Here is a 57,671-nt window from a genome sequence, read left to right on the forward strand (position 1 = left end):
CCCAATACATCATCGGACACCTGCACATTGCCCGCCGGCAGCCATTCCCGGTCTTCATGATTGTCGCGAAACAGCCAGGGTGCGATGCGTCCGCTGCTGGGCATTACGAAAGGCAGGCAGGCGTGGGCAGCCAGTTCATCGACGTGCCGGGGTATTCCGGCGCGCTCCAGGTAATGCGGCCCGGCCACCAGGCAAAGGCGGGCGTCCTCGAGCTTGCGCCCGACCAGGCCGCTGTCCGGCAGCGGCCCAAGGCGGATCGCCAGGTCATACCCCTCGGCCACCAAATCGACATTGCGGTTGGTGATACTCAGCTCGACCCGAACTTGCGGGTAAGCCTCGGCGAAACGCGACAGCAGCGATGGCAGGCGGTAATGACCGTAGGTGGTCGGCACGCTCAAGCGCACGCGACCGGTCAAGACACCGTCCTGGCCCTGGATTCGCCGCTCGGCGTCGTCAATCAGGGCAAAGGCCGAGCGCGACTGTTCCAGGTACAACGTGCCGGCATCGGTCAGGTTCAGCCGCCGGGTCGTGCGTCGCAACAGTTGCACCCCGAGCCGGGCTTCGAGGCGGGAGATGGCGCGGCTCAGGACCGAAGGCGTGGTGCCCAGCGCCACGGCTGCGGCGCTGAGCGTGCCTTTTTCCACGACCGTGACGAAGGCTTCCACGTCGGCCAGATAATCGAATCGACGGGCCATTGTTGCCTCCAGGGGCCAAGTGATGTTCCGGTGCGCCAGTTTATCGCCGGTGAGCGCATCAATACAGTGAGCGCATCTTTTATCGAAACATCCTGGAGTCATCATGAAAAAGCTCACGACCTTGGCAACGTCTGTTGTTCTGGCGGGTATTGGCGTCGCGGCCCATGCCGATAACGTGCTGGTGGTCCTGTCGGATTCCGATCATCTGGATCTGAACAAGGGCAAGGTCTTCTCCACCGGGTTTTACCTCAACGAATTGCTGCAACCGGTGAAGCTGTTGCTGGATGCCGGTCACCACGTGACGTTCGCCACCCCGGAGGGCAGGGCGCCGACGCTGGACCGGTCCTCGGTGGACAAGATGTACTTCAACAATGACCCGGCGGAGCTGGAGCGCTACCAGGCGTTGCTGACTCAACTGAACATCACTTCGGCCAAGGACTCACCGGTGATCAGCCTGGCCCGTGTCGAGCAGATCGGTCTGGAACAGTTCGATGCCCTGTACATTCCCGGCGGGCATGCGCCCATGCAGGATTTGCTCACGAGTGCACCGCTGGGGCGGGTGTTGACGCACTTCCATGACAAGGGCAAGACCACCGCGCTGGTCTGCCACGGGCCGATCGCGTTGCTGTCGACCCTGCCTGATGCCAAGGGCTTCGTTGGCCAGTTGGCTACCAAAGGCCAGGCCTCGGCCAAGGCCGACTGGATCTATGCCGGGTACAAGATGACGGTGATCAGCAATCAGGAAGAAGAGTTGGCCAAGGGGCTGCTGGGCGGCGGGAGCATGAAGTTCTATCCACAAACCGCGCTGGAGCAGGCCGGTGGGCAATACAGCAGCAACACCTCGCCGTGGACGTCCCATGTGGTGACGGATCGGGAGTTGATCACCGGCCAGAATCCGGCCTCGGCGCTGGCGGTGGGGCAGGAGTTGGTTGAGCGTCTGGCGCAGTAGCCAGCAGCACTACAAATCCCTTGTGGGGGCGAGCCTGCTCGCGATAGCGGAGTGTCAGCCAACATCAACTTTGCTGATCCACCGCCATCGCGAGCAGGCTCGCTCCCACAGGGTTTTGTGTTGTTACGGGTTCACTTGAACCGCCGCTCCACCCCTTTCTCCACCAGGATCTTCGCCGAAATCTCTTCCACGGAAAAATGCGTGGAGTTGATGTGGGGAATGTTCTCCCGCCGGAACAGGTTTTCTACCTCGCGCACTTCGAATTCGCACTGGGCGTAGCTCGAATAGCGGCTGTTGGGCTTGCGCTCGTTGCGGATCGCAGTGAGGCGATCCGGATCGATGGTCAGGCCGAACAGCTTGTGCTGGTGGGCACGCAGGGCGCTGGGCAGTTGCAGGCGTTCCATGTCGTCTTCGGTCAGCGGATAGTTGGCCGCGCGGATACCAAATTGCATCGCCATGTACAGGCACGTCGGCGTCTTACCACAGCGCGACACACCCACTAGGATCAAATCGGCCTTGTCGTAATAATGCGTACGGGCGCCATCATCGTTGTCCAGGGCGAAGTTGACCGCCTCGATGCGCTCCATGTAGTTGGAGTTGTGACCAATGGAATGGGACTTGCCGACCGAGTAGGAGGAATGCTCGCTCAGCTCCTGCTCCAAAGGTGCCAGGAAGGTAGAAAAAATGTCGATCATGAAACCATTGGACATTGCGAGAATCTCACGGATGTCCTGATTGACGATGGTATCGAAGATAATCGGGCGAAAACCGTCGGTTTCGGCGGCTTTATTGATTTGTTGTACCATGGCCCGCGCTTTGTCGACGTTGTCGATGTACGGACGTATGAACTTGGCGAAGGTAATGTTTTCGAATTGCGCCAACAGGCTTTGGCCCAGTGTTTCGGCCGTGATGCCGGTGCCGTCGGAGATAAAGAAAGCAGATCGTTTCATTTGCGCCTTGGGCCCTAGTGAGCGAGTGACGATTCTTGGATATGATAGGCGCGATTTGCTGGCCGCCAGTGGCCCGCATTCTCACTTATTTTCCAGGTCCAGGCCATATCGCCGGTATTTGCTCCCCTGGAGCCGCCGGTGCCTTGAGCTTTTCCAACACAGTCAGTGGAGAGATCACCTTGGTAGAGTACGTAGTTTCCCTCGATAAGCTCGGCGTCCATGATGTAGAGCATGTGGGGGGCAAGAACGCATCCCTGGGCGAGATGATCAGTAACCTCGCCGGTGCCGGCGTATCGGTGCCAGGTGGCTTCGCCACGACAGCTCAGGCTTATCGTGATTTTCTGGAACTCAGCGGCCTGAACAAACAGATCCACGACGCGCTCGATGCCCTGGACGTCGATGACGTCAACGCCTTGGCCAGGACCGGCGCCCAGATCCGCCAATGGATCATGGAAGCCGAATTTCCCGAGAAGCTGAACGCCGAGATTCGCACGGCCTTCGCCAAACTGTCCGAAGGCAATCCCGACATTGCCGTCGCTGTGCGCTCTTCGGCCACCGCCGAAGACCTGCCGGATGCCTCCTTCGCCGGCCAGCAGGAAACCTTCCTGAACATCCGTGGCGTGGAAAACGTCATCCGTGCCGCCAAGGAAGTCTTCGCCTCTCTTTTTAACGACCGTGCCATTTCCTACCGTGTGCACCAGGGCTTTGACCACAAGCTGGTCGCCTTGTCTGCTGGTGTGCAGCGCATGGTCCGCTCTGAAACCGGCACCGCCGGGGTAATGTTCACGCTCGACACCGAATCGGGTTTCCGTGACGTGGTATTCATCACCGGCGCCTACGGCCTGGGTGAAACCGTTGTACAAGGCGCGGTGAACCCGGATGAGTTCTATGTCCATAAAGGCACGCTGGAAGCCGGTCGTCCGGCCATCCTGCGCCGTAACCTGGGCAGCAAGGCCATCAAGATGGTCTACGGCGACGAAGCCAAGGCCGGTCGTTCGGTGAAAACCGTCGACGTGGACAAGGCCGAGCGCGCGCGCTTCTGCCTGAGCGACGCCGAAGTCAGCGAGCTGGCCAAGCAGGCGATGATCATCGAGAAGCACTACAAGTGCCCGATGGACATCGAATGGGCCAAGGACGGTGACGACGGCAAGCTGTATATCGTGCAGGCCCGTCCGGAAACCGTGAAGAGCCGTACCCAGGCCAATGTCATGGAGCGCTACCTGCTCAAGGAAACCGGCACCGTGCTGGTGGAAGGCCGTGCCATCGGCCAGCGCATCGGCGCCGGCAAGGTACGGATCATCAAGGACGTCTCGGAGATGGATAAGGTCCAGGCCGGCGATGTGCTGGTTTCCGACATGACCGACCCGGATTGGGAGCCGGTGATGAAACGCGCCAGCGCCATCGTCACCAACCGCGGCGGACGTACCTGCCACGCGGCGATCATCGCCCGTGAACTGGGCATCCCGGCCGTAGTGGGTTGCGGCAACGCCACTCAACTGCTCAAAGATGGCCAGGGCGTCACCGTGTCCTGCGCCGAAGGCGATACCGGCTATATCTTCGAAGGCGAACTGGGCTTCGACATCAAGAAGAACTCCGTGGACGCCATGCCGGACCTGCCGTTCAAGATCATGATGAACGTCGGCAACCCGGATCGTGCTTTCGACTTCGCGCAGTTGCCGAACGCTGGCGTGGGCCTGGCCCGCCTGGAGTTCATCATCAACCGCATGATCGGCGTGCACCCCAAGGCGTTGCTGAACTACGACGGCTTGCCGCCGGAGATCAAGGACAGCGTCGACAAGCGCATTGCCGGTTACAACGATCCGGTCGGTTTCTACGTCGAGAAACTGGTGGAAGGCATCAGCACCCTGGCGGCTGCGTTCTGGCCGAAAAAGGTCATCGTGCGCCTGTCGGACTTCAAGTCCAACGAATACGCCAACCTGATTGGCGGCAAGCTCTACGAGCCGGAAGAAGAAAACCCGATGCTGGGCTTCCGTGGGGCTTCGCGTTACATCAGCGAATCGTTCCGTGACTGCTTCGAGCTCGAGTGCCGCGCCCTCAAGCGTGTGCGCAACGAGATGGGCCTGACCAACGTCGAGATCATGGTGCCGTTCGTGCGCACCCTGGGCGAAGCGAGCCAGGTTGTCGACCTGCTGGCGGAAAACGGTCTGGCCCGTGGTGACAACGGCCTGCGCGTGATCATGATGTGCGAGCTGCCGTCCAACGCGATCCTCGCTGAAGAATTCCTTGAATTCTTCGACGGTTTCTCCATCGGCTCCAACGACTTGACCCAGCTGACCCTGGGCCTGGACCGTGACTCCGGCATCATTGCGCACCTGTTCGATGAGCGGAACCCGGCGGTCAAGAAGCTGCTGGCCAATGCCATTGCCGCCTGCAACAAGGCCGGCAAGTACATCGGTATCTGCGGTCAGGGCCCATCCGACCACCCGGACCTGGCCAAGTGGCTGATGGAGCAGGGCATCGAAAGCGTTTCGTTGAACCCCGACTCCGTGCTTGAGACCTGGTTCTTCCTGGCTGAAGGTCAGGCTGCGGTCTGATCGAGGGAAGGGGCCTGACCGATTAATACCGGTCAGTTAAGCGAAGCCCCTGTGGGAGCGAGCCTGCTCGCGATCGCGGAGTGTCAGCCAAGATTAATTTTGCTGACCCGCCGCAATCGCGAGCAGGCTCGCTCCCACAGGTTGCGCGGTTTGACCCATAGGCCCCTTTTGATTGAAGTAGGGCGGGCTCCAGGCGGATGCCGCCCTTTTTTGTGCAAGAGCATTATGCAAAGCAGCAGCAACCTTTTTCCTGTCGCCCTGATCAGCGCCGAGCGGCGTGGTGATCTGAGCGAAGATGTCTATCGTCTGAAGCCCGGCAATAGCCCGGACTACAGCGTTGAACTGGCCGTCACCCGACTGGGCATGGCCGACGGCAGCGAGGTTCGCGGCGTTCCCGTGATCCTGCTGCACGGCAGTTTTTCCAACCGGCGCTTCTGGTATTCGCCCAAGGGCCTGGGACTGGGGGCCTATCTTGCGCGGCTGGGCTTTGACGTGTGGATTCCCGAAATGCGTGGCCATGGCCTGTCCCAGCGCAATCACGACTACCGCAAGAACCGCGTGGCCGATTACGCTCGTTACGACCTGCCGGCCATCGGCGCCTTCGTGCGTGAGCAGAGCGGGCAGGTGCCACACTGGATCGGCCACTCTTTGGGCGGCATTACCCTGGCGGCCGCGTTGGGCGGCCACTATCTGGGCGAGCCGGCTGTGGCTTCGGCGGCGTTTTTTGGCACCCAGGTCAGCCGCACCTATTGGCCGCTGAAGATCCCACCGGTGGAATGGAGCGGACGTTTCATTCTCAAGCGTTTTGCTCAATTGTCCGGTTCACGGCTCAAGCGTGGCCCGGAGGACGAGCCCATCGGCCTGGCGCTGGAGAGCATGCGCTGGTATGGCCTGTTCGGGCGTTTCGGTGATGCGCAGAAGAACTGGTGGGCGGGGCTGGCCGATGTGCAGGTGCCGGTACTGGCGGTGAGCGCGACCGGCGACCAGCAGGACCCGACCTGGGCTTGCCGCAAACTTTTCGAGCAGGTCGGCTCTGCGCACAAACAGTTTGTCTGCCTGGGCCGGGAGCAGGGCTTTACCGACGATTTCGGCCATGTCGAGATGCTGGTCAGCAAAGCGGCCCATGCTGAGGTCTGGCCGCTGGTGGCGCGCTGGCTGGCAGATCAGCATGCACCGCTACTGGCGGATCCATCCAGGCTGGCCGAGGCGGTTTGAAGCGAAGGCTCTGACAAGGGCATTTCGCTCTTGTCGGCTTGCGGCTAAGATATGACGCGATACGCGGTTCCGGTCACAAACGGTTGCTCACTCAGCCTGACGTTCCAGCCTCTACAGGAGTTGTTCAATGAACCATTACCTCACGCCCGACCTGTGCGACGCCTACCCGGAGTTGGTGCAAGTGTTGGAGCCGATGTTCAGCAATTTCGGTGGCCGCGATTCCTTCGGCGGCGAAATCGTGACCATCAAGTGCTTCGAGGACAACTCCCTGGTCAAGGAGCAGGTGGAACTCAAGGGAAACGGCAAGGTGTTGGTGGTCGATGGCGGCGGCTCGCTGCGCCGGGCACTGCTGGGTGACATGCTGGCCGAGAAAGCGGCGAAGAACGGCTGGGAAGGGCTGGTGATTTACGGTTGCATCCGCGACGTCGACGTCATCGCCCAGACAGACCTTGGTGTCCAGGCCCTGGCCAGCCATCCGATGAAAACCGACAAGCGTGGCATCGGCGATCTCAATGTCGCGGTGACCTTTGCCGGCGTGACGTTTCGTCCAGGCGAGTATGTCTATGCGGACAACAACGGCGTGATTGTTTCGCCTAGCCCGCTGAAAATGCCTGAATGAAGCGTCAAAGCCATAAGGGATGAGGATGTTCGAGGAAGAAAACGCGCAATGGGGGCTGGTGCATGCCCTGGTGCTGGACGGTAATGGTGGCGCGCGTTCGATAGCCCGGACAGAACTCGACGATTTGCAGTTACAGGCCCACGAAAGCTTGTGGCTGCACTGGGATCGCAGTCATCCGCAAACCCACACCTGGCTGCGCAAATCCAGTGGCTTGAGCGAATTCAACTGCGACCTGCTGCTGGAGGAGAACACCCGGCCGCGCCTGTTGCCGCTGCCCAACGCCGAACTGCTGCTGTTTCTGCGGGGCGTCAACCTCAATCCGGGCGCTGAACCGGAGGACATGGTGTCGGTGCGGATCTTCGCGTCCCCCCAGCGAGTGATCTCCCTGCGCCTGCGTCCGTTGCGCGCCACCGATGAACTGTTGACGCAACTGGCCGAAGGCGAGGGGCCAAGGACCGCGTCGGAACTCATCCTTTATATGGCGCAGTACCTGACCAATAAGGTGCAGGATCTGGTCACCCAGCTCTCGGAAATCGTCGATAGCGAAGAAGAAAAGATTGATACCGACGAACGGTATACCCCCGAGCATGATGCCATTTTGCACATTCGCAGAAGGGCGGCCGGGTTGAAGCGGTTCCTGGCCCCCCAGCGGGATATTTTCGGCCAGATGACACGGCTCAAACTGCCGTGGTTTGTCGAGGATGATGGCGATTACTGGAATGAATTGAACAACAGCCTGACCCGCTACCTCGAAGAGCTGGAATTGACCCGAGAGCGCGTGGGGCTTGTGCTGGAGGCCGAGGACCGGCGTCTGTCGGTGCGCATGAATCGCACCATGTACCGCTTCGGTATCATCACCGGGATTTTTCTACCGATGAGTTTTCTCACCGGTCTTTTGGGCATCAACGTCGGCGGTATTCCGTTCTCCGAAAGCCCTTATGGCTTCCTGGTTGCATGCCTGTTGATGGTCGGCGTGGCCCTCGGTCAGTGGTGGTTGTTCCGCCGTTTGCGCTGGGTGTGACGGGGCGCCATGTGACCTGCCGAAATTTGATCGCGTCTTTCACAGACATCACGAGAGGTGCGTATGCACGATCCGTTTGAACAGTCTTTGCGCGACATGCTCAAGGCTTCGCCGTCCAGCCGGGACGACGATGCATGCCTGGGACGTGTACTGAAAACCGCCAACCGCCAGGTTGGCGCCGGCGATCTGTTCAGCCTGCTGGGCCGCTGGTTGCCCGCGCTGATGATTGCCCTGAATAACGGGTCGGCCCATGTTTCGCCGGTTTCCCGTCGTAAACCTGTTACTCGCACCGCTGATAAGGCTGATTGAATATGGAACTTGATCTCTGGACCCAGAGCCTCGTCACGGCAATGACCGCGTTGTGGACCAAGGTGGCTAATTTCATCCCCAACCTCTTCGGCGCCCTGGTGGTGCTGTTGTTGGGGTTCGTGGTGGCCAAGCTGCTGGACACCCTGCTTTCAAAACTGCTCGCCAAACTGGGGCTCGACCGCCTGATGGGCGGCACCGGTCTGACCAAGCTGCTGTCGCGCGGTGGCATTCAGGTGCCGATCTCGACCTTGGTCGGCAAGATCGTCTACTGGTTCGTTCTGCTGATTTTCCTGGTTTCTGCGGCTGAATCCCTTGGTCTTGAGCGAGTTTCAGCTACGCTCGACATGCTTGCGTTGTATTTGCCGAAGGTTTTCGGTGCCGCACTGGTATTGCTGGTGGGCGTTCTGCTGGCGCAATTGGCCAACGGGCTGGTGCGTGGCGCGGCCGAAGGTGTCGGGCTTGACTACGCCCAGGGCTTGGGACGAATTGCCCAGGGCCTGGTGATCATCATCAGTATTTCGGTCGCGATCAGCCAGTTGGAGGTCAAGACTGACCTGCTCAACCATGTGATCGTCATCGTATTGATTACCGTTGGTCTGGCGGTTGCGCTGGCCATGGGGTTGGGAAGCCGGGAAATCGCCGGCCAGATTCTTGCGGGAATCTATGTGCGTGAATTGTATGAGGTTGGGCAACAAGTGCGTGTTGGCGAGGTCGAAGGCCAGATCGAAGAGATCGGCACGGTGAAGACCACATTGCTGACCGAGGAGGGCGAATTGGTATCGCTCTCTAATCGGATCCTGCTCGAGCAGCATGTGAGTAGCCGCTAACCCGGCAAACCCTGCTAATGTATGCCGCCGCAAAATGCCGTTAAGGCAGGCTGCGGCGCACATTGACCTAGACTGTCGGCCCGACTTGTTTTGAACAAACCCCAATCGCTATCCACGCGCTACGACCCCCGTGATCTCTCCGATGAGGAGTTGGTCGCGCGCGCGCATACGGAACTTTTCCACGTAACGCGTGCTTACGAAGAATTGATGCGCCGTTACCAGAGAACATTATTTAACGTTTGTGCGCGTTATCTGGGGAACGATCGTGATGCTGACGATGTCTGTCAGGAGGTGATGTTGAAGGTGCTGTATGGCCTGAAGAACTTCGAGGGGAAATCGAAGTTCAAGACATGGCTCTATAGCATCACGTACAACGAATGCATCACGCAGTACCGCAAGGAACGGCGAAAGCGTCGCTTGATGGATGCTTTGAGCCTGGACCCTCTGGAGGAAGCGTCTGAAGAAAAGGCGCCCAAACCGGAGGAAAAAGGTGGGCTGGATCGCTGGCTTGTCCATGTGAACCCGATCGACCGGGAAATTCTGGTGCTACGATTTGTCGCAGAGCTGGAATTCCAAGAGATCGCAGACATAATGCACATGGGGTTGAGCGCGACAAAAATGCGTTACAAGCGCGCTCTTGATAAATTGCGTGAGAAATTTGCGGGTATTGCTGAAACTTAGTTCGGCGCAAATATCTCTTACGTGTAGGCAAGTTCTGATAGACTTGTCGCCGAGTTGTCCCCCGGTTTGCGGGACTGCTTTACAATCACCAGATGGGGATTTAACGGATGAAACTGAAAAACACCTTGGGCTTTGCCATTGGTTCTTTGATTGCTGCCACTTCGTTCGGCGCTCTGGCACAAGGCCAAGGCGCAGTTGAAATCGAAGGCTTCGCCAAGAAAGAACAATTCGACAGCGCTCGTAACTTCAAGAACAACGGCAACCTGTTCGGCGGTTCGATCGGCTACTTCCTGACCGACGACGTTGAGCTGCGTCTGGCTTACGACGAAGTGCACAACGCACGTTCCGACGACGGTCGTAACATCAAGGGCTCCAACACTGCCCTGGACGCTCTGTACCACTTCAACAACCCAGGCGACATGCTGCGTCCGTACGTATCGGCTGGTTTCTCCGATCAGAGCATCGGTCAGAACGGCCGTAGCGGTCGCAACGGCTCCACCTTCGCCAACGTTGGCGGCGGTGCCAAGCTGTACTTCACTGACAACTTCTACGCCCGTGCCGGCGTTGAAGCTCAGTACAACATCGACCAGGGCGACACCGAGTGGGCTCCAAGCGTCGGTATCGGTGTGAACTTCGGTGGCGGCTCCAAGCCTGCTGCTGCTCCAGTTCCAGCTCCGGCTGAAGTCTGCTCCGACAGCGACAACGATGGCGTGTGCGACAACGTCGACAAGTGCCCAGACACCCCAGCCAACGTAACTGTTGACGCTGATGGCTGCCCAGCTGTTGCTGAAGTCGTACGTGTTGAGCTGGACGTCAAGTTCGACTTCGACAAGTCGGTCGTTAAAGAAAACAGCTACGGCGACATCAAGAACCTGGCTGATTTCATGAAGCAGTACCCATCCACCAGCACCACTGTTGAAGGTCACACTGACTCCGTCGGTCCTGACGCTTACAACCAGAAGCTGTCTGAGCGTCGTGCAAACGCCGTTAAAGACGTTCTGACCAACCAGTACGGTGTTGAATCGTCCCGCGTTCAGTCTGTTGGCTACGGCGAATCCCGCCCAGTTGCCGACAACGCTACTGACGCTGGCCGCGCTGTAAACCGTCGCGTAGAAGCAGAAGTTGAAGCCGAAGCTAAGTAATTAGCCCACAGCTTTGGAAAAGCCCGGCTTAGGCCGGGCTTTTCTTTGCCTGCGATTTATGAAGATCAGGGTCGGGGCTGGAGAAACACAAAAAGCTGTGGGAGCGAGCCTGCTCGCGATGGCGGTGTGTCAGTCAATATCAATGTTGCTGATCCACCGCCATCGCGAGCAGGCTCGCTCCCACTTTCGTTTCAGTGTCGACTAGCTACAGAAGCCTGGGCCCAAGCAGGCTGTGATACTGTGCGCTCAGCAGCACCCGCCACCGCCCCAATCACCAGAATCGCCGGGCTTTTGAGTTGAAATGCGCCTGCATCGGCTTCCATTGAGGCCAGATCACTGCGGCAATCACGCTGATGGGGCAGGGAGGCATTTTCGATCATGGCCACCGGCGTGTCCGCCGCCAGGCCTCCGGCCAGCAGTTGTTCGCGGATCTCGCTCAGTTTCGCCACCCCCATGTACACCACCAGGGTGGTCCCGCTTTGTGCCAAGGCTTGCCAGTTCAGGCTGCTACCGTCCTGGGTGTGGGCGGTGACCAGCGTTACGCCCCGGGCAATCCCACGCAGCGTCAGCGGAATATCACATTGCGTCGCACCCGCAAGGCCGGCCGTAATGCCATTGACCAGCTCCACTTCGACGCCATGCTCGCGCAGCCACTGCGCCTCTTCGCCGCCCCGGCCGAAGATGCACGGGTCGCCGCCCTTGAGGCGTACCACGCATTTGCCCTGACGGGCATAACGCAGCATCAGCCGATGGATAAAAGCCTGGGGCGTGGAACGGCATCCGCCGCGCTTGCCCACGGCGATGATCCGCGCGCCAGGGCAGTGCTCCAGCACCGCATCGTTGACCAGATCGTCGATCAACACCACGTCGGCTTCGCCCAAGGCGCGCACGGCTTTGAGAGTCAGCAATTCAGGGTCGCCAGGACCTGCACCTACCAGCCAGACTTTTGCGTTCATAGTGCTTTTCCTCACGAGACAGCGGCCACTGGTTGCGCGGTGGCAACCAGCAGGCGTTTGATTTCCGGTACACAGGAGCCGCATTGCGTGCCGCAGCCCAGCTCCTGTTTCAGCCCTTGCAAGTCCAGGCCACGTTCAATGCCGGCGCAGATCGCACGCTGGCTGACGTTCATGCAGTTGCACAGTGTTTTGCTGCCGCCAACGGCGGCGCCGGCATTGCCTGGTGGGGCGCTCAAAGGTGCTAGCAGCCAGCGCCGCAACTGCTCATCGGCGCGGCCTTCCAGCCACAGGTTTTGCAGCCAGTGGCGGGCCAGGGTTTCGCCGGCCAGGCGAATGGCGGTGATGCGACCGTTCTCGATTCGCACGCGTTTACCGATGGAACGACGCGGGTCGTCATAGGCCAGCACCGGCCCTCCGATCAGCCCCAATTGCTCGTCGATCGCCTGCAGCAACTGCGGTTGGGGGGCGACGGCGCTGGCCGCGCGAATCAGCAACGCGGGACGTTCACGCCCAGTCAGGCTCAGGCTGACGTAGGCAAACGCCTCACACAGTGGTCGCAAAGTCTCCAAGTGCTGTTGAACATCGCCTTCGACCAGGGCGAAAAGCTGCCAGGGCAGGTTCACCGGTTCCAGGCGCACGCCGCTGTGTTTGAGTTCCGGTTGCTTTGACAGGGGGTCGAAGGCCGGTTGCGTCAGGGTATTGACCCCACCCTTGAGAAAGCGGTCGCCCCAGTGCATGGGTAGAAACGCCTGGCCGGGGCGCACGCTGTCGTCGCTGTCCACCGCCACGATCACGGCGCCACGGCGGCTCTTGAGGCTGACCAGGTCACCGGCTTGCAGGCGATGGCGAAGCAGTTCGTCAGGATGCAAGCTGAGCACGGCTTCGTTCACATGGCCGAACAATTGCGCTGCGGTGCCGGTGCGGCTCATGCCGTGCCATTGGTCCCGCAGTCGGCCCGTGTTGAGGGTTAACGGGTAGCGGGCATCGCGCACCTCCTTGGCGGCTCGATACGGCTCTGCGACAAACCGCGCGCGGCCAGTGTCGGTTGGAAAAATTCCGTCCAGATACAGGCGCGGTGTTCCGCTGCTGGCGCCTTGCGGGAAGGGCCATTGTTGAGGACCGAGTTGATCGATCAGCGCATGGCTGATACCGGACAAGTCCAGGTCGCGGCCACGGGTCAGTTGCTTGTATTCATCGAACAACTGGGCCGGGGTTTCAAAGGCGAACAGGCTGGGTTGACCCGGGCGCAGGCGTTTTTCCAAGCGTTGGGCGAAATCCACTGTGATCGCCCAGTCCGGTCGTGCTTCGCCCGGTGCGGCAATCGCCCGGCGGACGTGGGAAATACGCCGTTCGGAGTTGGTCACCGAGCCTTCTTTCTCGCCCCAACTGGCCGCTGGCAGCAGCAGGTCGGCAAACGCGGCGGTTTCGGTGGTCCGGAAGGCCTCTTGCAGCACCACGAATGGGCAGGCTTGCAGGGCCTCCCGTACCGCCGTCTGGTCAGGCATCGACTGCGCGGGGTTGGTGCAGGCAATCCACAGCGCCTTGATCTTGCCACTGCGAACCTGTTCGAACAGTTCGATGGCGCTCAAGCCCGTGGTCGCGGGCAATTGCTCAACACCCCAGTAGCGGGCGACTTCGGCGCGATGTTCGGCGTTGGCGGCGTCGCGATGACCCGGCAGCAGGTTCGACAAGCTACCGGTTTCCCGACCGCCCATGGCATTGGGCTGACCGGTCAGCGAGAAGGGCCCGGCGCCCGGCCGGCCGATTTGCCCGGTGGCCAAGTGCAGGTTGATCAACGCGCTGTTCTTCGCACTGCCGGCGGTGGATTGATTCAAACCCATGCACCACAACGACAGGAAGCTGGGCGACGTGCCGACCCATTCGGCGCACTGGTGCAGTTGCTCGACGCTGATGCCGCAGATTTGGGCGACCATGGCCGGGGTGTAGTCGCGCACCAGGTTCTTGAGGTCCGCCAGGCCTTCGGTGTGGGCCTTGATGAAATCGCGGTCGACCCAGTCTTCCCACAACAGCAGATGCAAAATCCCATGGAACAAGGCGACATCGGTGCCCGGCAGGATCGCCAGATGCAGGTCGGCAAGGTCGCAGGTGTCGGTACGCCGTGGGTCGATGACGATGATTTTCATCTGTGGCCGGCGGGACTTGGCTTCCTCGAGGCGGCGAAACAGGATCGGATGGGCGTAGGCCATGTTACTGCCGACAATCATCACACAGTCGCTCAGCTCCAGGTCTTCATAGCTGCAGGGCGGGGCGTCGGCACCGAGGCTGCGCTTGTAGCCCACCACGGCGGAGGACATGCACAGCCGGGAATTGCTGTCGATGTTGTTGGTGCCCACCAGCGCCCGGGCGAGTTTGTTGAAGGCGTAGTAGTCCTCGGTCAGCAGTTGCCCGGAGATGTAGAACGCCACGCTGTCGGGGCCGTGTTCGGCGATGGTATCGGCGAAGATGCTGGCCGCGTGCTCCAACGCGCTGTCCCAGTCTGTGCGCGCTCGGGACAGGCCCTTGCCCAGGCGCAGTTCGGGATACAAGGCGCGCGCGGCGAGGTCGCCGGTCAGGTGCAGGGTCGAACCCTTGCTGCACAGTTTGCCGAAGTTGGCCGGGTGGGCGGGATCGCCACTGACGCCGAGGATGCGCTCGTCGTCATGTTCGATCAGCACGCCGCAACCGACCCCGCAATAACAGCAGGTCGAGGCGGTGGTTTGACGGCTCATCAGCTTGCTTCCCGCAAGGCCAGCATCACCCGGCCGTTTTCGACCCGCGCCGAATGATGATGCGCGCAACCCACATCCGGGGCCTGGGCCTGGCCGGTTTCCAAGTCGATCTGCCAGTTGTGCAGCGGGCAGGCCACGCGCTTGCCATAGATCAACCCTTGGGACAGTGGGCCCCCCTTGTGCGGGCAGCGGTCATCGAGTGCGAAAACCTCATCGTCGCTGGTACGAAAAATCGCAATATCGCCTTTCGGGCCATTGATGATGCGCGAGCCCAGGGCGTTGATCTCTTCCAGTGCGCAGATATCCAGCCAGTTCATGCCGGCACCTCCAGGTTTTTCACGGGGATGACTTCAAACTCTTTCTTCAGTTGGGGCTGTTCCAGGCGTTCTTTCCATGGGTCCTGTTCCAGCGACAGGGAGAACTTCAGGCGGTCATGCAAGGCTTTGCGTCGTTGCGGATCTTCAAGTACCGCTTTCTTGATGTGCTCCATGCCGACCCGTTGCATGTAGTGCACGGTGCGTTCGAGGTAGAAGGCTTCTTCGCGATACAACTGCAGGAATGCGCCGTTGTATTCGCGCACTTCTTCGGCGGTCTTGAGTTTGACGAAGAATTCGGCGACCTCCGTCTTGATCCCGCCGTTACCGCCGATGTACATCTCCCAGCCGGAATCGACGCCAATAATGCCGACGTCCTTGATGCCCGCTTCCGAGCAGTTGCGTGGGCAACCGGACACGGCCAGCTTCACTTTGTGGGGCGACCACATGTTGAACAGGTCGTGCTCCAACTCGATCCCTAGCTGGGTGGAATTCTGCGTGCCAAAGCGGCAGAACTCGCTGCCCACGCAGGTTTTTACGGTGCGGATGGATTTGCCATAAGCGTGGCCGGACGGCATGTCCAGGTCTTTCCAGACTCCGGGCAGATCCTGCTTTCTGATCCCCAGCAGGTCGATACGCTGGCCGCCGGTGACCTTGACCATCGGCACGTTGTACTTGTCGGCCACGTCGGCAATGCGCCGTAGTTCAGACGGATTGGTCACGCCACCCCACATCCGCGGGACGACGGAATAAGTGCCGTCTTTCTGGATGTTGGCGTGGGCACGCTCGTTGATCAGGCGCGACTGCGGATCGTCGTGGGCTTCGCCGGGCCAGGTGGAAATCAGGTAGTAGTTGAGCGCCGGGCGGCAGGTGGCGCAGCCGTTCGGGGTGCGCCAGTTCAAGTAGCTCATGGTTGCGGCGATGGTCAGCAGATGCTGGTCGCGGATCGCCTGGCGAATCTGCCCGTGGTTGAGGTCGCTGCAACCGCAGATGGCTTTTTCGCTTTTCGGTTTGACGTCCGCCGCGCCGCCCACGGTGTTGATCAGGATCTGCTCCACCAAACCGGCGCAGGAACCACAGGAGCTGGCGGCCTTGGTGTGTTTTTTCACGTCATCGACGCTGAACAGCCCATGCTCCTGGATCGCCTTGACGATGGTGCCCTTGCACACGCCGTTGCAGCCGCAGACTTCGGCGGTGTCGGCCATGTTCATGGCTTTGTCCTGGCCTTGGTGTCCTACGTCGCCCAAAGCATTTTCGCCAAACATCAGGTGATCGCGGATTTCGCTGATGGTGTGGTTCTCACGGATCTGACGGAAATACCAGCCGCCATCTGCCGTATCGCCGTACAGGCAGGCACCGACCAGCACGTCGTCCTTGATCACCAGCTTTTTATAGACGCCGCCGATGGGGTCGGAAAGGGTGATGGTTTCCGTGCCTTCGCCGCCCATGAAGTCCCCGGCGGAGAACAGGTCGATGCCGGTGACTTTGAGTTTGGTCGAGGTCACTGAACCCTTGTAGGTGGCGAAGCCCAGTTGCGCGAGGTGGTTGGCGCAGACCTTGGCTTGCTCGAACAGCGGTGCTACCAGGCCGTAAGCGGTCCCACGGTGGCTGGCGCATTCACCGATGGCATAGATGCGCGGGTCGTAGGTTTGCATCGTGTCGTTGACCAGAATCCCGCGGTTGCACGGGATGCCGGACTTTTCCGCCAGTTCGGTATTGGGGCGGATACCGGCCGCCATCACCACCAGGTCGGCCGGGATGATGTCACCGTTCTTGAATTGCACCGAGCCGACCCGACCATTGCCAGCGTCGTGCAGGGCTTGCGTCTGTTCGCTCAGGCGGAATTTCAGGCCACGGTTTTCCAGAGCGGTTTGCAGCAACTGACCGCTGGTTTTGTCCAGCTGACGCTCCAGCAGCCATTCACCCAGGTGCACCACCGTCACGTCCATGCCCCGCAGTTTCAAGCCGTTAGCGGCTTCCAGGCCCAGCAGCCCACCGCCGATCACCACGGCGTGTTTGTGGGTCTTGGCGGTGTTGATCATCGCCTGGGTGTCGGCGATGTCGCGGTAGCCGATGACACCCTCCAGGGTGTTGCCGGGAATCGGCAGGATGAACGGCGTGGAGCCTGTGGCGATCAGCAGGCGGTCGTATTCGGCTTCGCTGCCGTCTTCGGCGATGACCCGGCGCTTGATTCGGTCGATCTCCACGACTTTGCGGTTGAGCAACAGTTTGATGTTGTTGTCCAGGTACCAGCTCAGATCGTTGAGCACGATCTCTTCAAACGTCTGCTCGCCGGCGAGCACGGGCGAGAGCAGGATGCGGTTGTAGTTGGTGTGAGGCTCGGCGCCGAACACCGTGATGTCGTACAGCTCATTGCTCAGCTTGAGCAGTTCTTCGAGGGTTCGAACCCCGGCCATGCCGTTGCCGATCATCACCAGTTTGAGTTTTTTCATCAGGGTTCTCCGCAAGCCCAGACCGGTTTCGTCACGTTCATCACGGCGTTCGGGCTGGCTCGGCAATTTTTACGAAAACAAAAAAAGGCGTCCCGCTAGCAAGCTAGCGAGGACGCCTTTGTCCTGGTCCCGTTCTCTCGGGAAGCACCGCCTTCATCGTTGGAGGCGTGGCTTTATGTATGGTGAGAGAGGCTATGCAGTGGTTGTGCCAAGTGGCTTGAGGATGCGGATTTACTGGGTAAACGACGGGCTGCACGCGTGGGGCAGGGATTTATTGCACCGAATCAAAGCGGGTTGCCCGGTAATGGAGCGTTTGTCGGGGAAAGATTGTATGGCCAGTCAGGCCGCCATCGCGAGCAGGCTCGCTCCCACAGAGGGCTTCAGTGCATGCTGCAACTGCATATCAAGCAAATTCCCTGTGGGAGCGGGCTTGCTCGCGAAAGCGGTGGATCAGCTTGCATCAACGCTGGATGTGCCGCCGCCTTCGCGAGCAAGCTCGCTCCCACATTGGATCTGCGGTGGACACAAAACCTGTGGGAGCGAGCCTGCTCGCGATGGATGCGACTGGGTTTCAGCCATGAAACGCTAAATACAGCAGCACAATGTTCACCACCAAGGACACCAGCGCCAACGTGCGCCAGACCTTCAGCGGCTCCCTTTCCAGCAACGGCCGAGGCCTGACACTCAAGCTGCGCCGTTCGCCCTGTTCCAGCAGTAACAGCCATTCCTCGGCGGTTTCAAATCGTTGCCCAGGATCTGCCGCCACGGCACGCTCCAGACTTTGCCCGAGCCATTCGGCCAGGTCCGGCCGATAGCGACTGGCACTGACGGGCACGCCAAAGCGCGGACGCTGAAACGCTTCGATTTCGCCGTAGGGGTAGTGCCCCGTCAGCAGGAAATACAAGGTCACGCCGACGGAGTACAAATCCTGTTGCGCGGTCGGTGCCGTGCCCGCGAAGGCTTCCGGTGCGATATAGCTGGGCGTGCCGGGCAGCACGTTGGCCTGATCTTCAGACAATCCCGGGCAGTACGCCAGTCCGAAATCCAGCAAGCGCAGTTCCCCGTCATCGCCCAGGTGCAGGTTCTCCGGTTTGATATCGCGGTGAAAAATCTGCCTTCGATGCAACAGGCCCACCGCGTGCACCAGCCGCTGCGCCAGGTCCTGCCACTGAGGCAGAGGCAATGGGCCGCCCTGGTTGAACAGCTCGGCCAGGGTCTTGCCCGAATATTCCCGCATGACGTAGTACAAATGCTGACGCTGGGGAACGCCGTGGACTTCCGGAAACTGCCGCCCTGCGACCCGCTTGAGGAACCATTCTTCCGACAGCAACGACTGCCCGGCCTGGGTATCGTCCCGAAGATGCCCCGGCAAGGTTTTCAGCAACCACGGCTGGCCCTGGCCATCGTGTACCCGATAGAGCAACGATTGCTGGCTCTGACCGAGCAGACCCTCGATCTGCCAGCCCTCGAACACCTGCCCCGGTTTCAATGCCGGAGGAAGGGGCCATTGCTGCAACTGGGCCAGTGCATCGCCAATGCTTGCTTCGCCCACCGCGTCAACCCGCACCAGCAGGGCACTGGCGTTGTCCTGACTGCCGGCCAGGTGCGCGGCATTGACCAGGGTTTGCGCGGCAATGTCCAGATCCGGCTGGTCGCGAAGGATAGCGGCGATGGCCGTGTCCCCCAGAACCGCCCAGACGCCATCGCTGAGCAGTACAAAGGTCTCGTCGGCGCGCAGTTCTCCATCAAGGAAGTCCAGGATCAGGTGCTGATCCAGTCCCAGGGCACGCTTGAGCACGTGCTGCATGCCCTGTTGTTCCCAGACGTGATCCTCGCTGACCCGTTGCAGATGATTGTCGTGCCAGCGGTAGACCCGGCAATCGCCCACGTGGGCCAGGGTGAAGCGCCGGCCCCGCAGGACCAGGGCGCTGACGGTGGTGAGCAGCGGTTGCCCGCCACCGTTGGCTTGCAGCCAGCGATTCTGTGCCAGTAACAACCGGTCCAGCGCCTGGGCGACACCCCAGGTTTGCGGTGTGGAATAGTAGTCCAGGGCCAGGGCCTGCAAGGTCGAACGAGCGGCCAGTCCGCCATCGGCGCATTGGCTCACGCCGTCGGCGATGGCGAACAGGTATCCCTTGCTGGCGGCCAGGGCCGGCGCCGGGGTAACCAGGCGCAGGGCGTCCTGGTTTTCTTCCCGCGGGCCAATGGCACTGGCTTCGGCAAAACTCAGTTGCAGGCTCATGGGGGGGAGTTATACCCGAGCCGCGGTGACAGCGGCCGAACCCCAGGTGGTCCTCCAGCGACGCTTGACGCCGTACAGGCCGAACCAGGCCAGCACGCCGAGGCTGGCGAACAACCACAGTGCCAGTTGATAGCTGCCGGTGCTTTGCTTGATCGCGCCCATGCCTGCTGCCAGGGCAAAACCGCCGATGCCGCCGGCCATGCCGATCAACCCGGTCATCACGCCGATCTCGCGACGGAAGCGTTGTGGCACCAGTTGGAACACCGCGCCGTTGCCGGCACCCAAACCGAGCATGGTGCAGACGAACAGGGCCAGGGCTGCGTAGGAACTCGGCAGATTAAAGCCCACGGCCGCGATGCAGACGGCCGCGACGGTGTACATGCCCAACAGGGTGCGAATACCGCCGAAACGATCCGCCAGGGCGCCGCCCAATGGACGCATCAGGCTGCCTCCGAAGACGCAGGCGGCGGTGTAGTAACCGGCGGTCACCGGACTCAGGCCGTACTGGTCGTTGAAGTAACCGGGCAGTGCGCTGGCTAGGCCGATGAAACCGCCGAAGGTCACGCTGTAGAAGAACATGAACCACCAGCTGTCCCGATCGCCCAGGGCCTTGAGGTAGTCGCCCATGGATTTGGCTTTTGGCCGCTCGGGAGCGTTCTTGGCCAGCCAGGCGAAGAGGATCAGGGTCACGATCAGCGGGATCAGCGCGAAACCGAACACGTTGCTCCAGCCGAATGCCACTGCCATCACCGGGGCGATCAGCGCAGCCAGTACCGTGCCCGAGTTACCGGCGCCGGCAATGCCCATGGCCTTGCCCTGGTGCTGTGGCGGATACCACTGGGACGCCAGCGGCAGGGCCACGGCGAAGGAAGCACCGGCCACGCCTAGGAACAGCCCCAGCAGCAAGGCTTGTTCGTAGCTGTGGATGCCCAGTTTCCAGGCACAGAACAGTGCACCGATCACAATCACCTGACCGACCATGCCGGCGGTTTTCGGTGAGATGCGATCGGCCAGCAGGCCCATGAACAGGCGTAGCACGGCACCGGCCAGAATCGGTGTCGCCACCATCAGGCCGCGTTGCTGGGTGGTCAGGTGCAGGTCGGCAGAGATCTGCACCGCCAGTGGACCGAGCAGGTACCAGACCATGAAACTCAGGTCGAAATAGAGGAAGGCCGCGAACAGTGTCGGGGTGTGGCCGGATTTCCAGAAGCTTGAATTCATCGCGCACCTCAGCTGTAAAAGTCTCGAGAAATGAGTCAGTGCCTTGAAGCAGTGCGCCGCCTGTGGCTGCACCACCGGCCCCGGGCTCTGGGGCCAAAACAAAAAAACGCCGCAACCCGAATCGCCAGGGGGCGAGGAGGGTGTGCGACGTCTTTGTCGTAGGTGGGGCAACCGCCGTTGGTTACCTGTGAGTTTGTTAAAGCGAGAACTGTGCCAACAGAGGATTGGGGCAAGGCCTATCGCGAGCAGGCTCGCTCCCACATGGGGTTCTCACGGTGAATGCAGCATTTTGCCTGCCCCCCAATCCCAGTGTGGGAACGGGGTGTTCGCGAACGCTGCGATCACCCTGGAACCCATGTGGGAGCGAGCCTGCTCGCGATAGCGTCGGGCCAGGCACTGCAAGGCTTTCAGCCGAGCAGCTCGTTCATCGCAATGATCTGCTCGGCCACCTGGATCAGCTTCTGCTGGCGGCTCATGGCCTGTCGGCGCATCAGGGTGTAGGCCTGTTCTTCGTTGCATTCTTTCATCTTCATCAGCATGCCCTTGGCCAGTTCGATGCGTTTGCGCTCGGCCAGTTGCTGGTCCCGGGCCAGGAGCTGGGCGCGCAGGGCCTGGTCACTTTCGAAGCGCGCCATGGCCACGTCGAGGATTGGTTGCAGGCGCGCCGCGTGGATGCCTTCGACGATGTAGGCGCTGACGCCCGACTTGATCGCCTGGCGCATGACATCCGGGTCATGTTCGTCGGTAAACATGACGATCGGTCGTGGCTGGTCGCGACTGACCAGCACCACTTGCTCCATCACATCGCGCCCCGGTGACTCGGTATCGATCAGGATCACGTCCGGACGCACCGTTTCGACGCGCGCCGGCAGGTCGATGGTCAATCCTGATTCGTCGATGACTTCGAACCCAGCCTCAATCAGGGCGGCTTTGAGGCGGCCGACTTTTTTCGCGGTGTCGTTGATCAGCAGGATACGTAGCATGGTCGTGGCTCCTGTCAGCGGCTGGCGAAGAGGGGAGCCGCATCGCTCAAGGCGTGCAGTTTGAAGCTTTTGGCATAAGCGGCCGGATCCGAGCCGTCCCAGGTGGTGCCGTCGATCAATTGACTGCTGCGCATGTCCTGGCGGGGGGAGGGGATGTCCAGTGCCGCGCAGGCTTGACGGTATAGCTTGAGCTGCTGGACTTGCTGTGCCACGGCCAGGTAATCCGGGTCTTCACGCAGCAGGCCCCAGCGGCGGAACTGGGTCATGAACCACATGCCATCGGACAGGTAGGGCAGGTTCACTTCACCGTTACCGTGGAAGCGCATCGCGTGAGGGTCTTGCCAGCTGTTGCCCAGCCCATCGGCGTAGATCCCCAACAGGCGCGGCTCGATGCAATCCAGCGGCGCATCCAGGTATTCGGGCGCACTCAATAGTTGTGCGGTGCTGCGGCGGTTCTCGGTGCTTTGTTCAATGAAGCGACTGGCTTGCAGGATTGCCATCACCAGTGCGCGGGCGGTATTGGGGTATTGCTCGACGAATGCACGGGTGCAGCCGAGGACTTTTTCCGGGTGATCGGGCCAGATGGTCTGGGTCGTCGCCAGGGTGAAGCCCAGGTTCTGTTTTACCGCACTGGCGCACCATGGCTCGCCCACGCAGAAGCCGTCGATCCGTCCGGCCTGCAGGTGGGCGATCATTTGCGGCGGCGGCACCACCACGCTGTCAACATCCGACAGCGGATGGATGCCTTGAGCGGCGAGCCAGTAATACAGCCACATGGCGTGGGTGCCAGTGGGGAAGGTCTGGGCGAAGGTCAGTTTCGGGCGAGTTTGGTGCACATGCTGTTCCAGTGCCTCAGGACTGGTCACGCCTTGGGCCTGCAAGCCATGGGAAAGATTGATGCTCTGGCCGTTCTGGTTCAGCCCCATCAACACCGCCATGTCGGTCGGCGCGACCCCGCCGATGCCCAGGTGCACCGCGTAGATCAGGCCGTACAAACTGTGGGCGGCATCGATTTCACCGCTGACCAGCTTGTCCCGCAGGTTGGCCCAGGAAGCTTGGCGCTTGAGGTTCAAAGTCAGCCCGTAAGGCTGGGCGAAGCCCTGGGTAGCGGCCACCACCAGCGGCGCGCAGTCGCTCAAGGCCATGAAGCCAAGATTGATCGCGCTCTTTTCCGGGGCATCGCTGCCGTTGACCCAGGCCAGGGGGTTGGCTGGAATTTCATTCATCGCGCATCACCTTTCCACAAAAAAAGGCGCCGTATCCGGACGTTTGCAAGGCCGGATGACGACGCCGTTGTCCTTCAAATACAGTGTGGCACTCATTCCGTCGTTGGCATGGGTGCCGATGAACGCAAGTGGTGCAAGGCATATGCCATCGCTGCTGTTTTGTGCAGGCGCCTCGCGTGCATCGTCGTTGCCCGGCTATAATCGCCGCCTCATTTCGTCGCCCGAGTCCAAGCCGCCCATGTACACCCTGGCCCGTGAACTGCTGTTCAAACTTTCCCCGGAAACCTCCCACGATCTGTCCCTGGACCTGATCGGCGCGGGTGGACGTTTGGGCCTCAATGGTCTGTTGTGCAAGGCGCCCGCTAAATTGCCGGTGAATGTGATGGGGCTTGAGTTCCCCAACCCGGTCGGGCTGGCGGCGGGCCTGGACAAGAATGGCGCGGCCATCGACGGTTTTGCCCAGTTGGGGTTCGGTTTCGTGGAAATCGGCACCGTCACCCCGCGTGCCCAGCCGGGCAACCCCAAGCCACGGATTTTCCGCCTGCCGCAAGCCGAGGCGATCATCAACCGCATGGGCTTTAACAACCTGGGCGTCGACCATTTGCTGGGGCGTGTGGCCGCGGCCAAGTACAAGGGCGTGCTGGGCATCAACATCGGCAAGAACTTCGATACACCGGTGGAGCGCGCGGTCGACGATTATCTGATCTGCCTGGACAAGGTCTACGCCCACGCCAGTTATGTGACCGTCAACGTCAGTTCCCCGAACACGCCGGGGCTGCGCAGCCTGCAATTCGGTGATTCGCTCAAGCAACTGCTGGCCGACCTGGCCCGACGTCGCGCCGAATTGGCGGTGATCCATGGCAAACATGTGCCACTGGCCATCAAGATCGCCCCGGACATGACCGACGAAGAGACCGCACAGGTAGCCCAGGCCCTGATCGACACCGGAATGGACGCGGTGATTGCCACCAACACGACGTTGGGTCGTGAAGGCGTCGAAGGGGTGGAACACGCTGACGAGGCGGGCGGGCTGTCCGGTGCTCCGGTGCGGGACAAGAGCACCCATACTGTGAAAGTGCTGGCCGCCGAACTGGCCGGACGCTTGCCGATCATCGCGGCGGGCGGCATCACCGAGGGCAAGCATGCTGCGGAGAAAATCAGCGCAGGCGCGAGCCTGGTGCAGATTTATTCGGGCTTTATCTATAAGGGGCCGGCGTTGATTCGTGAGTCGGTGGATGCGATTGCCGCGCTTGGCCAATTTCAACGCGGGTAAGTTCTTAAAGACTGCGCAGACTCACTGTGGCGAGGGAGCTTGCTCCCGCTGGACTCTGTAGGAGCTGCCGCAGGCTGCGATCTTTTGATCTTGATCTTGATCTTTCGCTCTAGACCCCATTGCCAGAGGAAAGATCGCAGCCTCGTTGCACTCGACAGCTCCTACAGGGCGCAGCCCAGCGGGAGCAAGGGTGTTCACCGCTCGGCTTTTTGCAGTGTTCGCTGAAACCCAGGCATTAAAAAGGGCTCCTCGAAGGAGCCCCCTGGGCCGAAGCCCGGCGTCCGGATGGGACGCGCGTGGTTAAATCGATGTGGGTATCAAATTGTCGAGTTCTTGAGTGTTAAGCCCTGTGTCAGCCGACGGCGTGAAGTTCGTTGAGTCTATGGATACCCGCAGTGCCGGTCATACCGTCCCAGTTGTCGCCGCGTCCTTCTCGCCAGCCATTGATCCAGGCTTGACGTACCGACGGTAGAGTAAAGGGGCAAAGCTCACGGGATTTACCACCAACGCCATATTGGTAACCGCGTAAAAATGCTCTTTCCAACGGATCACGCTTAAGTCTTCTCATAGGGTGTTGCCCTCACTTGTTGACTGTTGCTTCGCGTTGACCTCTATCGAGGCCGGGGCAGAATCATTCTGCCGTTGGTGGCTCGTTGCCGGCGTGACGAGCCGAGGTGTTGACGCCGTTGCGACGTCAACCTGTGTTGAGTTCTAACCAAAGCGTCACATGGATGGAATGATCGTTTTGTCATAAGCACGTAACAATAAAGATGTTAGGGCGATAAGTAACATGATGTTCGTCACCCGCTTTTAGGCAAGACCCCTGTATGATCGGCCCTGCATCGAAGGGTGCAACCCCCAGGCGAATGAGAATGTCCCCCTGTTGCACTCGGGTACTATTCGACGAAAGGGTCGAGTTTTCACAATTTGTTGCACAGAATTTTTTATCTGCCCTCGCCTCTAAGCTCTTTTAACCTGAGCGGCGAGGGCGGCACGGCACACTCTCGTGCCACGCGGGTGCTCTTGAGAAAAGCACCTGATTGAACCCGGCCCGGCAATGCGTTGCCCGGTCCACTTAGCCAAAGGCTCTGGAAATCCCATGTCCGATCGTTTCGAACTCTTCCTCACTTGCCCCAAAGGTCTTGAAGGCCTGCTTATCGAGGAAGCCGTCGGGCTTGGCCTTGAAGAGGCGCGTGAGCACACCTCGGCCGTGCGTGGCATGGCCGACATGGAAACGGCTTACCGCCTGTGCCTGTGGTCGCGCCTGGCCAACCGCGTATTGCTGGTGCTCAAGCGCTTCCCGATGAAAGACGCCGAAGACCTGTATCACGGCGTGCTGGATGTGGATTGGCAAGACCACATGCTCGCCGATGGCACCCTGGCGGTGGAGTTCAGCGGCCACGGCTCGGGTATCGACAACACCCACTTCGGCGCCTTGAAGGTCAAGGACGCCATTGTCGACAAGCTGCGCACCCCGACAGGCGAGCGGCCATCCATCGACAAGCTCAACCCGGACCTGCGCATTCACCTGCGCCTGGACCGCGGCGAGGCGATCCTTTCTCTGGACCTCTCCGGCCACAGCCTGCACCAGCGCGGCTATCGCTTGCAGCAAGGTGCCGCGCCCCTGAAGGAAAACCTCGCCGCAGCCATCCTGATCCGTGCCGGCTGGCCGCGTATTGCCGCTGAAGGCGGGGCGCTGGCCGACCCGATGTGCGGCGTCGGCACCTTCCTGGTGGAAGCCGGCATGATCGCCGCCGACATGGCGCCGAACTTGCGTCGTCAGCAGTGGGGGTTTACCGCCTGGCTCGGCCACGTGCCGGCGTTGTGGAAGAAGCTGCACGAAGAGGCCAGCGCCCGTGCCGCTGCCGGGTTGGCCAAGCCACCGCTGTGGATTCGCGGCTACGAGGCAGACCCACGCTTGATTCAGCCTGGCCGCAACAACGTCGAGCGTGCCGGCCTGAGCGAGTGGATCAAGATCTATCAAGGTGAAGTCGCCACGTTCGAACCCCGCCCGGACCAGAACCAGAAAGGCCTGGTGATCTGTAACCCGCCGTACGGCGAGCGTCTGGGCGACGAAGCCAGCTTGCTCTATCTCTATCAGAACCTCGGCGAGCGCCTGCGCCAGGCCTGCCTGAACTGGGAGGCCGCAGTGTTCACCGGTGCGCCGGACCTGGGCAAGCGCATGGGTATTCGCAGTCACAAGCAGTATTCGTTCTGGAACGGCGCCTTGCCGTGCAAATTGCTGCTGATCAAGGTCCTGCCGGATCAGTTCGTCACCGGTGAGCGTCGTACCCCGGAACAGCGCCAGGCCGAGCGTGAGCAGGCTGAGTACGAACAGGCGCCCGAGGTGCCGCAAGAGCGCCAGTACAACAAGAACGGCAACCCGATCAAACCGGCACCGGCCCCAGCCCCCGTGGTTGAGCAGGCGCGGTTGAGCGAAGGTGGGCAGATGTTTGCCAATCGCCTGCAAAAGAACCTCAAGCTGCTGAGCAAATGGGCCAAGCGTGAAGGTGTGGACTGCTATCGGGTCTACGATGCCGACATGCCGGAATACTCCATGGCCATCGACCTGTACCACGATTGGGTTCACGTCCAGGAATACGTCGCGCCAAAATCCATTGACCCGGAAAAGGCCTCGGCCCGGCTGTTCGACGCCCTGGCCGCCATCCCCCAGGCACTGAATATCGACAAGAGCCGCGTGGTGATCAAGCGTCGCGAGCGGCAGAGCGGCACCAAGCAGTACGAGCGTCAGAGCGCCCAGGGCAAGTTCACCGAGGTCAACGAAGGCGGCGTGAAGCTGCTGGTCAACCTCACCGACTACCTGGACACCGGGCTGTTTCTCGACCACCGGCCGATGCGCCTGCGGATCCAGAAAGAGGCGGCCGGCAAGCGCTTCCTCAATCTGTTCTGCTACACCGCGACCGCCAGTGTCCACGCCGCCAAGGGCGGTGCGCGAAGCACCACCAGTGTCGACCTGTCGAAAACCTACCTGGACTGGGCGCGGCGCAATCTGTCGCTCAATGGCTTCTCCGACAAGAATCGCCTGGAGCAGGGCGACGTGATGGCTTGGCTCGAAGCCAGTCGTGACGAATACGACCTGATCTTCATCGACCCGCCGACCTTCTCCAACTCCAAGCGCATGGAAGGGGTGTTCGACGTACAGCGCGACCACGTCCAACTGCTGGACTTGGCCATGGCCCGCCTGGCGCCGGGGGGCGTTCTGTACTTCTCCAACAACTTCCGCAAGTTCCAGCTCGAGGACAATCTGGGTGAGCGTTACGCGGTGGAGGAAATCACCGCCAAGACCATCGATCCGGATTTTGCCCGCAACGGCAAGATTCATCGTGCCTGGAAGATCATGGCCCGCTGACCTTTAGTCGATTGGATCCATGAAAGCCTTGAAACTCAAGGCTTTCAGGCGTTTTTGTGCTGGTCAAAGTGATGGCTAATAGCTATAACTTAAGCCTGTGGACAGGGCGGTACCTATGCCTGCCCCTTTCTGAGTTGTATTTATGGCATTGCATCAGGTGCGCCCCAGGATCCTGGGTTTTATCAGCGAAGATGTGTCGGCCTGGCTGGTGGCTTCGCTGGTGCTGCTGGCCGGTGCGTTCCTGACCGGTTTGCTGACCTGGGCGATGGCCAGTCTGTTTGACCAGCAATTGCGCCAGCGCTTTGAACTGCAAGTCGAGGAGCGCTTCAGCCGCATCGTGGAGCGTTTCCAGGACCAGGAGCAACGTCTCGATAGTCTGCGGCGTTTTTTTGCCAATTCGGCCAGGGTTTCCGAGAGGGAATTCCATGGCTATGCCGAAGCCTTATTGCGGCGCACCCAGGCGTTTGCCTGGGCGCCTCGGGTGCTGCGCGACGAACGAGCATCGTTCGAACAACAAGCCCGGACCGAGGAGGGCGATACGTTTTCCATCCGTGAGCCAGACGACTCCGGTGGCCTGCGCCTGGCCGCCGAGCGGGACGAATACGTGCCGGTGCTGTACCTCCAGAGTCAGCCCTCCTTCAAGGCCCCACGGGGCTTGGATCTGCTCGCCCATCCCTTGCGCCGTGCCACCCTTGAGCGCGCTCGCCACCTTGACGCCATGGTGGTATCGCAACCGTTGGACCTGGTGGGTGAGGCTTCCACCTCGGTGCGCGGGGTGTTGCTGGTCGCGCCGGTCTCCAGGGCGTGGTCCAGGGAACCGTTCGGTTACGTCGCGGCTGCCGTCAGCATGCGCCAGTTGGTGGGGGATGGCCTGCCGGCGCCCGGTCAGGACAATCTTTCGATGCGGGTCATGGACCTGTCCACGGACGATCGTGAGGAAGTGCTGTTCGAGTCGCTCAATCCACCGGGTGAAAGTGAATTGTCGGCGACCCGCCTGTTGCGCCTGGCCGATCGCGACTACCGGATAGAGCTGCGACCCAGTCGCATGTTCCTGTCCACCAACCCTTCTTCGATGGCAAGCGTGGTGATATTAGGTAGCTTGCTCAGCCTGCTCCTCAGTGCCCTGCTGTATGTGTTGGTCAGCCAGCGACAGCGGGCCCTGCAACTGGTCGAGCAGCGGACCCGAGAGCTGCGCGAGCGTGAGCAGGAGCTGCGGGGCACCCACGGCCAGTTGCGTGGTGTGCTGGATGCCGCGACCCAGGTTGCGATTATCGCCACGGATCTGCGCGGGGTGATCACCACGTTCAATGCAGGTGCCGAACAGATGCTTGGCTACGACAGCGGCGAGGTTCTGCACTGCATGACCCTCGAAAGCCTTCACTTGCCGCGCGAGCTCCAGGCCCGAGCGGTACAGCTTGCTGCGCGTTATGGCAAACCGATTCCCACGTGTCACGCAATGCTGGTCGAGGGCGGCGAACAGGGTGGCCAGCAGGCCCGGGAATGGACCCTGGTGCGCCGCGATGGCAGCCATCTGACCGTGAACATGCTGGCGACACCGATGCTCGATGATCAGGGGCTGTGGGTCGGGCATCTGGCGATCTGCATCGACATCACCGAACGTAAGCGCGTTCATGAGGCCCTGGCCGCCCGAGACCTGTTGCTGAAAAAACTCAGTGCCCACGTGCCTGGGGGCATCTACCAGTTCAAGATGGATTTCAACGGGCGTTTCAGCGTGATTTATGCCAGTGATGGCATTCGCGATATCTATGAACTGGAGCCCGAAACACTGGTGCGCAACGCCGAATCGATTTTCTCGCGTATTCATCCGCTGGACAGCGCGCGCGTGCGCAGATCGATCCGCACTTCGGCCGACACCCTGAGCCCATGGCGCGAGGAGTATCGCCTGCAACTGCCGCAGCGTGGGCTGCGCTGGGTGCGCGGCGAGGCCACGCCTGAGGAACTGCCGGGCGGTGGGGTGTTGTGGCACGGTTATGTTTCCGACATTTCCGATCTCAAGCGGGTGGAAGAAGAACTGCGAGCCTTGTCAGTGACCGACGCCCTGACAGGTATTCGCAACCGGCGCTATTTCCAGGAGCGCCTGACCACGGAGATGGCCCGGGTGGAGCGGGGTACCGGAGAGTTGGCGGTCATCATGCTCGACATCGACCACTTCAAGCGCATCAACGATCAGCATGGTCATGCAGTGGGCGATCGGGTGTTGCAGGCGGTTTGCCAGCGCATCACCCAGCGGCTGCGACGCACCGACGTGTTCTGCCGGCTGGGCGGTGAAGAGTTTGTGGTGTTATGCCCGGACACCGACGGCGAAAGCGCCCATGCCTTGGCCGTGGGGTTGTGGGAGGGGTTGCGCAGCGCGCCGATCGAGGACGTGGGGGTCATCACTGCCAGCTTCGGCATCGCGACCTGGCGCGTCGGGGAGGGGGCGGATGCGTTGCTGTTGCGGGCCGACTCAGGGGTGTACGCGGCCAAGCAGGCCGGACGGGATCGGGTTGAGGTGCAGTTGGGCTGAGCGCTACCTGCGCCCAGAGTGAATATCTATGGGCAACCCTAAATGTGGGAGCGAGCCTGCTCGCGATGGCGGAGGTTCAGCCTCTATAGAGGCTGAATGTTCCGACGCCATCGCGAGCAGGCTCGCCCACATTGGTTTCGTGTCGGTTTAGAGCACCGAAGCCGTCTGCGGCAGTTTCGGCTGGCGGTACAGGTCCAGCAGCACCTGATCCAGCACCGACGAAGCGCCCCATGGCCGCGGGTCGTTGAGGATCGCCACCACGGCCCAGGTGTTGCCGTTGATGTCACGGCTGTAGCCCGCGATGGCGCGAACGGTGTTCAGGGTGCCGGTCTTGACGTGGGCTTCGCCGGCCATGGCGGTGGTCTTGAGACGTTTGCGCATGGTGCCGTCGGTGCCGGCGATGGGCATCGAACTGATGAATTCGGCGGAGTACGGGCTGCGCCACGCGGCTTGTAGCATCGCCGCCATTTCCCGGGCACTCACCCTTTCGGCGCGGGACAGGCCGGAGCCGTTCTCCATGACCAGGTGCGGCGCGGTGATACCTTTCCTGGCCAGCCACTGGCGTACCACCCGTTGTGCCGCCTTGGCGTCGTCACCGTCGGCTTCGTTGCGAAATTCTGCGCCCAGGCTCAGGAACAACTGCTGGGCCATGGTGTTGTTACTGTATTTGTTGATGTCGCGAATGATCTCCGCCAGGTCCGGCGAGAATGCCCGGGCCAGCACTTTGGCGCTTTTCGGGGTCGCCGCCAGACGGTCCTTGCCCTGGATGCTGCCGCCGAGTTCCTTCCAGATCGCCCGCACCGCTCCGGCGGTATAGGTGGGGTGGTCCAGCAGCGCCAGGTAAGTCTGGGAACTGCAACCGTCACCGAGCTGGCCGCCGACGGTCACGGTCACGCTGCCGTCCGCCTGGGGCACCGGGTTGTAGCGCACGCCACCGGTGCATTGCTTGGAATTGAGTGCCTTGACCTGGTTTTCGATGCGAATGCTGGCAATCGGCGGCTCCACCGACACCAGTACCCGGCCAGCGTCATTGCGGGCGACAAAACGCAGGGCCTTGAGGTTGACCAGCAGGGAATCGGGCTTGACCAGGAACGGTTTGTTTTTGTCGTTGCCGTCGTCGTTGAATTCAGGCAACTGCGGTTTGACGAAGAAACCGCGGTCCAGCACCAAGTCTCCAGTAACCTGTTGCACACCATTGGCCCGCAGGTCGCGCATCAGCAACCAGAGCTTTTCCATGTTCAACTTGGGATCGCCGCCGCCCTTGAGGTACAGGTTACCGTTGAGAATCCCGCCGCTGAGAGTGCCGTCGGTGTAGAACTCGGTTTTCCACTGGTGATTGGGTCCCAGCATCTCCAAGGCGGCATAGGTGGTCACCAGTTTCATGGTGGAGGCCGGGTTTACCGAGACGTCGGCGTTGTACAGGGTCGGGGTGCCAGGGCCGTTGAGCGGGATCATCACCAGGGACAAGGCGTTGTTTTGCAGCTTGCTGTTCTTGAGGGCCTTTTGCACATTGGGCGTCAGGGCCGTGTTGATGGTGGTGGCGCTGGTGGATGCGGGCAGGGCCAGGGGAAGAAGAAGGCTGGCCAAAAGCAGTGGACGCAAAGATCTGATCATTTGAAATAAAACCCTACGGGCGAGGGGAAAAAAACGAGGACATGAAAATGAACGCCCTCAACGTCATGAAAGTGTCGGCATTATGCCCCAAGGTGTAGCGGCTTGTGCCGTGCCTGAGCCCTTTGAGGCGCTATTTTTTACCGACGGTAGGCCCGCATACCCGATCAGGCGGGCAAACGGTGCACCAAACTGGTAGAGTGCCGGCCGTTATTACTTATGAGGATTGTTCCAATGGCGACTAACCGTTCCCAGCGTCTGCGCAAAAAACTGTGCGTGGATGAATTTCAAGAGCTGGGTTTCGAACTGAACCTGGATTTCAAAGAAGATCTGGCCGATGAGGCCGTTGACGCTTTCCTCGACGCTTTCCTGAAAGAAGCCATGGAAGCCAATGGTCTGGGCTATGTTGGCGGCGACGACTACGGTCTGGTTTGCCTGCAGAAGCGTGGCTCGGTGTCCGAAGAGCAGCGTGCGGCCGTTGAAGCCTGGCTCAAGGCGCGTCCTGAGCTGACCAGCGTTGAAGTCAGCCCGCTGATGGACGTCTGGTACCCGGAAAAGCCGATCAATCCGGTCGCTTGATGGTTTGAGCCGGCAGCCCGTTCCTCGGGTTGCCGGTCAAAAAGATCGCAGCCTTCGGCAGCTCCTACAGGATGTACGCATTCCAATGTAGGAGCTGCCGAAGGCTGCGATCTTTTTTAGGCGTTACGCCAGTTCAGGATCAGCAAGGTCAACACCCCCGCCACAATCCCCCAGAACGCCGAACCGATGGAAAACAGCGTCAACCCCGATGCTGTGACCATGAAGGTGATCAGTGCCGCTTCCCGTTCCCGGGCTTCGCTCATGGCGATGCTCAAGCCATTGATGATTGAGCCGAACAGCGCCAACGCCGCGATGGACAGCACCAGTTCCTTGGGCAGCGCCGCGAACAATGCCGCCAGTGTCGCGCCGAACACTCCGGCAAGCCCGTAGAAAATCCCGCACCAGACCGCCGCCGTGTAGCGTTTGTGACGATCCTCATGGGCGTGGGGCCCGGTGCAGATGGCCGCGCTGATGGCCGCCAGGTTAATGCCGTGGGAGCCGAACGGCGCCAGCAGCAGCGAGGCGATGCCGGTGCTGGTGATCAGCGGCGAGGCCGGCACGTTGTAACCGTCTGCCCGCAGCACCGCGATGCCCGGCATGTTTTGCGAGGTCATCGCCACCACGAACAGCGGAATGCCGATGCTGATGGTGGCCGCCAGGGAGAAATGCGGGGTGGTCCATACCGGCGTGGCGACTTCCAGGGTAAAGCCGCTGAAGTCCAGCAGCCCCATCAAGCCTGACAGTGCCGTACCGATCAGCAACGCAGCTAGCACCGCGTAGCGCGGCGACAGGCGCTTGACGATCAGGTAGGTGAAAAACATCCCCAGCACCAGGCCGGTTCGATGCTGGGCAGCGACGAAAATCTCGCTGCCGATCTTGAACAGGATCCCCGCCAGCAATGCCGCCGCCAGCGAGGCCGGAATGCGCTTGACCAGGCGCTCGAAGCTGCCGGTCAGGCCACAGATCGTCACCAGCACCGCGCAGGTGATGTAGGCACCGATGGCCTCGCCATAACTGACCCCGCCCAGACTGGTGATCAGCAGCGCCGCGCCGGGTGTCGACCAGGCGATGGTGATCGGTGTGCGATACCGCAACGACAGGCCAATGGAGCACACGGCCATGCCGATGGAAATCGCCCAGATCCACGAAGAAATCTGCCCGCTGGTCAGCCCTGCCGCCTGTCCGGCCTGGAACATCAACACGAGCGAGCTGGTGTAGCCGGTCATCATGGCGATGAAACCGGCGACGATCGCTGATGGTGATGTATCGGCCAGCGGACGAAGTGGCGTGGTCGTGACTTCGGTCATGGTGGGCGGTGGTCCTTGTTGTAAATTGCAGGAGGGCGGGGGGCCACAGATTTGGGGTTTAAGCCTAAACTCAACCTCGTTGCCGATTGCAATACAGCCACGTCCGCAAACAGCCGTACAGTCGTGTTGCCATCAGAGGTTGTGTACAATCGCCGTATTATTTACGTGATACTTGCCAGCGACCCGCTGAGGCGTATTACAGTCACGGTCAATTCGCCGCAGTTCTCCCGACTCGAGTGCCCATGAACGAACAGTTGCAACCCCTCAAGAAACAACCGCGAGCAGGCAAAGCCGGTCGCAGCGGAACCCAGGACGATATTGTCTATGCGCATATTTTCGAGGCCATCCTCGAACAGCGCCTGGCGCCCGGTACAAAGTTGAGCGAAGAGGCGTTGGGGGAGATTTTCGGGGTCAGCCGCACCATCATTCGCCGTGCGCTGTCGCGTCTGGCCCACGAAGGTGTGGTGCTGTTGCGGCCCAATCGTGGCGCCGTGGTGGCCAGTCCGAGTGTCGAAGAGGCCCGCCAGGTATTCATGGCCCGGCGTCTGGTGGAGCGGGCAATCACCGAGCTGGCGGTGCAGCACGCCACCGCCGAACAGCTGGCCGAGCTGCGGCAGATGGTCAGCGACGAGCGCGACAGTTTTTCCCGTGGTGACCGTGGCGCCGGCATCCGCCTGTCAGGCGAGTTCCACCTCAAGCTGGCCGAGGCGGCGAAGAATGCCCCGCTGATCAGCTTCCAGCGCAGCCTGGTGTCCCAGACCTCGCTGATCATCGCCCAGTATGAAAGCGGCAACCGCTCCCACTGTTCCTACGACGAACACACCCAATTGATCGACGCCATCGAGGCCCGCGACGCCACCCTGGCGGTGGACCTGATGATGCATCACATGGACCACATCGACAGCAAGCTCAACCTCGACGAAGAAAGCGCGTCGGATGATTTGCATGCGGTGTTTTCGCATCTGTTGCAGAGCAAGAAGCCAGGGCGGTCGACGGCCAAGCTTTGATGGGTTGAATCAGGCGTACCGAGTTGCCTTCATCGCGAGCAGGCTCGCTCCCACAGGGGTTATGTGACTGACACAAATCCACTGTGGGAGCGAGCCTGCTCGCGATTGGCGGTCTGACAGGCGCTAGAAATCTAGCGCTGATGCACCAATCGTCCAGCCGCATAAGTCTGCGCCACCGTCCGGTCATCCCCCAGCGTCATCAACACGAATAACCGCTCGGCAATGTCCCGGGCCTGTTGCAGGCGATAGCTCAGCAGCGGTGTGGCGTTGTAGTCCAACACCAGAAAGTCTGCATCGCTGCCCGGCTGTAAAGTCCCGATCCGGTCTTCCAGGCGCAAGGCCCGGGCGCCGCCAAGAGTGGCCAGGTACAGCGACTTGAACGGGCTCAGGCGGGCGCCCTGCAACTGCATCACCTTGTAGGCTTCGTTCAGGGTTTGCAGCAACGAGAAACTGGTACCGCCACCGACGTCCGTGCCCAATCCCACGTTCACTTTGTGCTTCTCGGCCATTGGCAGGTTGAACAGGCCGCTGCCGAGGAAAAAGTTCGACGTCGGGCAGAACGCGATGGCCGAACCGGTCTGTGCCAGGCGCGCGCATTCGTCGTCACACAGGTGCACGCCGTGGGCGAACACCGAACGCTCGCCCAGCAGTTGGTAGTGGTCGTAGACGTCCAGATAACCTTTACGCTCTGGAAACAGTTCCTTGACCCATTGCACTTCCTGCAGGTTCTCACTGATGTGCGTCTGCATGTACAGGTCGGGATATTCCCCCAGCAACTGACCTGCCAGGGCCAGTTGTTCCGGCGTGCTGGTCGGCGCAAAACGCGGGGTCACGGCGTAATGCAGGCGGCCCTTGCCATGCCAGCGCTCGATCAGCGCTTTGCTTTCGGTGTAGCTGGATTCGGCAGTGTCGGTCAGGTAGTCCGGGGCGTTGCGATCCATCATCACTTTGCCGGCGATCATCCGCAGGTCGAGTTGCTCGGCCACTTCGAAAAACGAATTAACCGATTGCGGATGCACACTGCCGAACACCAGCGCGGTGGTGGTGCCATTGCGCAGCAGCTCCTTGACGAAAATATCGGCGACGGCGTCGGCATGGGCTTTGTCGGCGAACTGACTTTCACAGGGGAAGGTGTAGGTGTTGAGCCAGTCCAGCAATTGCTCGCCGTAAGCCCCGACCATGCCGGTTTGCGGCAGGTGGATGTGGGTGTCGATGAAGCCGGGGGTGATCAGCGCGTCCTGGTAATGCGTGATCTCGATGTCGGCCGCCAGGGTCGGCAGCAACTCGCTGGCGTGGCCGATGGCGCTGATCTGGCCGTTTTCCACCACCAGCAGGCCGTCTGCAAAGTATTCATAGGACGCTTCAATGCCGACTTCGGCAGGGTCGGCGAGGCTGTGGAGCAGGGCGGCGCGGTAGGCTTTACGTGTCAGGGGCATGGGAATACTCAACGATTGTTCAACGGTTCGCCTGGCTGCGGCGCGAGGCCGGCAGCAGCTTGGCAATCGGTTCGGCGCGCGTGGTGTGCTGGCCGAAATCCGCGTTATAGGTGGCGATGATTTCACCGGCGATGGAAATGGCGATCTCCACAGGCAATTTGCCTTTGACCTCGCCGATGCCCATCGGGCAGCGCATGCGTTGCAAGGTGCTGCTGTCGAAGCCGCGATCACGCAGACGATGTTCGAACTTGACCCGTTTGGTTTTCGAACCGATCAGGCCGAAGTAGGCGAAGTCGTTGCGCTTGAGGATCGCGGCACTCAGTTCCAGGTCGAGCTGATGGTTATGGGTCATGACGATGCAGTAGCTGCCGGCGGGCAGTTCGTCGATTTCATCCAGCGGCTCTTCACTGACGATCTTGCGCACGCCGTGGGGCAGGTGTTCGGGAAACTCCGCTGCCCGTGAGTCGATCCAGCGCACCTTGCAGGGCAGGCTCGCCAGCAGCGGCACCAGGGCGCGGCCGACATGGCCGGCGCCGAATACGGCAATCTGCGCCTGGACCTGGCCCATGGGTTCGAACAGCAGCACGGTCACGCCGCCGCAGCACTGGCCCAGGCTGGCGCCGAGGCTGAAGCGCTCCAGATGGGTGTTTTGCTGGCCGCTGGCGAGCATCTGCCGGGCGAGCTCCATGGCTTTGTATTCCAGGTGCCCACCGCCGATGGTGTCGAATGTCTGGCTGGCGCTGATCACCATCTTCGAACCGGCATTGCGCGGAGTCGAGCCGAGTTCTTCGATGATCGTCACCAGCACGCAGGGTTCACCGCGATCTTGCAGGTCGGCGAGGGCGCTGATCCAGTTGTACATATTTCACCTCAACATCTGTGTTGTCTGTTCAGGCCTCATCGCGAGCAGGCTCGCTCCCACATTGGATCGCGGTCCTGTGGGAGCGAGCCTGCTCGCGATTGGCCGCGCCGCGGTCTAAAGCGAAGCCAACTCGGTTTCAACTTCGACGGTCTTGGCCACCTTCAACTGCCGCATCTGCTCACACCCCCACAACACCCGCTCCGGCGTCGCCGGCGCATCGATTTTTGGCTGGTGCTGGTAATCCCCCAGGCTCGCCACGGCGTCCTTGATGGCGCACCACGCGGCGATGCCGAGCATGAACGGTGGCTCACCCACGGCTTTGGAGTGGAACACGGTGTCTTCAGGGTTCTTGCGGTTTTCCACCAGCTTGACCCGCAGATCCAGCGGCATGTCGGCCACCGCGGGAATCTTGTAGCTGGCCGGGCCGCAGGTCTGTAGCTTGCCTTTGTCGTTCCATACCAGCTCTTCCATGGTCAGCCAGCCCATGCCCTGGATGAAACCGCCCTCGACCTGGCCGATGTCGATGGCCGGGTTCAGCGAGGCGCCGACGTCGTGGAGGATGTCGGTGCGCAGCATCTTGTATTCGCCGGTCAGGGTGTCGACGATCACCTCGGCACACGCCGCGCCATAGGCGTAGTAGTAGAACGGCCGGCCCCGGGCCTGGTTGCGGTCGTAATAGATTTTCGGGGTCTTGTAGAAACCGGTGCTCGACAGCGAGACTTGAGCGAAATACGCCTGCTGGACCAGCGCCTCGAACGTCAGAATGTGATCGCGCACCCGCACATGGCCGTTGTGGAACGCCACATCTTCTTCGCTGACCTTGTACTGCCGCGCAGCGAACTCCACCAGGCGCTGCTTGATGGTTTCGGCGGCATTCTGCGCAGCCTTGCCATTGAGGTCGGCACCGCTGGAGGCAGCGGTGGGTGAGGTGTTCGGCACCTTGTCGGTGTTGGTTGCAGTGATCTGCACCCGGTCCATTTCCACCTGGAACACCTCGGCCACCACTTGCGCGACTTTGGTGTTCAAGCCCTGGCCCATTTCCGTGCCGCCATGGTTCAGGTGGATGCTGCCGTCGGTATAGACGTGAATCAGCGCCCCGGCCTGGTTGAGAAAACTGGCGGTGAACGAAATACCAAATTTCACCGGGGTCAGCGCCAGGCCTTTTTTCAGCACAGGGCTGTTGGCGTTGTAGCGACGGACCGCTTCGCGGCGTTCGGCATACTGGCTGCTTTGCTCGAGTTCAGCGGTCATCTCCTCGAGCATGTTGTGCTCGACGGTCTGGTAGTAGTGGGTGACGTTGCGCTCGGTCTTGCCGTAGTAGTTGGCCTTGCGCACCGCCAGCGGATCGAGCCCCAGATGGCGGGCGATGGCGTCCATCACCTCTTCGATGGCGACCATGCCTTGCGGCCCGCCGAAGCCACGGTAAGCAGTGTTCGACGCGGTGTTGGTCTTGCAGCGATGGCCGTTGATGGTCGCGTCGCCCAGGTAATAGGCGTTGTCGGCATGGAACATCGCCCGGTCGACAATCGAGGCCGACAGGTCCGGCGAGCAACCGCAGTTGCCGGCCAGCTCCAGGGCAATACCGTGCAGACGCCCGGTGCTGTCGAAGCCGACGTCGTATTCGATGTAGAAAGGGTGGCGCTTGCCAGTCATCAGCATGTCTTCGACCCGGGGCAGGCGCATCTTGGTCGGCTGGCCGGTGAGGTGGGCGATGACCGCGCACAGGCACGCCGGGCTGGCGGCCTGGGTTTCCTTGCCACCAAAGCCGCCGCCCATGCGGCGCATGTCCACCACGACTTTGTTCATCGAAACGTCCAGCACTTCGGCCACCAGTTTCTGTACTTCGGTGGGGTTCTGCGTGGAGCAGTAGACGATCATGCCGCCGTCTTCGGTGGGCATCACCGAGGAAATCTGGGTTTCCAGGTAAAAATGTTCCTGGCCGCCAATGTGCAGCGAGCCCTGGATGCGATGCTCGGCACTGGCCAGTGCCGCCGCCGAATCACCGCGCTGGTGGGTGTGGCTATCCAGCACGAAATGCCGCTTGCGCAGGGCCTCGACCACGTCCAGCACCGGTTCCAGGTCTTCGTATTCGATGATGGCCGCCATCGCGGCCTTGCGCGCGGTTTCCAGGTCCCTGGCGGCAACCGCCAGCACCGGTTGGCCGACGAACTGCACATCATCGATGGCCAGCAGCGGATCGCCGGGCAGCAGCGGGCCGATGTCCTTGAGACCCGGCACGTCTTCATGGGTGATGGCGATGCGCACGCCCTCAAAGGCGTAGCAAGGCGCCGTGTCGATGCGGATGATCCGCGCGTGGGCGCGGTCCGACAGCCGGGCGTAAACGTGCAACTGGTTCGGGAATTCCAGGCGATCGTCGATGTACTGGGCCTCGCCAGACACGTGCTTGGCGGCGCTGTCATGCTTGACGCTGCGACCCACGCCGGTGGTCAGGTTGCGGGCGAACAGTTCGGCCAACTCGGCTTGAGTCTTCTCTACGGCGTGATGGTTAGACATAAGCGGTCACCCGAGTCTCGATGTGCGGCGTTTGCAGTTCGATGAAGTATTTGCGCAGCAGGTTGCGAGCGCTGAGCAGGCGGTATTCCTTGCTGGCGCGAAAGTCCGACAGCGGTGTGAAGTCTTCGGCCAGGGCGGCGCAGGCGCGTTCGACCGTGCTGTCGTTCCACGGGGCACCGATCAATGCTGCTTCACAATGCTTGGCGCGCTTGGGCGTCGCGGCCATGCCGCCGAAGGCCACCCGGGCGTCCTGGACCACACCCTGCTCGATACGCAGGTTGAACGCCGCGCATACAGCGGAAATGTCATCGTCCAGGCGCTTGGAGACCTTGTAGGCGCGGAACGCCTGCTCAGCGCTGGCCCGGGGCACGATGATCTTCTCGATGAATTCGCTTTCCTGACGGGCGGTGACCCGGTAATCGATGAAATAGTCTTCCAGCGCCAGGGTGCGCCGGGTCTGGCCCTTGCACAGTACGAGCTGCGCGCCGAGGGCGATCAGCAAAGGCGGCGAGTCGCCAATCGGTGAGGCATTGCCGATGTTGCCGCCCAGGGTGCCCTGGTTGCGGATTTGCAGCGAGGCAAAACGCTGCAGCAGTTCACCGAAGTCCGGGTACTCGGCATTCAAGGCTTCGTAGCAGTCGGAGAGCGCGGTGGCGGCGCCGATCTCCAGGCGATCGTCGAAACGCTCGATACGCTTTAGCTCAGCGACGTTGCCGACGTAGATCATCACCGGCAGGGTGCGATGGAACTGGGTGACTTCCAGGGCCAGGTCCGTGCCGCCCGCCAGCAGGCGCGCCTGGGGATACGCGTCGTAGAGGTCGGCCAGGTCGGCCACGGTCAGCGGCACCAGACAGCGTTTGTCGCCGCTGTTGAGCTCACCAGTGTCAGTCGGTGCGATGGCCTTGAGGCGAGCGATGGTTTCGGCTTCGCGGGCGTCGAACTGGTCCGCTTGCCTGGTGCAGCAGACCTGCTCGGCGGCCGCCAGAATCGGCCGGTAGCCAGTGCAGCGGCATAGATTGCCGGCCAAGGCTTCGTGGGCCTTATGGGCGTCGGGCTGTTCGCTGTTCTTTTGCAGGGCGAACAGCGACATCACGAAGCCCGGTGTGCAGAAGCCGCATTGTGAACCGTGGCAATCGACCATCGCCTGTTGGACGCTGTGTAATTGGCCTTGGTGCTTGAGGTCTTCGACGCTGATCAGTTGCTTGCCGTGCAGGGAAGAGACAAAGGTCAGGCACGAATTGAGGCTGCGATAACGAATGCGTTCACGGCCGTCCTCGTCGGTCTGCAACTCACCTACCACCACGGTGCACGCACCACAGTCGCCGCTGGCGCAGCCTTCTTTGGTACCGGATTTGCCGACGTGTTCGCGCAAATAATTGAGCACGGTCAGATTCGGGTCCAGGGCGTGCTCACTACGGAGTTCCTGGTTGAGTAAAAACTGGATCACGGAAGGCCTCGCAGACTCATTATTGTTGTATCGACTTAGGCTGAATTTATCAGGTCTGACTTTGCGGTCAACGATTTTCTGACTTAAAGGTCAAGAAAATCCGCTTTGTCGATGAACGACGTATTCACTCAGTATTGACCCTGTGGGAGCGAGCCTGCTCGCGATGGCGTCGGAACAGTTATGCATTCATCGACTGATACACCGCCATCGCGAGCAGGCTCGCTCCCACAGGTTTTGTTTCAAGGTAAATTCCTTAACTTTTTTGCTTATATCGTGCCAAAAACCCGCTGCAGGCCCTGCGCCATGACGTATCGAGTGCGCTACACTGCGCCGCTTGTGCAAATCGAAGAGTTTGAAGGACAACCATGACGTTCAAGGCCCCGGACAGCCTCGCTGAGCAAATCGCCCATCACCTGGCCGAGCGCATCATCCGTGGCGAAATGAAGCCGGGCGAGCGCATCCAGGAGCAGAAGGTCACGCTGGCGCTCAACGTGAGTCGCGGCTCGGTCCGTGAAGCGTTGCTGATACTGGAGCGCCGGCATCTGATCGCGATCCTGCCGCGCCGTGGCGCCCACGTCACCGAACTGAGCGAACACAAGGTGCGCAGCCTCTGTGCGCTGATGAGCGAGCTGTACATCCTGTTGGGCAATGCGGTTGCTCATGGCTGGCAGGAGCAGGCCGACATGGCGCCGTTCCTCGAGATCCAGCAGCGCCTGCAGGACGCCTTCGCGCGTCAGGACATCCGCACCTTCGTCGATGAAAGTTTCAGCGTAATGCGTGCCGCGTACCCCTTTGCCAACAACCCGTACTTGCAGGAAACCGTCGAGAACCTGCAACCGGCCATGAGCCGCGCCTACTTTCTGGCCCTGGAACAACGCAAGGCCGAGATGAGCGAATTCCTCGACCTGTTCCAGCGCCTGCTGAACGCCGTGCTGGCCCGTGATTTGCCGCAGATCCGCATCGTGCTGACGGCCTACGCCCAGCGCAGTTGCGATCTGGTGGTTTCTGCCCTGACGGCGGCCTGAACGTGCGGCTCAAGTGCATCAAGCTGGCGGGGTTCAAATCCTTCGTCGACCCGACCACGGTGAACTTCCCCAGTAACATGGCGGCGGTGGTCGGGCCCAACGGGTGCGGCAAGTCGAACATCATCGACGCCGTACGCTGGGTGATGGGCGAGAGCTCGGCCAAGAATCTGCGCGGCGAGTCGATGACCGACGTCATTTTCAACGGCTCCACCAGTCGCAAACCGGTGAGCCAGGCGAGCATCGAGTTGGTGTTCGACAATTCCGACGGCACCCTGATCGGCGAGTACGCGGCCTACGCGGAAATCTCCATCCGCCGCAAAGTGACCCGCGACAGCCAGAACAGTTATTTCCTGAACGGCGCCAAGTGCCGACGTCGCGACATCACCGATATTTTCCTCGGCACTGGCCTGGGCCCGCGCAGCTATTCGATCATCGAGCAGGGCATGATCTCCAAGCTGATCGAGGCCAAGCCTGAAGACCTGCGCAACTTCATCGAAGAAGCCGCCGGCATCTCCAAGTACAAGGAACGGCGCCGGGAGACCGAAAACCGCATTCGTCGCACTCATGAAAACCTGGCCCGCCTGACCGACCTGCGCGAAGAACTCGAGCGCCAGCTCGAACGCTTGCACCGCCAGGCCGAGGCCGCCAAGAAGTACCAGGAATACAAAGGCGAAGAGCGTCAGCTCAAGGCCCAGCTGTCGGCCCTGCGCTGGCAGGCGCTGAACGAGCAGGTCGGCCAGCGCGAGGCGATCATTGGCAACCAGGAAGTCAGCTTCGAAGCCCTGGTGGCCGAGCAGCGCAATGCCGACGCCGCCATTGAGCGCTTGCGCGACGGCCACCACGACTTGTCCGAACGCTTCAACCTGGTGCAAGGGCGCTTCTATTCGGTGGGTGGCGACATCGCCCGGGTCGAGCAGAGCATCCAGCACGGTCAGCAACGGCTGCGCCAGTTGCAGGATGATTTGAAAGAGGCCGAGCGCGCGCGCTTGGAAACCGAATCCCACCTGGGCCACGACCGCACGTTGCTGCTGACCCTTGGCGAAGAACTGGAGCGGCTCACGCCGGAACAGGAACTCACCAGCGCCGCCGCCGAAGAGGCTGCCGCCGCCCTGGAAGAAGCCGAGCTGAGCATGCACGGCTGGCAAGAGCAGTGGGACAATTTCAACCTGAGCTCTGCCGAGCCGCGGCGTCAGGCCGAAGTCCAGCAGTCGCGCATCCAGCAACTGGAAGCCAGCATGGAACGCCTGGCCGAGCGTCAGCGCCGTTTGGCCGAAGAGCGCGCCTTGCTCGCGGCGGACCCCGAAGACGCGGCGATTGTCGAACTGAGCGAACAACTGGCTGCCAGCGAAGCCACCCTTGAAGACTTGCAAGCCAGCGAAGATGCCCAGGTCGAACGGCTCGAGCAACTGCGCCAGGCTTTGCAACTGGCTCTGCAGAATCAGCAGCAGGCCCAGGGCGAATTGCAGCGCCTCAATGGCCGTCTGGCTTCGCTGGAGGCCTTGCAGCAAGCCGCGCTGGACCCAGGCACCGGCACTGCCGAATGGCTGCGCGACCAGCATCTGGCCGAGCGCCCGCGACTGGCTGAAGGCCTGAAGGTCGATGCCGGCTGGGAGCTGGCGGTGGAAACCGTGCTGGGCGCCGATCTGCAAGCGGTGCTGGTGGATGACTTCGCAGGCTTCGATCTGTCGGGCTTCACCCAGGGCGATCTGCGCCTGCTCAGCCCCGCTGGTGATGGCGTGCGGGTGCCGGGCAGCTTGCTGGATAAAGTCGAGGCCCAGGTCGACCTGTCTCCCTGGTTGGGGCAGGTGAAGCCGGTGGACAGCCTTGAACAGGCTTTGGCCCTGCGCGGACAGCTGGCGGCCGGTGAAAGCCTGATCAGCCGGGACGGCTATTGGGTCGGTCGGCATTTCCTGCGGGTGCGTCGGGCCAGCGAAGCCGAGAGCGGCATGCTCGCCCGGGGCCAGGAAATCCAGCGCCTGAGCGCCGAGCGCGAAGAACGCGAAGCGAGCGTCGAAGCCCTGGAAACCGAATTACAGAATCTGCGGGCGCAACAGCGCCAGCAGGAGAATGGTCGCGAACACTTGCGTCGGCTGTTGCAGGACGAAGCACGCCAGCAGGGCGAACTCAAAGCGCAGCTGTCCGCCGGCAAGGCCAAGGTTGAACAACTGGCCTTGCGCCGCACGCGCCTTGAGGAAGAAATCGCCGAGCTGGGCGAGCAACGGGCGCTGGAGCATGAGCAAATCGGTGAGGCGCGCCTGCAACTGCAGGAAGCCCTCGATGCCATGGCCGTGGACACCGAGCAGCGCGAGTTGCTGCTGGCTCAGCGCGACAGTCTGCGTGAACGCCTCGATCGGGTGCGTCAGGATGCGCGCCAGCATAAGGATCACGCCCATCAGTTGGCGGTGCGCCTGGGCTCGCTCAAGGCGCAGTACGATTCCACGCGCCAGGCGTTGGAACGGCTGGAAATGCAGTCCGAGCGCCTGACCGAAAAACGCGAGCAACTGAGCCTCAACCTGGAGGAGGGCGAAGCGCCGCTGGAAGAGTTGCGCCTCAAACTCGAAGAGTTGCTCGACAAACGCATGAGCGTTGATGAAGAGCTCAAGACTGCGCAAATTGCCCTGGAAGACGCCGACCGCGAACTGCGCGACGCCGAAAAGCGCCGCAGCCAGGCCGAACAGCAATCCCAACTGATCCGCAGTCAGATGGAACAGCAACGCATGGAATGGCAGGCCCTGACGGTGCGCCGCAAAGCCTTGCAGGATCAGTTGCTCGAGGACGGCTACGACCTCGGCGGCGTGCTCGCCACGTTGCTGGCCGGGGCCAACGAGAAAGACGCCGAAGAAGAGCTGGAACGCATCGCCGCCCGCATTCAGCGTCTGGGCGCCATCAACCTGGCGGCCATCGATGAGTACCAGCAGCAGTCCGAGCGCAAGCGCTATCTGGATGCCCAGAACGACGATCTGGTGGAAGCGTTGCAGACCCTGGAAAACGTCATCCGCAAGATCGACAAGGAAACCCGTAATCGCTTCAAGGATACCTTTGATCAGATCAACGGCGGTTTGCAGGCACTTTTCCCGAAAGTTTTCGGTGGCGGCAGCGCTTACTTGGAACTGACGGGCGAAGATTTACTCGATACAGGGGTGACCATCATGGCGCGCCCCCCTGGCAAGAAGAACAGCACCATCCATTTGCTCTCCGGGGGCGAAAAAGCGCTGACGGCACTGGCCCTGGTTTTTGCCATTTTCAAATTGAACCCGGCGCCGTTCTGCATGCTCGATGAGGTGGACGCGCCGCTGGACGACGCCAACGTGGGGCGCTATGCACGCCTGGTAAAAGAGATGTCTGAAACGGTGCAGTTCATCTACATCACCCACAACAAGATCGCCATGGAAATGGCCGACCAGTTGATGGGCGTGACCATGCATGAGCCGGGTTGCTCGCGTCTGGTGGCGGTGGATGTGGAGGAGGCGATGGCGATGGTGGACAGTTAGCTTCAAGCGCGAGCGGCAAGCTGCAAGTGAGGCGGCTTGTGGCTTGCCGCTTGTAGCTTGTAGCTGCGGGTCATGCTAGTTTAATGTCAATTTTTCGTATGCGTGGGCAAAACGCCATTCAGAACATAGAGTTGGCGCCACGTTTTAAAGCGGTTTGCACATAGCTAAGCCCCTTATTTTTCAGCATTTTTATAGAGGCACGGGATTACATGGAAATCGGTCTGCGCGAGTGGCTGATCGTCATCGGCATTATTGTCATTGCCGGTATTCTTTTCGACGGCTGGCGCCGCATGCGCGGCGGCAAGGGGAAACTCAAGTTTCGCCTCGACCGCAGCCTGTCGAACCTGCCGGATGATGATGGCAATGCCGAGCTGTTGGGCCCGCCCCGGGTGCTGGATACCCATAAGGAGCCGCAACTGGATGAGCACGACCTGCCATCGATGAGCGCGCCAGTGCGCGAGCCACGGGAGTCGGGTTCCAAGCGCGGCAAGCGCAACAGCGAACCGTCCCAGGGCGACCTGAACCTCAATCTCGACCTGGACGGCGGCCCGAGCTTCAGCAGCCGCGACGACGACTTCCCGGACGAGAACAAACCCGTGCGCGGCGACAAGGACCAGGCCCAGGCCGAGGAAGTGCTGGTGATCAGCGTGATCTGCCGCGATCCGGCCGGCTTCAAGGGCCCGGCGCTGCTGCAGAACATCCTGGAGAGCGGCCTGCGTTTTGGCGAGATGGACATTTTCCACCGTCATGAAAGCATGGCCGGCAACGGCGAGGTGCTGTTCTCCATGGCCAACGCGGTCAAGCCAGGCGTGTTCGATCTGGACGACATCGACCATTTCAGCACCCCGGCGGTGAGCTTCTTCCTCGGCCTGCCAGGCCCGCGTCATCCCAAGCAGGCCTTTGACGTGATGGTGGCCGCGGCGCGCAAGCTGTCCCAGGAACTCAACGGCGAGCTCAAGGACGACCAGCGCAGCGTGCTGACCGCCCAGACCATCGAACACTACCGCCAGCGCATCGTCGAATTCGAACGCCGGGCGTTGACTCAGAAACGCTGAGGCCAAAGATCGCAGGCCCTGTAGGAGCTGCCGAAGGCTGCGATCTTTGGCTTGAGACGCTAGTGTCCGGGGAAAAAAGATCGCAGCCTCGTTGCACTCGACAGCTCCTACAGCTCCTACGAGCGATCGAAGTATTGAGAATGAGCAGCCTAGGCTGCTCTTTTGCTTTATGAGAGAACATCCATGACTGCCGTCGAAACCCGCATCCAACAGCTGCGTACCGAGCTGGATCAGCACAACTACCGCTACCACGTCCTCGACGAACCGAGCATCCCGGACGCCGAGTACGACCGTCTGTTCCATGAGCTCAAGGCCCTGGAAGAACAGCATCCTGAACTTGTGACCAGCGACTCCCCGACCCAGCGTGTCGGCAGTGTTGCACTGTCGGCCTTCAGCCAGGTCCGCCACGAAATCCCGATGCTCAGCCTGGGCAACGCCTTCGACGAAACCACGATGCGTGAATTCGACCGTCGGGTCACCGAAGGCCTCGACCTGCCCATGGGCGACTTGCTGGGCGGTGGTGCGGCGGTGGAGTACAGCTGTGAGCCGAAGCTCGACGGCCTGGCGGTCAGCCTGTTGTACCAGGACGGTCTGCTGGTGCGCGGTGCCACGCGCGGCGACGGCACCACCGGCGAAGACATCAGCGTCAACGTACGCACGGTGCGCAACATTCCCCTCAAGCTGCAGGGCACTGGCTGGCCGCCAGTGCTTGAAGTGCGCGGCGAGGTGTACATGTCCAAGGCCGGCTTCGAGCGCCTCAACGCCACGCAACTGGAGGCGGGGGGCAAGACCTTCGCCAATCCGCGCAACGCGGCGGCGGGCAGCCTGCGCCAGCTGGATTCGAAGATCACCGCCAATCGCCCCCTGGAATTCTGCTGCTATGGCATCGGCCAGGTGACCGCGGACATTGCCGACACCCACATCGGCAATCTCAAGCAGCTCAAAGCCTGGGGCCTGCCCATCAGCCGCGAATTGAAACGGGCCCACGGCATCGACGAGTGCCTGGATTACTACCGCGACATCGGCGAGCGGCGTAACGCGCTGCCTTACGAAATCGACGGCGTGGTGTTCAAGGTCAACAGCATCGCCTCCCAGCGCGAACTGGGTTTCCGCGCCCGGGAACCGCGCTGGGCCATCGCCCATAAATTCCCGGCCAGCGAAGAACTCACCGAACTGTTGGACGTCGAGTTCCAGGTCGGCCGCACCGGCGCCGTGACACCCGTTGCACGACTCAAGCCGGTCAAGGTGGCCGGCGTGACCGTGGCCAACGCCACGCTGCACAACATGGACGAAGTGGCGCGCCTGGGCCTGATGATCGGGGACACGGTGATTATCCGCCGTGCCGGCGACGTGATCCCGCAAGTGGTGCAAGTGGTCACCGAGCGTCGCCCGGAAAACGCCCGCTCCGTTGAAATCCCGCAACAGTGCCCGGTGTGTGGCTCCCATGTGGAGCGTACGCAACTGATCAAGCGCAGCAAGGGCCGCGAAACCATCAGCGAAGGCGCGGTGTACCGTTGCGTCGGGCGTCTGGCCTGTGGCGCACAGCTCAAGCAGGCAATCATTCATTTCGTGTCGCGCCGGGCCATGGACATCGAAGGCCTGGGCGAGAAGAGTGTCGAACAGTTGGTGGACGAGGGGTTGGTGGGTTCGCCTGCCGATCTGTATGCCTTGACCTTCGAGCAAGTGGTCGACTTGGAAGGCTTCGCCGAACTGTCGAGCAAGAACCTGTTGGCGGCCATCGTCGACAGCAAAAAGCCGAGCCTGGCTCGCTTCATCTACGCCCTCGGCATCCCGGACGTGGGCGAGGAGACCGCCAAGGTCCTGGCCCGCTCCCTCGGTTCACTGGAGCGTGTGCAAGCGGCCTTGCCTCAAGTGCTCACGTACTTGCCGGACGTCGGCCTGGAAGTGGCCCACGAGATCCACAGCTTCTTCGAAGACTCGCACAACCGCCAGGTGATCGAGGGCTTGCTGCGCCATGGCCTGGAGATCCAGGACCAGGGCGAACTGGGCGCCGAGTTCTCCGCCAGCACCACCTTGGGCGGTTTCCTGGACAAGCTGAACATTCCCTCGGTCGGGCCGGGCGGGGCGCAGAAACTGGCGGACAAGTTCGGCTCACTCCAGGCCGTGATGAACGCCGACTGGCTGGACATGCGCCAGGCCCTGCCGGAAAAACAGGCCAACGCCGTGCGCGAGTTCTTCACTGTCGTCGATAACCGCCAACAGGCCGAAGCCGCCGAGAAGCAGTTGCAGGATTTCGGCATGCACTGGCAGAGCGAGAAAAAAGTCGTCGAAGGTCTGCCTGAAGCGGGGCACACCTGGGTGCTGACCGGGTCGCTGGAGCTGATGAGCCGCGATGTCGCCAAAGACAAACTGGAAAGCCTGGGGGCCAAGGTGGCGGGGTCCGTGTCGGCGAAAACCCATTGCGTCGTTGCCGGGCCGGGGGCCGGGTCGAAATTGACCAAGGCCAATGAGCTGGGGCTCAAGGTGCTGGATGAAGAGGCGTTTGTGGCGTTTTTGAGCAAGCATGGCATCACGGTTTAGCCGTGAACGTTTCCTCGCGCAGCAAAGGAGCGTTGCCAAGGACGCTCCGCATTCCGCTTTTGGAGATGGGCCCGCACCGTGCGAGCAATTCGCAGGAAACTCGGACCCATTGTGGCGAGGGGATTTATCCCCGCTGGGCCGCGCAGCGGCCCCAACCCTGTCAACTCAATCAACCAGACAGACCGAGATGTCAGATTTAGGGCTGCTGCGCAGCCCAGCGGGGATAAATCCCCTCGCCACAGGGGCATGTGGAGAGTCGGCTAGCGCGGATCGACGTTATCCAGCGCCCGATTCGCCAGCAATCCGCCCAGCTCGATCAACTGCGCAATCCCCAACGCCACATGCCGCCGTGAACCTTCCAGTTCAAAAGCCAGATCACTGATCATGGCATCGGCCGAAGCCAGGGTTTCACTGAGGTTGGCGAGTAGGCATTCGGTGTCGATGCCGTTGATCACGGTGAAGAGCTGCCCGGGTGTGGGGTCGGCCTCCGGCTGTTCCGGTTTTGGTTTCAGGTAGAAGTCGAGGGCGCGCTCGGCGGCTTCGTCGAGTTTTTTTGCGGCGGCGGTTTTGTGCGGGGATGTCGGATCGGTGTCCGGTGGGTTGGGGGTTGCTTTGAACATACGATGAAGCTCCATGTGTGTTTAAAGGAGCCATCACCCTCGCTACCAAACGATTGGGTGGCGGCCATACGAAGGTTGGTAGACCGGCCCACATGGAAAACCGGCGCGCCCGAGGGCGCCCTGCGCATGGCCACCATTAGACAAATGCCAAAAAAGACACCGCCAAAGGTGACGCTATGCGTCATGTGGGAGACGGGCTACCAAACCCGATCGCTGATTCGTCAGCGACCCGGAAACGATAAAGCCCGGCCCCTAGGCGCACAAGCCGGCGGATTCTGGCGCAGTTGTAGGCAATGGCACAAGGCAGGGTAGCCGCTTCTGCAACGTCCTACATCGGAACTTACAATTTGACCAATTCCCACGCTCCTGTGTGGGAAAGTCGGCAGGGGCACCCGCTTTAAATAAGTCCATCACCTTTGCGTGTATTTTCGGAGGAGGGAAACCGGGACGTTTATAGGTTAGTAAAAGGCTTTGCTAGCGTTGCGTTGCCCCAAAATATAGGTGTATAAACACACAAACACCTATCAAGGGGGAACACCATGAGTACCATCCGTTGGAATGTCGCCGTCTCGGCTGACACCGACCAGTCGCTTCGGATGTTTCTGGCCAGCCAGGGCGGTGGCCGCAAAGGCGATCTGTCGCGCTTCATTGAGGAAGCGGTACAGGCACACATTCTGGAACTGACGGCCGAACAGGCCAAGGCCGCAACAGCCAATCTGAGCGAAACGCAATTGACCTCAATGGTCGATGAGGCTCTCGACTGGGCACGTAAGCGCTGATGCGGGTTGTGTTGGATACCAACATTCTGTTCAGCGCTCTGATTTCGCCGCACGGTGCGCCCGATGCTATTTACCGCGCCTGGCGAGCGGCGCGTTTTGAAGTAGTGACCTCGCGGATACAACTCGATGAAATCCGCCGAGCCAGCCGCTACCCCAAACTCCAGGCCATCCTTCAGCCCGCTAAAGTGGGGGCCATGATCAACAACCTGCAACGGGCAGTTGTACTGGAGCGTCTGGCTATCGAGGTCGAAGCCGATGATCCGGATGACTCGTTTTTACTGGCCATGGCCCTTGCAGGCGACGCGGACTATCTGGTGACCGGTGATCGCCGCGCCGGTCTCTTGCAGCGTGGGCACATAGGACGCACGCGCATTGTCACGCCCGCCGTGTTTTGTGCCGAGCTGCTGTGATCGATCGAGATCTTTCCCGAGACGTCGGACCGCACCAGCCGGAGCAAGCTCCCTCGCCACGGTTTATCGATCGCCAGTAGAGCAGCGCCCGGGAACGATCACGCACGGCGGATGATCTAGTCTTGCAGGCCCCCGGAGATCATCATGTACCGCTTCTTCGAACAACTGAGCTCACGCATCGCCGCGCCCTTTACGGGCGATCGCTCGCGGAACAGCAAAATCTGGCCGTGCCGTTGCGGTCAGTCGCTGTTTTTCCGCAACAGCCAGTGCCTGGCCTGCCTGGCAGCGCTGGGTTATCAACCGGAGCAAAGCCGGTTGTCGTCCCTGCAACCCGCGGAGCAACCCGGCACCTGGACGCTGGACGCCGATCCGCAAGCCGGGTTGTTCCGCCGTTGCGCCAACCTCGACACCCCGGCGGCCTGCAATTGGTTGCTGCCGGCCAATGGGCACGACACTTTGTGCATCGCCTGCAGCCTGAACCGCACCATTCCAGACTTGTCGATCCCGGAAAACCCCGAACGCTGGTGCAAAGTCGAAACCGCCAAGCGCCGGCTGGTGGCGCAACTGATCACCCTTGGTTTGCCGGTCATTCCAAAAAACGTCAGTGAAAGTGAGGGCCTGGCCTTCGATTTCATCGGCGTCGATCTCGACGGCACGCCTCCGACCACCGGCCACGCCAGCGGATTGGTCACCCTCGACATCAAAGAGGCGGACGATGCCCACCGTGAGCATGTGCGTCAGCAGATGCGTGAGCCATATCGCACCTTGCTCGGACATTTTCGCCATGAAGTGGGGCACTACTATTGGGACCGGTTGATCGCCAACAGCCACTGGCTCGATGCCTTTCGCGAGCAGTTTGGCGACGAGCGAGCCAGTTATACCGAAGCCCTGGAGCGCCACTATCAGCAAGGCGCGCCGCTGGACTGGCAAACCCACTACGTCAGCGCCTACGCGACCATGCATCCCTGGGAAGACTGGGCGGAAACCTGGGCGCATTACCTGCACATGATGGACGCGGTGGACACGGCCCTGGGTTTCGGTATGAGCGCCGGGGACATGGATTTCGACTACCAGCCGTTCCCGCCCGAGACCTTGTTCGACCCCGAACACACTGGTGGCGTGGCCTTCCTCTCGTTCGTCAACGCCTGGATCGAACTGGCCGGCATGCTCAACGAACTGTCGCGCAGCATGGGCCAACCGGATTTCTACCCGTTCGTCGTACCGGCTGCGGTGATCACCAAGCTGCATTTCATCCATCTGGTAATTCAGGAGGAGGGCGGCCGGGCTGACCAAGTGTTGCTGTAACCGCCCGATGTGAAGGAGCCGCTTTGTTCTCACAGGCAAGTGCTTGAACATCTTCAGTTTTTTAATCCAGCGCGAACGGTTGTAACTTCTCGTCAGATAGGTACAATGGCGCGGCTCGCCGTCAGGCGGGCGTCGTTATGGTGACCCCATCGGTCCCCCCGCAACGATTACCCGTGAACCTGGTCAGATCCGGAAGGAAGCAGCCACAGCGGGAACATTGTGTGCCGGGGTGTGGCTGGTGGGGTTGCCTCCATAACGCCCAAGCCTTCGTTCGCAAGGTTTTCTAACATTCCATATTTCTTTTATTGACCGAACGATATTTATCGTTGCTTTCTGCCGTCTGGATTCAGGGGGGCAGAACTACCGAACACCAAAAAAGAAGCCCGGCCTGTCGCTCATCGACAGGCCGGGCTTCTTTGCGTCACCGCATCAAGGCTTCGACAGTGCCTGATCTACCGCCGCAATCAGCTTCCCCAGATCCTTCGCGGTGGCTCTGTGTATGACGCCAAACAGGTACGCTCGCTGTTCGTCCTCGTCGTCCATGTCGGCAAAAAATGCTTTGAGCTGCACATCCAGTTTGTCGGCAAGCAAGACCAAGGCTTCGATGCTCGGGGTGTAGGTGCCGGTTTCGAAGCGGCTGATGGTTTTGGGGTCAAAACCGGTTTTTTCGCCAAGTTCAGCCTGAGTAAGCCCCGCTACTTTGCGATAGCGTCTGATGGCTGGACCCAAACTTGAAATTTGCATCGCTTAATTCCCATTTAGAATCAAGAACTTAACGATAGATTTTCGCATTAGGCAACCGCACGATCCATCACCTTGCTTTGCAAAATGTGATGTGTTTCGTAGAATCGGCCTTTGGCACGGGCATTTGGTGACCTGCTTCAGAAGCCTGGATGTGCGAAAAAGGCGAGCCTTGCGTTTTCTTGTTGTACACAGGGCGATGCTTGGCGCCTTCAGGTAGCACCGCCACGGCCCGCGCTCCAGCGTATCTCAAGGTGTTTGAGCCTAGTTGATTTTTCGCCTGTCCTGGGGCGTTGCAACCGCGCGCGACAAATGAGCCTGACTCATGGATGACTGCTTCGATGGATAAGAAGTACCGCAGAGCCGTTGATGCCGCCGCGATTTTTTCTGAAACCGATCTGAGCGGGCGCATTACCTACGTCAACGACCAGTTCTGTAAGCTTTTTGGCTACCCGCGCGATGAACTGTTGGGGGCTAACCATCGCCTGATCAACTCCGGTCAGCACCCGGACGAGTTCTTCAGTGCCATGTGGCGCACCATCGCCCTGGGGCAGGTCTGGAAGGGTGAGATTTGCAACCGGGCCAAGGACGGTACGCTGCATTGGGTCGATACCACCCTGGTGCCGGTGATCGACGATGCGACCGGTCGGATCGAACGCTATCTGGCGATTCGTTTTGATGTCAGCGAGAAGCGTCAGTTGTTGCATTCGCTGCAATGGCGGGTCGGTCACGATGTGTTGACCGGGTTGCCCAACCGCACCTACCTGTCCGACCTGCTGGACCAAGCCCTGGACTTCTCCAGGGCGCAGAGCTTGCCTCTGGCGGTGTGTATGCTCGACCTGGATGGCTTCAAGGCCGTGAACGACGGTCACGGCCACGCCAGTGGTGATCAGTTACTGGTGGAGGTCGCCCGGCGTCTGCGCAGCATCGTGCGCGGGGAGGATGTGGTGGCGCGGTTGGCTGGCGATGAGTTTGTGCTGGTACTGCGCCATGTATGCGGGCTTGAGGAATTGCATGCCGCGTTGAACCGGGTGCTGATTGCCGTCTCCATGCCGTATGCCATTGATGGCAAGGTCATCAAGGTTTTCGCCAGCATTGGCGTCACCCTGTTTCCCGGTGACAACGAAGACGCCGATACCTTGTTGCGCCACGCTGACCAGGCGATGTACGTGGCCAAGCAGAGCGGCCGCAATCGCTTTCATTTGTTCGACGTGTCCCGGGACCAGGAAGTGCGGGCCACTTACCAGACCGTCGAGCGGGTGCGGCAGGCCATGGCCGGTAACGAGTTGCGCCTGCATTTCCAGCCCAAGGTCAACATGCGCCATGGCACGGTGGTGGGGCTCGAAGCGCTGCTGCGCTGGAAACACCCCCAACGGGGCCTGGTGCCGCCCCGGGAGTTCCTGCCGCTGGTGGAGGAAACCGACCTGATCGTCGAGATCGGTGAGTGGGTCATGGAGCAGGTTCTGATTCAGTTGCAGCAATGGCAGCATGCAGGGCAAGTCTGGCCGGTGAGCATCAATATCTCGGCGCGGCATTTCCAGCGGGCGGATTTCGTCGAGCGGTTACGGCAGGTGTTGCAACGGCACCCGGCGGTGTCGCCGCGTATGCTGGATCTGCAGATCGTTGAATCCTTGGCGGTGGAAAACCTTGCCCACGTCAGCGCCTGTCTCCAGGCGTGCCAGGCCTTGGGCGTGGGGTTTTCCCTGGGTGGTTTCGGCACGGGATACTGTTCGCTCAATGACCTCAAACACCTGCGCACGCAGACTATCAAGATCGACAAGACCTTTGTCCGCGACATACTCAATGACCGTGATGATCTGGCGCTGACCGAAGCGGTCATCGGTTTGGCCAGGGCGTTTGGTCGCCAGGTGGTGGCGGAGGGGCTGGACAGCCTGGAGCATGGTCAATTGCTGCTGCGCTTGGGCTGCGAAGTGGCCCAAGGCTATTTCATCGCCCGGCCGATGCCACCCGACCAGGTGCCTGGCTGGGTGAGGGGATTTGTTTCGCCGCCGCAATGGCAGCAGCAATCGGAGGTTCAGGGCGAATCGGATCCGGCCCCCGACGACTCTTTATGTCCGGTATAGAGCTGGATGATCGCGTCGATTTCCCCCGACGTTTTCATCTTCAGTAAGGTGCGCAGAATGCGTTGTGCCGGAATGTTTGGATCATCGCGCACATAACAGCCCAGCACGCGCTCCTGGAGAACCGCCACGGCACGCAGTTGCCGGTCCGGGGGATGCTGTTGATTGAACCAGTCCAGCGCCCATTGATTGCTCACCGCGTAGCGATAGCGCCCGGCCAGAAGCTTGGCAAGGACTTGTTCCTGGCTGCGTGCATCGTCACGTCGCAGATGCCCGCCGTCGAATAACGGCTGCAAGGTCGGGTAGGTGTAACTGAGCACCGTCCCGACCGGTTGGTGGGGCAGGGTGGCGGGCGTCACCACCTTGGGGGCGCTGGCCGTGCCCACCAGCACGTCGCGCTGGAAAAACAGCGGGACGCTCCACAGGTAATTGCCACCCGTATCCTTTACCCATTCGGGGGTGACATAACACCGTACGTCGACTTCGCCGTGTTTCATGGCATTGTCCAGTCGAGCGCGGGCCAGCACATGAAACTGCGCCGGCATCCCCACCTGAGTCGCCAGGCGGGTCATTACGTCGGGGATGATGCCCTGGATCGGGCGACCATCTTCAGTCTGCACCATGGGCATGGCCCAACTGTCGGTAATGGCGAAACGCAACGGAATTTCGCCTGCAAAACACCCTGAACCTATTAGCAGCAAAGCCCCCATGGCCGAACGCATAAACTCTCCTGATGGTGCAAAATCCTGCCGACAACCGGGCTCTGACCCAAGCTTAGACAGATTAGACGAGCACACCGGATGCAATTTCGCCCCTGCTCCGCTAGCATTAGCCGCTTCTGCTTTCCAGTGGCGATGGTTTTCGATGAGTTATCAGGTTCTTGCACGTAAATGGCGTCCGCGCTCGTTCCGCGAAATGGTCGGCCAGACCCATGTGCTCAAGGCCCTGATCAACGCCTTGGACAGCCAGCGGCTGCATCACGCCTACCTGTTCACCGGCACGCGCGGCGTCGGCAAGACGACCATCGCGCGGATCATCGCCAAGTGCCTGAACTGTGAAACCGGTATTACCTCGACGCCGTGTGGCGAGTGCTCGGTATGCCGGGAAATCGACGAAGGCCGTTTCGTCGACCTGATCGAGATCGACGCCGCCAGCCGCACCAAGGTCGAAGACACCCGTGAACTGCTCGACAACGTGCAGTACGCACCCAGCCGTGGGCGCTTCAAGGTCTACCTGATCGACGAAGTGCACATGCTGTCCAGCCACTCCTTCAATGCGCTGCTCAAGACCCTCGAGGAGCCGCCGCCCTACGTCAAGTTCATCCTGGCGACCACCGACCCGCAGAAGCTTCCTGCAACCATTTTGTCCCGCTGCCTACAGTTCTCCCTCAAGAACATGACCCCCGAGCGGGTGGTCGAGCATCTGACCCACGTGTTGGCTGTCGAGAACGTACCGTTCGAAGACGATGCGCTGTGGCTGCTGGGCCGCGCCGCCGATGGTTCGATGCGTGACGCCATGAGCCTGACCGACCAGGCCATTGCCTTTGGTGAAGGCAAGGTCATGGCCGCCGATGTGCGGGCCATGCTTGGCACCCTCGACCACGGCCAGGTCTACGACGTGTTGCATGCGCTGATCGACGGCGACGCCAAGGCGTTGCTCGAAGCGGTGCGTCACCTGGCCGAGCAGGGGCCGGACTGGAATGGCGTGCTTTCGGAAATTCTCAACGTATTGCACCGTGTCGCCATTGCCCAGGCCTTGCCCGAGGGGGTCGATAACGGTCATGGCGACCGCGACCGCGTGCTGGCCCTGGCTCAGGCACTGCCGGCCGAAGACGTGCAGTTCTATTACCAGATGGGGCTGATCGGCCGTCGTGACCTGCCCCTGGCACCGGATCCGCGCGGTGGTTTCGAAATGGTGCTGCTGCGAATGCTCGCGTTCCGGCCGGCCGACACGGAAAATGCCCCGAGGCAACCGCTAAAGCCAGTGGGGATCAGCCAGGCCACAGCTGATTCCGCCAAGCCAGTGGCTGCCGCGCCCGTCGTTGCGCCGGCAGTGGCCTCTGTCCCGGCAGCGGTGGCGCAACCGGCCCCGGTGCCTGTCGTCGCGGCGCCTGAACCCGAGCCTGAGCCGGTCGTCGAGGCCTTGCCGCAGCCGGTCGCCGAAGCAGTGGTCGACCTGCCCTGGAACGATCCGGTCGAGGCCCAGGTCGTCCAGCAGCCCGCCGTGGAGCCGGTGCTGGAAACCGTCGCTGAGCAACCCGAGCTGCCGCCGATGCCCATGCCCACGCCCGACAGCGTGGTACCCGACGCACCCGAGTGGGTGGCCGCACCGGTGCCTGAGCCCACGGTGGCGGACGTTGATGTCGCCACGCCGGGCATGGACCTGGATGATGAGCCGCCACTGGACGAGGATTACATCGAGCCGGACATGGATTCGGCCTACAGCTATCTGGACGAGTTGGCCAGCGAACATACCGCGGAGCCGGCTCCGGAGCCCGAGCCTGAACCGGCGGCGATGCCGGCTACCGGGCTGGCCCTGCAATGGCTGGAGCTGTTCCCGAAACTGCCGATTACCGGCATGACCGGCAGCATTGCCGCCAACTG

Annotated in this window: 43 protein-coding genes and 1 other RNA gene (2 of these 44 only partly in view); 24 read left to right on the forward strand and 20 right to left on the reverse strand. The window is 61.1% G+C overall.

What is annotated here, in order from left to right; genetic code table 11:
* Positions 1-695, reverse strand: partial view of a LysR family transcriptional regulator gene (locus tag BM132_RS23170; RefSeq protein WP_092459002.1) — the 5' portion only. 250 nt of this gene lie to the left of the window's left edge; only the first 695 of its 945 coding nucleotides appear in the window; the start codon lies at positions 693-695; its stop codon lies beyond the left edge, outside the window.
* Positions 696-798: 103 nt separating this feature from the next.
* On the opposite strand from BM132_RS23170, the gene BM132_RS23175 reads away from it, so the two are divergent.
* Complete coding sequence (locus tag BM132_RS23175; protein WP_092459004.1) at positions 799-1,644, forward strand: type 1 glutamine amidotransferase domain-containing protein; 846 nt, start codon at positions 799-801, stop codon at positions 1,642-1,644.
* Between the two features lie 131 nt (positions 1,645-1,775).
* Here the strand turns inward: BM132_RS23175 and BM132_RS23180 are convergent, their stop codons facing one another.
* On the reverse strand, positions 1,776-2,594 hold the full coding sequence (locus tag BM132_RS23180; protein ID WP_092401788.1) for a posphoenolpyruvate synthetase regulatory kinase/phosphorylase PpsR: 819 nt from the start codon (positions 2,592-2,594) through the stop codon (positions 1,776-1,778).
* Positions 2,595-2,773: 179 nt separating this feature from the next.
* On the opposite strand from BM132_RS23180, the gene ppsA reads away from it, so the two are divergent.
* The 8 genes from ppsA to BM132_RS23225 all read left to right on the forward strand — a co-directional run bounded on the left by ppsA (position 2,774) and on the right by BM132_RS23225 (position 10,963).
* Positions 2,774-5,149, forward strand: coding sequence for a phosphoenolpyruvate synthase (gene ppsA / locus BM132_RS23190; protein ID WP_092401785.1), 2,376 nt, complete (start codon positions 2,774-2,776; stop codon positions 5,147-5,149).
* Between the two features lie 225 nt (positions 5,150-5,374).
* Positions 5,375-6,364, forward strand: coding sequence for an alpha/beta fold hydrolase (locus tag BM132_RS23195; RefSeq protein WP_092401782.1), 990 nt, complete (start codon positions 5,375-5,377; stop codon positions 6,362-6,364).
* A gap of 127 nt (positions 6,365-6,491) precedes the next feature.
* Positions 6,492-6,983: a ribonuclease E activity regulator RraA gene (gene rraA, locus BM132_RS23200; RefSeq protein WP_047227142.1), complete on the forward strand. Its 492-nt coding sequence runs from the start codon at positions 6,492-6,494 to the stop codon at positions 6,981-6,983.
* 25 nt (positions 6,984-7,008) lie between these two features.
* Positions 7,009-8,004 carry a zinc transporter ZntB gene (locus tag BM132_RS23205; protein WP_047227143.1) on the forward strand — a complete coding sequence of 332 codons (996 nt, stop codon included), beginning with the start codon at positions 7,009-7,011 and terminating at the stop codon, positions 8,002-8,004.
* A gap of 63 nt (positions 8,005-8,067) precedes the next feature.
* A complete protein-coding gene (locus BM132_RS23210; protein WP_014337331.1) occupies positions 8,068-8,313 on the forward strand; it encodes a hypothetical protein in 246 nt (81 codons plus the stop codon).
* 2 nt (positions 8,314-8,315) lie between these two features.
* Positions 8,316-9,140, forward strand: a complete 825-nt coding sequence (locus BM132_RS23215) for a mechanosensitive ion channel family protein (RefSeq protein WP_047227144.1) — start codon at positions 8,316-8,318, stop codon at positions 9,138-9,140.
* 90 nt (positions 9,141-9,230) lie between these two features.
* On the forward strand, positions 9,231-9,821 hold the full coding sequence (gene sigX / locus BM132_RS23220; protein WP_042729583.1) for an RNA polymerase sigma factor SigX: 591 nt from the start codon (positions 9,231-9,233) through the stop codon (positions 9,819-9,821).
* Positions 9,822-9,928: 107 nt separating this feature from the next.
* Positions 9,929-10,963, forward strand: a complete 1,035-nt coding sequence (locus tag BM132_RS23225; protein WP_092401779.1) for an OmpA family protein — start codon at positions 9,929-9,931, stop codon at positions 10,961-10,963.
* 191 nt (positions 10,964-11,154) lie between these two features.
* Here BM132_RS23225 and cobA read toward each other — a convergent pair whose 3' ends face one another.
* The 8 genes from cobA to BM132_RS23270 all read right to left on the reverse strand — a co-directional run bounded on the left by cobA (position 11,155) and on the right by BM132_RS23270 (position 23,087).
* Entirely contained in the window at positions 11,155-11,919 is a 765-nt protein-coding gene (gene cobA, locus BM132_RS23230) for a uroporphyrinogen-III C-methyltransferase (RefSeq protein WP_092459006.1), read from the reverse strand.
* A gap of 11 nt (positions 11,920-11,930) precedes the next feature.
* On the reverse strand, positions 11,931-14,648 hold the full coding sequence (locus BM132_RS23235; RefSeq protein ID WP_092459008.1) for a nitrate reductase: 2,718 nt from the start codon (positions 14,646-14,648) through the stop codon (positions 11,931-11,933).
* Positions 14,648-14,965, reverse strand: coding sequence for a nitrite reductase small subunit NirD (gene nirD / locus BM132_RS23240; protein WP_092401770.1), 318 nt, complete (start codon positions 14,963-14,965; stop codon positions 14,648-14,650). The genes BM132_RS23235 and nirD overlap by 1 nt, the downstream gene beginning before the upstream one ends.
* On the reverse strand, positions 14,962-17,415 hold the full coding sequence (nirB, locus tag BM132_RS23245; protein WP_092459009.1) for a nitrite reductase large subunit NirB: 2,454 nt from the start codon (positions 17,413-17,415) through the stop codon (positions 14,962-14,964). The genes nirD and nirB overlap by 4 nt, the downstream gene beginning before the upstream one ends.
* A 571-nt stretch (positions 17,416-17,986) precedes the next feature.
* Positions 17,987-19,657: a bifunctional protein-serine/threonine kinase/phosphatase gene (locus tag BM132_RS23255; RefSeq protein ID WP_092459013.1), complete on the reverse strand. Its 1,671-nt coding sequence runs from the start codon at positions 19,655-19,657 to the stop codon at positions 17,987-17,989.
* Between the two features lie 9 nt (positions 19,658-19,666).
* Complete coding sequence (locus tag BM132_RS23260; protein ID WP_047227151.1) at positions 19,667-20,878, reverse strand: nitrate/nitrite transporter; 1,212 nt, start codon at positions 20,876-20,878, stop codon at positions 19,667-19,669.
* Positions 20,879-21,285: 407 nt separating this feature from the next.
* Positions 21,286-21,861 carry an ANTAR domain-containing response regulator gene (locus tag BM132_RS23265; protein WP_025212689.1) on the reverse strand — a complete coding sequence of 192 codons (576 nt, stop codon included), beginning with the start codon at positions 21,859-21,861 and terminating at the stop codon, positions 21,286-21,288.
* A 14-nt stretch (positions 21,862-21,875) separates the two neighbouring features.
* On the reverse strand, positions 21,876-23,087 hold the full coding sequence (locus BM132_RS23270) for a CmpA/NrtA family ABC transporter substrate-binding protein (protein ID WP_092401753.1): 1,212 nt from the start codon (positions 23,085-23,087) through the stop codon (positions 21,876-21,878).
* A gap of 238 nt (positions 23,088-23,325) precedes the next feature.
* On the opposite strand from BM132_RS23270, the gene BM132_RS23275 reads away from it, so the two are divergent.
* Complete coding sequence (locus BM132_RS23275) at positions 23,326-24,360, forward strand: quinone-dependent dihydroorotate dehydrogenase (protein WP_092459134.1); 1,035 nt, start codon at positions 23,326-23,328, stop codon at positions 24,358-24,360.
* Between the two features lie 352 nt (positions 24,361-24,712).
* Here the strand turns inward: BM132_RS23275 and rmf are convergent, their stop codons facing one another.
* Positions 24,713-24,928 (reverse strand): ribosome modulation factor, encoded by a 216-nt coding sequence (gene rmf / locus BM132_RS23280; protein ID WP_003223300.1) that lies wholly within the window; start codon positions 24,926-24,928, stop codon positions 24,713-24,715.
* Between the two features lie 531 nt (positions 24,929-25,459).
* Between rmf and rlmKL the strand changes: the two genes are divergently transcribed.
* A complete protein-coding gene (rlmKL, locus tag BM132_RS23285) occupies positions 25,460-27,730 on the forward strand; it encodes a bifunctional 23S rRNA (guanine(2069)-N(7))-methyltransferase RlmK/23S rRNA (guanine(2445)-N(2))-methyltransferase RlmL (RefSeq protein ID WP_092459015.1) in 2,271 nt (756 codons plus the stop codon).
* A gap of 142 nt (positions 27,731-27,872) precedes the next feature.
* Entirely contained in the window at positions 27,873-30,257 is a 2,385-nt protein-coding gene (locus BM132_RS23290) for a sensor domain-containing diguanylate cyclase (RefSeq protein ID WP_092459017.1), read from the forward strand.
* A gap of 147 nt (positions 30,258-30,404) precedes the next feature.
* Here the strand turns inward: BM132_RS23290 and dacB are convergent, their stop codons facing one another.
* The gene (gene dacB, locus BM132_RS23295) at positions 30,405-31,871 is read right to left on the reverse strand and encodes a D-alanyl-D-alanine carboxypeptidase/D-alanyl-D-alanine endopeptidase (RefSeq protein WP_092401742.1); all 1,467 of its coding nucleotides are present in this window, start codon (positions 31,869-31,871) and stop codon (positions 30,405-30,407) included.
* 231 nt (positions 31,872-32,102) lie between these two features.
* Between dacB and BM132_RS23300 the strand changes: the two genes are divergently transcribed.
* A complete protein-coding gene (locus BM132_RS23300) occupies positions 32,103-32,447 on the forward strand; it encodes a YggL family protein (RefSeq protein WP_047227158.1) in 345 nt (114 codons plus the stop codon).
* 116 nt (positions 32,448-32,563) lie between these two features.
* Here BM132_RS23300 and BM132_RS23305 read toward each other — a convergent pair whose 3' ends face one another.
* Complete coding sequence (locus BM132_RS23305) at positions 32,564-33,754, reverse strand: benzoate/H(+) symporter BenE family transporter (protein WP_092459019.1); 1,191 nt, start codon at positions 33,752-33,754, stop codon at positions 32,564-32,566.
* A 242-nt stretch (positions 33,755-33,996) separates the two neighbouring features.
* On the opposite strand from BM132_RS23305, the gene BM132_RS23310 reads away from it, so the two are divergent.
* On the forward strand, positions 33,997-34,761 hold the full coding sequence (locus BM132_RS23310) for a GntR family transcriptional regulator (protein ID WP_003183531.1): 765 nt from the start codon (positions 33,997-33,999) through the stop codon (positions 34,759-34,761).
* Between the two features lie 131 nt (positions 34,762-34,892).
* On the opposite strand, the gene guaD is transcribed toward BM132_RS23310, so the two are convergent.
* The 4 genes from guaD to xdhA all read right to left on the reverse strand — a co-directional run bounded on the left by guaD (position 34,893) and on the right by xdhA (position 41,020).
* Positions 34,893-36,197, reverse strand: coding sequence for a guanine deaminase (gene guaD, locus BM132_RS23315; protein WP_092459021.1), 1,305 nt, complete (start codon positions 36,195-36,197; stop codon positions 34,893-34,895).
* A gap of 19 nt (positions 36,198-36,216) precedes the next feature.
* Complete coding sequence (gene xdhC, locus BM132_RS23320) at positions 36,217-37,059, reverse strand: xanthine dehydrogenase accessory protein XdhC (RefSeq protein ID WP_092401733.1); 843 nt, start codon at positions 37,057-37,059, stop codon at positions 36,217-36,219.
* A gap of 114 nt (positions 37,060-37,173) precedes the next feature.
* The gene (xdhB, locus tag BM132_RS23325) at positions 37,174-39,573 is read right to left on the reverse strand and encodes a xanthine dehydrogenase molybdopterin binding subunit (protein ID WP_092459023.1); all 2,400 of its coding nucleotides are present in this window, start codon (positions 39,571-39,573) and stop codon (positions 37,174-37,176) included.
* On the reverse strand, positions 39,566-41,020 hold the full coding sequence (gene xdhA, locus BM132_RS23330; RefSeq protein WP_092459025.1) for a xanthine dehydrogenase small subunit: 1,455 nt from the start codon (positions 41,018-41,020) through the stop codon (positions 39,566-39,568). Before xdhA ends, xdhB begins: the two co-directional genes overlap by 8 nt.
* A gap of 365 nt (positions 41,021-41,385) precedes the next feature.
* On the opposite strand from xdhA, the gene BM132_RS23335 reads away from it, so the two are divergent.
* The 4 genes from BM132_RS23335 to ligA all read left to right on the forward strand — a co-directional run bounded on the left by BM132_RS23335 (position 41,386) and on the right by ligA (position 49,132).
* Positions 41,386-42,045: a GntR family transcriptional regulator gene (locus BM132_RS23335; RefSeq protein WP_092401724.1), complete on the forward strand. Its 660-nt coding sequence runs from the start codon at positions 41,386-41,388 to the stop codon at positions 42,043-42,045.
* A 2-nt stretch (positions 42,046-42,047) separates the two neighbouring features.
* A complete protein-coding gene (gene smc / locus BM132_RS23340; RefSeq protein WP_092459026.1) occupies positions 42,048-45,536 on the forward strand; it encodes a chromosome segregation protein SMC in 3,489 nt (1,162 codons plus the stop codon).
* 209 nt (positions 45,537-45,745) lie between these two features.
* Complete coding sequence (gene zipA / locus BM132_RS23345; RefSeq protein ID WP_092401718.1) at positions 45,746-46,591, forward strand: cell division protein ZipA; 846 nt, start codon at positions 45,746-45,748, stop codon at positions 46,589-46,591.
* A 183-nt stretch (positions 46,592-46,774) separates the two neighbouring features.
* On the forward strand, positions 46,775-49,132 hold the full coding sequence (gene ligA / locus BM132_RS23350) for an NAD-dependent DNA ligase LigA (protein WP_092459028.1): 2,358 nt from the start codon (positions 46,775-46,777) through the stop codon (positions 49,130-49,132).
* A 260-nt stretch (positions 49,133-49,392) separates the two neighbouring features.
* Here ligA and BM132_RS23355 read toward each other — a convergent pair whose 3' ends face one another.
* On the reverse strand, positions 49,393-49,752 hold the full coding sequence (locus BM132_RS23355) for a DUF6124 family protein (RefSeq protein WP_092459031.1): 360 nt from the start codon (positions 49,750-49,752) through the stop codon (positions 49,393-49,395).
* Positions 49,753-50,291: 539 nt separating this feature from the next.
* Between BM132_RS23355 and BM132_RS23360 the strand changes: the two genes are divergently transcribed.
* The 4 genes from BM132_RS23360 to ffs all read left to right on the forward strand — a co-directional run bounded on the left by BM132_RS23360 (position 50,292) and on the right by ffs (position 52,490).
* The gene (locus BM132_RS23360) at positions 50,292-50,531 is read left to right on the forward strand and encodes a ribbon-helix-helix domain-containing protein (protein ID WP_092459033.1); all 240 of its coding nucleotides are present in this window, start codon (positions 50,292-50,294) and stop codon (positions 50,529-50,531) included.
* A complete protein-coding gene (locus BM132_RS23365; RefSeq protein ID WP_092459035.1) occupies positions 50,531-50,941 on the forward strand; it encodes a putative toxin-antitoxin system toxin component, PIN family in 411 nt (136 codons plus the stop codon). The genes BM132_RS23360 and BM132_RS23365 overlap by 1 nt, the downstream gene beginning before the upstream one ends.
* Positions 50,942-51,085: 144 nt before the next feature.
* Positions 51,086-52,246 carry a zinc-binding metallopeptidase family protein gene (locus BM132_RS23370; protein WP_092459037.1) on the forward strand — a complete coding sequence of 387 codons (1,161 nt, stop codon included), beginning with the start codon at positions 51,086-51,088 and terminating at the stop codon, positions 52,244-52,246.
* Between the two features lie 147 nt (positions 52,247-52,393).
* Positions 52,394-52,490, forward strand: an RNA gene (ffs, locus tag BM132_RS23375) — signal recognition particle sRNA small type.
* 185 nt (positions 52,491-52,675) lie between these two features.
* Here the strand turns inward: ffs and BM132_RS23380 are convergent.
* A complete protein-coding gene (locus BM132_RS23380) occupies positions 52,676-52,990 on the reverse strand; it encodes a helix-turn-helix domain-containing protein (protein ID WP_092401703.1) in 315 nt (104 codons plus the stop codon).
* Between the two features lie 338 nt (positions 52,991-53,328).
* On the opposite strand from BM132_RS23380, the gene BM132_RS23385 reads away from it, so the two are divergent.
* Entirely contained in the window at positions 53,329-55,071 is a 1,743-nt protein-coding gene (locus BM132_RS23385; RefSeq protein ID WP_092459039.1) for a putative bifunctional diguanylate cyclase/phosphodiesterase, read from the forward strand.
* Here BM132_RS23385 and BM132_RS23390 read toward each other — a convergent pair.
* Positions 55,023-55,790 (reverse strand): substrate-binding periplasmic protein, encoded by a 768-nt coding sequence (locus tag BM132_RS23390; protein ID WP_092459041.1) that lies wholly within the window; start codon positions 55,788-55,790, stop codon positions 55,023-55,025. The genes BM132_RS23385 and BM132_RS23390 overlap by 49 nt on opposite strands.
* Before the next feature lie 142 nt (positions 55,791-55,932).
* On the opposite strand from BM132_RS23390, the gene dnaX reads away from it, so the two are divergent.
* On the forward strand, positions 55,933-57,671 hold the 5' portion of the coding sequence (gene dnaX, locus BM132_RS23395) for a DNA polymerase III subunit gamma/tau (protein ID WP_092459043.1). The gene runs 328 nt beyond the window's last position; only the first 1,739 of its 2,067 coding nucleotides appear in the window; the start codon lies at positions 55,933-55,935; the stop codon falls past the right edge of the window.

Source organism: Pseudomonas sp. NFACC45 (genome assembly GCF_900113505.1).
Lineage (GTDB): Bacteria > Pseudomonadota > Gammaproteobacteria > Pseudomonadales > Pseudomonadaceae > Aquipseudomonas > Aquipseudomonas tehranensis.

Coding starts and splice junctions, on each gene's coding strand:
- BM132_RS23390 (WP_092459041.1), bottom strand. CDS start 55,790: ATGCGTTCGGCCATGGGGGCTTTGCTGCTAATAGGTTCAGGGTGTTTT.
- BM132_RS23300 (WP_047227158.1), top strand. CDS start 32,103: ATGGCGACTAACCGTTCCCAGCGTCTGCGCAAAAAACTGTGCGTGGAT.
- BM132_RS23225 (WP_092401779.1), top strand. CDS start 9,929: ATGAAACTGAAAAACACCTTGGGCTTTGCCATTGGTTCTTTGATTGCT.
- BM132_RS23215 (WP_047227144.1), top strand. CDS start 8,316: ATGGAACTTGATCTCTGGACCCAGAGCCTCGTCACGGCAATGACCGCG.
- guaD (WP_092459021.1), bottom strand. CDS start 36,197: ATGCCCCTGACACGTAAAGCCTACCGCGCCGCCCTGCTCCACAGCCTC.
- zipA (WP_092401718.1), top strand. CDS start 45,746: ATGGAAATCGGTCTGCGCGAGTGGCTGATCGTCATCGGCATTATTGTC.
- dacB (WP_092401742.1), bottom strand. CDS start 31,871: ATGATCAGATCTTTGCGTCCACTGCTTTTGGCCAGCCTTCTTCTTCCC.
- xdhC (WP_092401733.1), bottom strand. CDS start 37,059: ATGTACAACTGGATCAGCGCCCTCGCCGACCTGCAAGATCGCGGTGAA.
- nirB (WP_092459009.1), bottom strand. CDS start 17,415: ATGAAAAAACTCAAACTGGTGATGATCGGCAACGGCATGGCCGGGGTT.
- BM132_RS23305 (WP_092459019.1), bottom strand. CDS start 33,754: ATGACCGAAGTCACGACCACGCCACTTCGTCCGCTGGCCGATACATCA.
- BM132_RS23205 (WP_047227143.1), top strand. CDS start 7,009: ATGTTCGAGGAAGAAAACGCGCAATGGGGGCTGGTGCATGCCCTGGTG.
- nirD (WP_092401770.1), bottom strand. CDS start 14,965: ATGAACTGGCTGGATATCTGCGCACTGGAAGAGATCAACGCCCTGGGC.
- BM132_RS23270 (WP_092401753.1), bottom strand. CDS start 23,087: ATGAATGAAATTCCAGCCAACCCCCTGGCCTGGGTCAACGGCAGCGAT.
- BM132_RS23265 (WP_025212689.1), bottom strand. CDS start 21,861: ATGCTACGTATCCTGCTGATCAACGACACCGCGAAAAAAGTCGGCCGC.
- cobA (WP_092459006.1), bottom strand. CDS start 11,919: ATGAACGCAAAAGTCTGGCTGGTAGGTGCAGGTCCTGGCGACCCTGAA.
- BM132_RS23290 (WP_092459017.1), top strand. CDS start 27,873: ATGGCATTGCATCAGGTGCGCCCCAGGATCCTGGGTTTTATCAGCGAA.
- rmf (WP_003223300.1), bottom strand. CDS start 24,928: ATGAGAAGACTTAAGCGTGATCCGTTGGAAAGAGCATTTTTACGCGGT.
- BM132_RS23380 (WP_092401703.1), bottom strand. CDS start 52,990: ATGCAAATTTCAAGTTTGGGTCCAGCCATCAGACGCTATCGCAAAGTA.
- rraA (WP_047227142.1), top strand. CDS start 6,492: ATGAACCATTACCTCACGCCCGACCTGTGCGACGCCTACCCGGAGTTG.
- BM132_RS23260 (WP_047227151.1), bottom strand. CDS start 20,878: ATGAATTCAAGCTTCTGGAAATCCGGCCACACCCCGACACTGTTCGCG.
- BM132_RS23360 (WP_092459033.1), top strand. CDS start 50,292: ATGAGTACCATCCGTTGGAATGTCGCCGTCTCGGCTGACACCGACCAG.
- BM132_RS23255 (WP_092459013.1), bottom strand. CDS start 19,657: ATGAGCCTGCAACTGAGTTTTGCCGAAGCCAGTGCCATTGGCCCGCGG.
- BM132_RS23355 (WP_092459031.1), bottom strand. CDS start 49,752: ATGTTCAAAGCAACCCCCAACCCACCGGACACCGATCCGACATCCCCG.
- BM132_RS23175 (WP_092459004.1), top strand. CDS start 799: ATGAAAAAGCTCACGACCTTGGCAACGTCTGTTGTTCTGGCGGGTATT.
- BM132_RS23310 (WP_003183531.1), top strand. CDS start 33,997: ATGAACGAACAGTTGCAACCCCTCAAGAAACAACCGCGAGCAGGCAAA.
- BM132_RS23235 (WP_092459008.1), bottom strand. CDS start 14,648: ATGAGCCGTCAAACCACCGCCTCGACCTGCTGTTATTGCGGGGTCGGT.
- rlmKL (WP_092459015.1), top strand. CDS start 25,460: ATGTCCGATCGTTTCGAACTCTTCCTCACTTGCCCCAAAGGTCTTGAA.
- BM132_RS23365 (WP_092459035.1), top strand. CDS start 50,531: ATGCGGGTTGTGTTGGATACCAACATTCTGTTCAGCGCTCTGATTTCG.
- BM132_RS23180 (WP_092401788.1), bottom strand. CDS start 2,594: ATGAAACGATCTGCTTTCTTTATCTCCGACGGCACCGGCATCACGGCC.
- BM132_RS23370 (WP_092459037.1), top strand. CDS start 51,086: ATGTACCGCTTCTTCGAACAACTGAGCTCACGCATCGCCGCGCCCTTT.
- BM132_RS23335 (WP_092401724.1), top strand. CDS start 41,386: ATGACGTTCAAGGCCCCGGACAGCCTCGCTGAGCAAATCGCCCATCAC.
- BM132_RS23195 (WP_092401782.1), top strand. CDS start 5,375: ATGCAAAGCAGCAGCAACCTTTTTCCTGTCGCCCTGATCAGCGCCGAG.
- BM132_RS23385 (WP_092459039.1), top strand. CDS start 53,329: ATGGATAAGAAGTACCGCAGAGCCGTTGATGCCGCCGCGATTTTTTCT.
- xdhB (WP_092459023.1), bottom strand. CDS start 39,573: ATGTCTAACCATCACGCCGTAGAGAAGACTCAAGCCGAGTTGGCCGAA.
- ligA (WP_092459028.1), top strand. CDS start 46,775: ATGACTGCCGTCGAAACCCGCATCCAACAGCTGCGTACCGAGCTGGAT.
- BM132_RS23275 (WP_092459134.1), top strand. CDS start 23,326: ATGTACACCCTGGCCCGTGAACTGCTGTTCAAACTTTCCCCGGAAACC.
- BM132_RS23210 (WP_014337331.1), top strand. CDS start 8,068: ATGCACGATCCGTTTGAACAGTCTTTGCGCGACATGCTCAAGGCTTCG.